The sequence below is a fragment of the Streptomyces sp. MP131-18 genome, from assembly GCF_001984575.1.
GTDB lineage: Bacteria > Actinomycetota > Actinomycetes > Streptomycetales > Streptomycetaceae > Streptomyces > Streptomyces johnsoniae.
On sequence record NZ_LZNS01000001.1, the window covers coordinates 6077487 to 6124372 of the forward strand.

Consider the following 46886-nt stretch of genomic DNA (forward strand, 5'->3'; position numbering starts at 1 on the left):
GCCGTGGGGGTTTACCGCGAGGGGCGGTGTGCCGCTCAAGTGGGTGTCGGGACCGGGCGGTAGGCGCCGAGGGAGTCCCGGTCGGTGGCGGGGGTGCCGGTTCCGCCGTTGGTGACCTCACAGGTCCTGGCGAAGATCCGGGCGGGGCGGACGGGGGTGATCGCCGGCTCGTACCGGCCTGCGTTCTGGTAGCCGGAGTTGCCGTTCCAGCCAGCCAGGTCCTGGCACAGGGACCGGTTGTAGCGGGTGTCGTTGTCGATAAAGGTCTTGAGCCAGGGGATTGCACTCATGGCCGACTGGACCGCGACGGTGCCCTCGTCCGAGTCGGTGATCCACTCGTCGAACGAGTGCGCGTCGTTGGAGAAGTGCGGCACGACGACGGCCGTCCAGCCCGAGGCATCGGAGCCGGACTGCTCGCTGCCGGTCGCCCACGGCAGCGTCGAGCCGCGCACGACTCCTGCGGCACCCGCCGCCGTAACCCTTCAGCACCTTCACGTCGCACGCCCGCGCGTGCGGGACCGTTGGTGCACTCCATCATCCGTATCCTTCGGGTCGCGCCCCCGCTTCCCTCACGGACTTGGTCTGAGCACCCGGATCGATGCCTCATCCGGTGTGAAGCCGGAACCACGCCGGAGCACGCCCTCCGACGGCTCCAGCCGCTGGCCCCGGCTCAGGTCCAGCTGATGTTCGGCGGGTCGGCCCTCGTGCCGCATGAAGTCCTCCTCCACGTCAGCCGAGCATGTGTCAGGTGTCCAGGGCCGACCACCGATTCGCATCATTGAACAGAGGTAAACAGGGGTCAATAGAATGGACCCGATCGCATCGAATGCGATCACAATCGATCAGAATGGTGCGCCGCAGCAAGCTTTTTCGTGTGCGGGCGAGCTGGTGCTGCGCGGTTGGCGGGCGGGCGCGGGCTTGGAGTGGCGGCCAGTGCCGCGGCCCGGTCGGGGCGGCCAGGCGAACGCGCTTTCTATCTGGGTCCTTTCGCGGTGCTGCGCGTCCGGCTGCCGCGCGGCCGCCGCTCGTCGGTTGAATGTGTTCGACGCACGCATCTTGCGGTTCCGGAAGCGGCGGTTCTACGCTGCGGGAGCGCTCCCACACCCGCTCGATTCGATCACGGGCTGTTCTTGCGCCGTGGTCATGAATCGTTTCATCGTTGGTTGCTCGGTGGGTGCGTGGCTCGGTAATCGCTTTCGAAGGAGCCGTCATGTATCTCTCGCTTCGCAGATTCCGAAGTACCCGTGGACTGCTGGCCTCGGTGCTGGTCGTGCTGATGGCCGCGGTGTCGCTGGTCGCTCTTCCGGCGCCCGCGGCGCAGGCCGCGGTCATCGACACGAACGCGTCATACGTGCTGGTCAACCGGCACAGCGGCAAGGTGATGTCCGTGAGCGACGCGGCCACTGCCGACGGGGCGCCGATCGTTCAGTGGTCGCGTGACGACGGGGCCTGGCAGCAGTGGCAGTTCGTCGACTCGGGTGGTGGCTACTACCGCCTGAAGTCCGTGCACAGCGGCCAAGTGGTGGACATCGAGGGGCTTTCCACCACGGACGGGGCCAATGTCATCCAGTGGCCCGACAGCAACGGCACCAACCAGCAGTTCCGCGTCGTGGACACCGACAGCGGCTACGTGCAGCTGATCAACCGCCGCAGCGGCAAGGCGCTGGACGTGTGGGAGCGGTCCACGGCGGACGGCGCCCGGGTCTCCCAGTACACCGACAACAACGGTGCCAATCAGCAGTGGCAGCTGGTCCCGGTCGGCGAGGACCCGGACCCGGACCCGGACCCGCCGACCGGCGAGGCCCTCCAGATGGAGGACCTCAACCGGGGTCTGGTGTCGGTCCGTTCGGGTGACGGGAACCTGGTGTCCTGGCGGCTGCTCGGCACCGAAGGTTACGACACGGCGTTCAACGTCTACCGCGGTTCGACCAAGGTGAACGGTTCGCCGATCACCGACTCCACCAACTACCTGGACCGGGGCGCTCCCGCCGACGCCGCCTACACCGTGCGTGCGGTGGTGGACGGCACCGAGCAGGAACCGTCGGAAGGCTCGCTGCGCTTCACCGGCGGCAACTACCTCGACGTCCCCCTCCAGCGGCCCGGCTCCGGGTACACGCCGGTCGAGGCGAGCCCGGGGGATGTGAACGGTGACGGTCAGTACGAGCTGATCGTCAAGTGGGACCCGGACAACGCCAAGGACAACTCCCAGTCCGGGGTCACCGGCAACGTCTACATCGACGCCTACCAGCTGAACGGCCAGCGGCTGTGGCGCATCGATCTGGGCCGCAACATCCGGGCCGGCGCGCACTACACGCAGTTCCAGGTCTATGACTACGACGGCGACGGCCGCGCCGAGGTCGCGATGAAGACGGCTGATGGCACCCGCGACGGGCAGGGCGGCGTGATCGGCAACGCGAACGCGGACCACCGGAACTCCGGCGGCTACATCCTGAGCGGCCCCGAGTACCTGACGATGTTCAACGGGCAGACCGGCGCGGAGATGGACACCGTCAACTATGAACCTCCGCGGGGCAGTGTCCCGTCCTGGGGCGACGACTACGGCAACCGGGTCGACCGTTTCCTGGCCGGCACCGCCTACCTCGACGGCCAGCGCCCTTCCCTGGTCATGGCGCGCGGCTACTACACCCGCGCCGTCATCGCGGCCTGGGACTTCCGGGACGGGCAGCTCACCCGGCGCTGGACGTTCGACTCCAACGCCTCGGGCAACGGCGCCGCCTACGGGCAGGGCAACCACCAGCTGTCCATCGCGGATGTCGACGCCGACGGCCGGCAGGAGATCGTCTACGGCGCGGCGACCATTGATGACAACGGCCGCCTGATGTACTCCACGGGCTACGGCCACGGGGACGCCCTGCACGTGGGCGACTTCGTGCCCTCCCGTTCGGGGCTTGAGGTCTTCTCCATCCACGAGTCGGGCAACCAGCCGGGCTCCGACCTGCACGACGCCCGCACCGGCCAGAACATCCACCGCACCCCGACCAGTGGCTCCGAGGGACCGGGGCGTGGCGTGGCCGCGGACATCTACGCCGGCAACCCCGGCGCGGAGTTCTGGGGTTCCGGCCCGAACATGAACCAGCTGCGCAACTCCTCCGGCGGCAATGTCGGACGCAACCCCTCCTCGGCGAACTTCCTCGCCTGGTGGGACGCCGACCCCGTGCGGGAACTGCTGGACGGCACCCGCATCGACAAGTACGGCACCGGCGGCGACACCCGCCTGCTGACCGCGAGCGGCGTGGCCGCCAGCAACGGCACCAAGTCCACCCCCGTCCTGTCCGGCGACCTGTTCGGCGACTGGCGCGAGGAGGTCATCTGGCGGCACTCGGACAACAACGCTCTGCGGATCTATGCCACGAGCACCGCGACGGACGTCAAACTGCACACCCTGGCCCACGACGCCCAGTACCGGGTCGCGCTGGCCTGGCAGAACACCGCCTACAACCAACCGCCGCACCCCAGCTACTTCCTGGGGGCCGGCATGACCCGCCCACCGCAGCCGAACGTCTACCTCCGCTGACCGGTCCCGGCCACCCGGCCAGGACCCGAAGGCGCGAAGCAGCGTGAACGGGGCCGTCTCCCCTGCGGGAGACGGCCCCCCGGCCGTTCGGCGGCTCCGTTCCGCCTGAGCGGCCGGTGGCGACCCGTGGCCCGGGGCTGTCGGGTCTTAAGCGGAGCGCCTACAGTCCGCGGCGTCCGGCAGCCGATCAGCGTTCGATATGCCGGGCATGGCCGTTCCGGGCGCCCCCCCACCGCCCCACCGCCCCACGGCACTACGCGGCGCGGCTCTCGTCCGGACCACCCGGCCCAGGCGCCCCGCCCGACCGCCGAGCGGCAGGTGAGAGGACGCGTGCCAGGACGAGCGAGAGGGCGAGGAGGAGGAGCCCGGCCGCGGGGGCCTGCGCGAGGGCGGCGGAGGCCCCCCATGTGTCGGCGGCGCGCCCGGCGAGGGACGCCGCCAGTGCCGAACCGGCCGCACTGGCGGAGTTGTTCCAGGCGAGGGCCTGGGTGAGGACGGCCGGGTGGACGGTCCGTTCCGTGAGGACGTTCAGCAGGACGAGCGTGGGCGGAACCGCCGCCTCCGTGGCGGCCACCGCCGCGCCGAGCCAGACGGCGGACGGCGCGAGGGGAAGCGGCAGCGCCGCGCCCGTGAGACAGGCGGCGGCGATGACGAGTTGGCGGCGCGCCGGGGCCGGGTGCTGCCGCAGCCCGTAGAGCCAGCCGGCGAGCAGCCCGCTGAGCGCGGCGACGGTGATGATCGGCGCGGCGGCACCGGGAGTCCCGTGGCCGATGGCGAAGGCGCTCACGGCGACCCCCATGGTGCCGAAGTACAGCCCGATGGCCAGGTTGAGCAGGGCGAGGAGGAGGAACGCCGACCGGTGCAGGGTCCTGCCGGTGCGGGCACGTTCGGTGTGCTCGCGGTTGGGCGGGGGCGCGGTGCGGCCCTGGGCGGCCAGCGCCCCCGCCCCGCCGAGGATCAGGGCCGCGGCAATGGTGCTGGCCAGGGTCGCGCCGCCGGCCGCGCCGAGCGAGGTGACCAGGACCGGCCCGAGGAGGAAGGCGGTGGCGTTGGCCAGAGATTCCAGGGAGAAGGCGGCGGGCAGCTCGCCGGCCCGTTCGCCGCGCAGCAGGTGGGCCCAGCGGGCCGCGGACAGGGCACCGAGCTGGGGAACGGCCGCGCCGGCGCAGGTGGCGGCGGTGATCGCGGCGGCGGGGGTGGCGGCCGCCAGCACACCGGCGATGGCGGCGCCGTGGGCGAGCAGGGAGAACGGCAGGACGCGGGGCTGGCCGAACCGGTCGGTCAGACGGGCCAGTTGCGGGCCGAGCAGGGCCTCGGCGAGCGCGAACCCGGCAGTGGCGAGGCCGGCGGTGCCGTAGGAGCCGGTGCGGGCGTGCAGCAACCAGACCAGGCCGAGGCCGGTCATGGCGATGCCGACGCGCCCGGCAGCGGCCGTGAGGAAGAAGGCGGCGGCGCCGGGAGTGCGCAGCAGGGGACGGTAGCCGGTGGCGGCGCGGGGCATGAGATGTCCTTCATCGCCGCCCGGCGGGGCGGGCCGCCTGGGGCCGCCGGCGCCTGGGTGGTACGGAAGGGCGCGGCCCCCGGCCCGCCGGGGGGCGTCCAGAGTTGCGGCGGGACGGGACACGCGCCCTCGCCGCCACCCCGACACCGGGCGGAGGAGAAACGTCGGACCCGGACCAAGGCGGGCCCGGGCGACCGGGGCAATGCTAGCGGGGCTGCCGCGGTGACGACGGGTGGGGGCGCGAACTCGACGTGCGCGAGGGCTGTTTCGGTGGTGTGTCGGCGGGTAAGGTTCCCGTAATCTTGGGAGCGCTCCCACACCGGAACCACCCCGACCCCCCTCTTCCGGAAGACGGAGACCGCACAATGTACGCAGATACCCCCACACGCCGCTGGACGCTGCGGGTGATCGCACCGGTGCTGGCCGGTGTCGTCGGCCTGCTCGCCCTGTTCATGAGCCCCTGGACCGAATCGGCCAGCGCCCACGGCTCGATCGTGGACCCCGCCTCCCGCAACTACGGCTGCTGGGAACGCTGGGGCAGCGACCACATGAACCCGGCCATGGAGCAGGAAGACCCCATGTGCTGGCAGGCCTTCCAGGCCAACCCGAACACCATGTGGAACTGGATGAGCCTGTTCCGGGAGAACCTGGCCGGCAACTTCCAGGGGGCGATCCCCAACGGGAAGCTGTGCAGCGCCGGTGACGCCCAGGGCGGCCTGGCCAGCTCGCTCGACAACCCGGGCCCGTGGACCACGACGGACGTCAGCAGCAACTTCAGCGTCCACCTGTACGACACGGCCAGCCACGGCGCGGACTACTTCCAGGTGTACGTCACCAAGCAGGGCTTCGATCCCACCACCCAGGCCCTGGGCTGGGACGACCTCGAACTGGTGGAGGAAACCGGTAGTTACCCGCCGGCGCAGGACATCACCTTCGACGTCAGCGCCCCCGGCCGCAGTGGCCACCACATCGTCTACACGATCTGGCAGGCATCGCACCTGGACCAGACGTACTTCATCTGCAGCGACGTCAACTTCGGCTGAGCCCGGCCAGCCGGCCGGTGAGCTTTGTACCGCCCCGCCGGGTCCCCGTCAGGGGCCCGGTGGGGCGGTGCCGTTGCGCCGTGCCGACGCCCCCTCGGCCGGGCCGGGGAACGCCGGCCGGGGAACGGGCCGGGGAACGCGGGCCGGCCGTCCGAATCCGCTTGTCCGTCGTCCGGCCAGGGGATTACCGTGCGCCGGTGGATCTCTTCTCGCGCTCCTGGACGGCGTTGCGCACGGCGGTGGCCGAAACCCCGGACGAGGACTTCGACCGGCCATCGGGCTGTACCGGCTGGCTCGTGCGGGACCTGGTGTGCCACCTGGTCATCGGCGCGCAGGACGTCCTGATCACCCTGGTCACGCCCGCCGAAAGCGAACCGACCGTGGACGCGGTCACCTACTGGGATCTGGTCGAGCCCCCGACCGGCGAGGACCCGCTCGATGCGCTGATCCCCCGGCTGGCCGCCGCATACGGCGAGCCGCGGTGGCTGAAGTTCCACTTCGACGACGTCGGTTCCGCCGCGGGCCGCGCCGCCGGACTCGCCGACCCGGCCGCCCGCGTCAGCACCCGCGACGAGGTGCTGACCGTCGGCGACTTCCTGTCCGCGTACGTGCTCGAATGGACCCTGCACCACCTCGACCTCATCGCGCATCTGCCATCGGCCGCCGGTCCGCCCGCCGAGTCCCTCGCGGCGGCACGCGCGTTGCTGGAAAAGATCGCCGGGACCCCGTTCCCCGCCTCGTTCTCCGACGAGGACGCGCTGCTGATCGGCACCGGGCGCCGCACACCGACCGACGCGGAGGGCGCCGCGCTGGGCGCGTTCGCCGCGGGGCTGCCGCTCAGCGTCGGCTGAGCGGCAGCCCCGCGGCCGCCGCCGCGCTGCCGTCCTGGCCGGTCAGGACGCGGAACCAGTCGATCGTGGCCGCGGTGGCGGCGACGCCTGAGCCGAGGTGCCGGGACCCCTGGTAGTCCACCGCGCCGAGATCGACGACCGGCACGTCCCGCCCGTTCTCCCGCAACTCGGCGTGGCACCACGCGGTGTTCTCCACGACGGCCTGTTCGTCGCCCGTCGCCATGTAGAGCCGCGTCGGCATCCGCGGAGCCCAGTCCGTGCACACGCGGCCCGCGGCCGCCAGGGCCGTGGCGAACGATCCGGTGGGGGCGGCCAGCAACTGGCGGCCGCGCTCCGTCAGCAGTTCCTCGGCCGAGTCCGGCAGGCCGTCCATCATCTCCCGGCCGGTGTGCGTTCCGTCGAACAACTCCTCGACGGAATCGGCATACTCCGATCGGAACACCTCGGCCGGGTCCTGGTACACGCCGCCGTGCAGACGATTGACCGACACCAGCGCGTACGCCGCGTACACCGCGCCGTACTCGGGCGCGACCCGGTCCTCGTCGAGCAGCGACTCCAGTGTCGTGCCGACGAAGTCGTACGCGCCGCTCACCGGTGCCAACGCGCCCGCCCGGAACCACCGGTCCTCGCCCTCCTGGAGGGCACGCCCCAGGCCGAGCGCGGCCGAGGCGCCCTGCGAGAAGCCGGTGACCAGCACGTTCCGCCGCAGCGTGTGGCCGGTGCCCGGCGCGAAGGCGCGGGAGGCGCGCAGCATGTCGAGCGAGGCCGTCGTTTCCGAGGGCACGTCCATCCACGGGTGAACGCCCGGCCCGAGCCCCATGCCGAGGTAGTCGGGCGCGACCCCGGCGAAGCCCGCCGCCGCGTAACTGATCGTCGCCGCGCTGACGAAGTTCTGCCGCTGCATCGACGGCGCGTCCTCCTTGTGCACGCCGGTCCCGTGGGCGAAGGACACCGGGTGCAACGCGCCGTGGCGGGTCCGGGGCAGCGCGAGCAGCCCGCTGGCGGTGGTCGGCCGCCCGGCCGCGTCGACGGTCCGGTACACCAGCCGGTACGCGTCGACGCCGTAACGGGCCACACTGCCGTCGAACCCGGCGGCGGCCAGTTCGGCGGCGGCGTCCGCACGGCCGTCGAGGGTGTAGAGCAGTTCGGCGGAGACGAGCGCGCCGCGGTGGTGCCGCTCATGCCCCGCGGCGGGAGCCGCGGGCACCGCGGGAGCGGCGGTCGGCGCGACGGCTGCCGCGGCGGGAGTGAGAGTCAGCAGCAGCGCCGCGCAGGACGCGGCAATGACGGGGGCACGCATCGGATTTCGTACTTCCCTCTGGATCGACATGGTTCCGGAGTCCTCAGCCTGGTCGTCAGGCCGGTTCCGCGCGGTGGGTCCAAGCACCGATCCGAGGTGGTGACAGGTCCACCTGCCGCCATGGGGATGCCCCTAGTGCCGGGTGGCCGCTGTCCGTTCTGTCCGGTGTTCCGCTCTCGCGCTCGGCGGGCCGGCGGTTGTGACGCCGCCGGCCCGTCTCCCCCGAGGGGCGCATACGCCGGTTGGCGGCCGGCAGTGCCCCTGCACCCGACAAGAATGGCGGCGGCGCTTTCATCTCGCTTTCGTGGCGCGCACGGCTTCGGTGACAGGTACGTCACACTGTGGGTGATTGCCGAACGGGGGGACGGGAGTTCATGGAGTTTGTCGTTTTGGGCCCGGCGGAGATCCGGCGGGCGGACGGGCGCGGCGAGCCCGTGACGGGGCGGTTGCAGCGCGTCTTGCTGGGTGTGCTGCTGGCGCGGGCCAACCAGGTGGTGCCGGTGGACGTGTTGACCGAAGCGCTGTGGGGGGAACGGCCGGACGCGCGGGCCGGGCAGCGGCTGCACCTTCACGTGCACCGGCTGCGGGGCACGCTCGGCGAGCCCGACCGGCTCACCTTCGGCCCGGACGGGTACCGGCTGCGGGTGCTGCCGGGGGAGGTGGACGCGGAGCGCTTCGAGGCACGCGTCGGCGAGGGCGTGGACCTCGCCGGCCGTGACCCGCGACGGGCGGTCGGCGTCTTACGGCAGGCGCTGGCGCTGTGGCACGGCGTCCCGTTCGCGGAGACGGATGTCCCGGCGCTCGGCGACTGGGCGCACCGGCTGGCCGAACGCCGGCTGGTCGCGCACGAGGCCCTCTGCGAGGCCGAGGTGGCGTGCGGGGCGTACACGGCGGTCATCGGCGAGCTGACCGGTCTGGTACGGGAGCATCCGCTGCGCGAACGGCTGCACGGGCTGCTGATGATCGCGCTGTACCGGTCGGGGCGGCAGAGTGAGGCGCTGGCGGCGTACCGGGAGGCGCGGGAGACGCTCGTCGAGGAGCTGGGTCTGGAGCCGGGGCCCGAACTGCGGGAGCTGGAACGGCGGATGCTGGCGGGGGAGCCGGTGAACGTCGGCGGGGAAGGGCAGCCGCAGGTGGCCGTTCCCGCGCAGCTGCCCGGCGACGTGGCCGGGTTCGCGGGGCGGGAGGCGGAACTGGCGGAGCTGGACGGGCTGTTGTCGGGCACCGGTCCCGCGGTCGTCTCGGCGGTGGCCGGGACGGCCGGGGTGGGGAAGACGGCGCTTGCCGTGCGGTGGGCGCACCGGGTGCGGGAGCGTTTTCCCGACGGCCAGCTGTACGTCGACCTGCGTGGTTACGGACCGGACCAGCCGGTGGCCCCGGAGGACGCGCTGGGCGGGTTCCTGCGCGGGCTGGGCCTGGACGGCGCGGCGATTCCCCAGGACACGGCCGAACGGGCGGCGCGGTTCCGCACGTTGGTGGACCGGCGCCGGATGCTCGTGGTGCTGGACAATGCCCGCAGCGTGGAGCAGGTGCGACCGTTGCTGCCTGGCAGCCCGGCGTGCTTCGCGCTGGTCACCAGCCGGGACGCGCTGGCCGGGCTCGTGGCCCGCGAGGGCGCCCACCGGGTCAGCCTGGACCGGCTGTCGCGCGGGGAAGCACGGGATCTGCTCCGCGAGGCGCTCGGCGCCCGGGTGGCGGCCGAGCCGGCGGCGACCGACGCCTTGATAGAGCGGTGCGCGCGGTTGCCCCTCGCGCTGCGGATCACCGCCGAGCTGGCCAGGTCCCGGCCCGCCAGCTGCCTGGCCGATCTGGCCCATGAACTCGCGGACCAGCAGGGCTCGCTGGACCTGCTGGACGCCGACGGCGATCCGCATACGGCAGTGCGCGCGGTGTTCTCCTGGTCCTACCGGCGGCTGGACCCGGCCGTCGCCCGCGTGTTCCGCCTCCTCGGTCTGCATCCGGGGCACGACACGGACGCCTACGCGGTCGCGGCCATGGCCGGCCTCGGGCCGCGCGAGGCGCGCCGCGCGCTGACGGTACTGCTGCGGGCCCACCTGGTCGACCAGGTCTCCGGCGGCCGGTACCAGCCGCATGATCTGCTGCGCGCCTACGCCGCCGAACTCGCCGCGGCCACCGACGGCACCGCCGCGCGCGAGGCCGCCCTGAACCGGCTGCTGGACTTCTACCTGTCCACCGCCTCCGCCGCCATGGACGCCGTCACGCCGTACGAGTCCTACCGGAGGCCGAAGGTGCCCGCCTGGGGAGGCGAGGCGCCCCCGCTCGCCTCGCACGACCATGCGCTGCGCTGGCTCGACGCCGAACGCGACAACCTGCTGGAGATCGTCAGGCACGGCGATGCGGCCTTCACCATCGACATGGCGGAGACCATCTGGCGCTACCTGGACATCGGCGGCTACCTCGACGAACTGATCACGCTGTCCGTCCGCGAGCTCCAGGAGTCCCGGGCCGTCGGCAACCTGCTCACGGAGGCCCACGCCCGCGGCCGCCTCGGCCTGACCCTGAGCCGGCTCGGCCGGGACCACGAGGAGGCGATCAGCCATCTCCAGCAGTCCCTGACCGCCTACGAGCAGGCCGGGGAGCCGGAGTTGCAGGCCATCGCGCACAACAACCTGGGCATCGCGAACGTGCGGCGGGGGAAGCTGTCCAAGGGCCTGGACCACTTCGAGCTGGCCCTGGCGCGGAACGGCCCGACGGGGCCGTGGACACTGCGCCGGGCGGCCACGGTCAATATGGTCGTCTCCCTCAAGGGCCTCGGCCGGTACGAAGAGGCCCTGGGCCAGATGGAAAACGCCCTCGAACTCTGCCGGCGCCACGGCGACGAGACGAACGAGTCGAACGTGCGCGCCGGTCTCGCGGAGCTGTGCGCGCTCATGGGGCGCGGGGAGCAGGCGCGCGAACAGGCCACCCGCGCCTTGGCCATGGCCCGGAAGACGGGCTATCGGGGCGTCGAGGGCGACTGTCTGCGCCTGCTCGGCGTCCTCTGCCGCGAGCGAGGCGATCACGAGCAGGCGCTGGCTCTGCATCAGGAGGCCCTGACGCTCGCGCACGACGTGGGCGACGCGGGTTCGCTCATCGAGACCAGTAACGAACTGGCAGCCACCCACGCGGCCGCGGGGCACCCGGCGGCGGCGCTGCGCCTGTACGACGAGGCCGTGGCCCTGGCCACCGAGGCCGACCAGCGCAAGATGCTCGCCGACACGCACGCGGGCGCCGCCGCCGTTCACGCCGGACTCGGCGCGCACGACGAGGCCCGCGCGCACTGGCGCCTGGCGCTCGGCCACTACGAGGCACTCGACCTGCCCCAGGCGGCCGACGTGCGGGCCCGACTGGCCGCGGCGGAACGGGCGGAACGGGCGGAACGAGCGGAACGGGCTGAGCCCGGCGGGGAGGTCAGCGAGTAGCGCCGGGCGCCGCCCGGGCGGGGCGGTTACCCGGTGCGGGTGTAGGTCAGTGGGGCCTGGCCGTCGGTGTTGTCGCGGCGGAGCTGGTCGCCGACGGGGACCAGGACGGTCGGGTCGCCCTGCTGGCAGGCACCCTCGGCCACCGTCACCTCGCTGGCGGTCAGTTCGACCGTCTCCCCGGCCACGGTCAGCAGGTCGGCCGCGAACTCGCAGTGGTAGCCCGGCCCGTCCGCGGTGAGCGTCATCGCCGTTTCGCCGGGCGCCGCCTGCTGGATCTCCATGACGCGGGTGTGCTCCTCGCCGTCCCAGACGGGGGTGGAGGTCCACGTGCCCAGGAAGAAGTCCGGAATCCCGCCCGCCGCGGTCCCGCCCTCCGGCTCCTCGTGGTCCGGCTCCTGGGTGTCGGGTTCCCCGTGGTCCGGTTCCTGGGTGTCCGGCTCCTGAATACTGGGTTCCTGGATGTCCTGGTCCCCGCCGCCCGCGGCCCCGTCCTTGTCGTCCGTCCCGCCGTCCGCCGGGTACTCGCCGCCGACTTGGCCGCCCGAACCGTCGTCCTCACCGTTCCAGACGCCTGCGAGCACGGCGCCGGCGCCCAGCCCCGCGACGAGTACCACCGCGAGCGCGGCGATCAGCAGGTAACGGCTGTCACGCCGCGTCCCGGCCGCGGGCGGCGGCGTGCCGGGGCCCGACACCGTGCCATGGGTCAGCGGCGCGGGGACCGGCGCGGACAGGAACCGCGGGACGTCCGGATGCTGCGGCACCGCCGCCGGCGGGGGCGGCGGCCCCGTGAGGGTGGGGGCGTCCGGCGCCGGGTCCCGGACGGCGAACGGGAGCCAGCCGACGGCGGGCAGCGGGCCGTCGTCCAGGCCCCACTCCGCGGCCAGCTCCCGGCAGCGGGCCAGGACTTCGGCGGCCGAGGGCCGGTCCGCCGCCGCCCGGCGGAGGCAGGGCCCGACGAGCCCGCGCAGCTCGGCCGGGCAGGCGTCGAGATCGGCCTCGGTGTGCGCGATCCGGTAGAGCATCGCGTCCGGCGGGCCGTCCCCGTAGGGGTGTTGCGCGGCGGCGGCGACGCAGGCCGTCAGCCCGAGGGCGAACACGTCGGTGGCCGCGGTGATCTCGCTGCCCACCGCCTGCTCCGGGGCCATGAAACCGGGGGTGCCCACGCGGGTCCTGGTGCCCGTCAGGGAGGTGGCGTCGGCGGCCCGCGCGATGCCGAAGTCGATGACGACCGGCCCGTCGCCCGCCAGCATCACGTTCCCCGGCTTGAGGTCCCGGTGGATCACCCCTGCCGCGTGGATGTCGGCCAGCGCCGAGGCGATGCCCGCGACGAGCCGGAGCACCGTGCGCGGATCGAGTCCGCCGTCGCTCGCGTTCAGCGCCTGGGACAGGGCGGGGCCGCGGATGTACTCGGCGGCCAGCCAGGGCACGGGGCCCTCGGTGTTGCTGTCCACGACGGGCGCGAGGTAGCGGCCGCGCACCCGGCGGGCCGCATGCACCTCCTGCTGGAACCGTTTGCGGAACCGCGGTTGCCCGGCGAGGTCCGCGTGGACCACCTTCAGGGCGACGGGCTGCCCGCCCCTGGTCCGCGAGAGGTACACCGTGCCCATCCCCCCGGAGCCGAGCCGCCCCTGGAGCTGGTAGCCGGATACGTCCCGCGGGTCCCATGACTGGAGCGGTGCGACGGGGGCCGGTGCCCAGCCCGCCGCGTCCCGGTGCTCCCCCATGTCCACCCCCGCCGTAGCCCTTCGCTTCGTCGCCCAGCGTGCGTGCGGCAACTCCCTATGTATCGTAGGCTCCGTCCCGCACCGGGAGAAGCGGCCCGTGTCCGCACCGGGTAACAGCCCCGTCACAGCCATGTCGCCCCAACTGCCGCCTGCCCTGAGCCGGTTGGCGGCCCGCCTCAGATGAGCATGGCGCTCTGGGTCCAGCGGCGGGTGGCGTAGGGGAGCCAGCAGACGTGCGTACCGACGGGGTGGGCGAGGTGTTCGGCGGCGAGGGCGGCCAGGACGGGCTCCGGAACGGCCTCGGCCGGGGCGCCGGGGATGAGGGTGTCCACGGCGCTGCGGTAGGCCGGATCGGTGAGGGTGTAGCGGCGGAGGCCGCCGAAGCGGCGGTCGCGGAGCTGGTAGAAGCCGGGTCCGCGGCGCCACTGGCACTTGCCCAGGTAGTGGGTGGCGCGCCAGCGGGCGAGGTGGGTGGCGGCGTCGGGGACGCCGAGCAGGGTGGCCGGCGGGTGCAGGTGGCTGAAGGGCATCCACGAGGGAGCGGTCCGCGGACCGGCGGGGAGCCGGAGGTGCCACTGCGTGTAGATGGCCTGCGCGGTGAGATCCCGTACGAGCGAGAGGACGTGAACGGTCAGCTCCGGCTCTGCGGGCCCGGCCGGGTCGCCGAGGTCGACGAGGGCGGGGATCTCGACGTAACGCGCGCCGAGGTCCCACAGGCGGTCGACGAGTGCGCGGGCGGAGCCCGTGAGGGGGATGTCACCGAGGTACATGCCCGGGGCGTCGAGCACGCGGGCGTCGTAGTCGCGCCAGGCGCGGAGCACGGGTGGGGTGTCCATGGGTCTCCCAGCTCAGGCGGGCTGCGGTGCGGGGCTGCGCCCGGCGACGGTGCCGGTGTCGGCGTCGGTGCCCCGTTCCGCGGCGGCGGTGGTGACGTTGCGCATGAAGCCGAGGCGGAGCATGTCGTCGTTGACGGCGGTGGGGACCACGTGGACGTGGTGGCCGGCGTCGGTGAACAGCAGCCCGAGTTCGTGCCAGGTGGTGAGCAGGAGCGGAACGCGGGCGGCGGCGTCGGCGCGCGGGAACCGTTCGTCCAGCTTGCGGATCAGGGTGCGCGGGGTGCGGGGCTGTTCGAGCAGCTGGAACGCGGCCAACTCGAACGGGTCGTCGAGGACATGGGTGGTCCAGGAGAAGGTGCGGCGCCGGTTGAGCAGGACGATCCGGTCGCCCAGGTCGTGCTGGACGAGGCGGCTGGTGGGATTGGCCGTCATCCAGGTGCTCAGGGCCTGGTTGAGCTGCTTCGCGGTGCGGGAGGTGATGCCGCGCGGCGGCGCGTCGAAGATGTAGGCCAGATCGAACAGTTCGTGCTCGGGCAGGTCGTAGGTGAGCCGGTACGGCTCGGCGGGGCGCAGCTCGTCGAAGCCGAGTTCCGGGCGGTTGAAGTACGGGCTGAAGCGTTCGATGGCGATGCGCGCCGACAGGCCCGTCGGTGGATTGAGGTGTTCCAGGGCCGGCAGCTGCGCGATGACGGGCTCGTAGTCGGCCTCGGTCTCCCCGGGGAAGCCGTAGAGGTAGTTCCAGGAGACGGACAGCCCGGTGCTGGCGCCGTCGCGGAGCATCCGTACGTTCTGGCACCCGGTGACGCCCTTGTCCATCAGCCCGAGCACGCGGGTGTTGAGGCTTTCGATGCCCGGCTGGACGAACACCAGCCCCGCGTCCGCGAGGGTCTGCAACTGCTCGCGGCGCATGTTGGCCTTGATCTCCACGTGCATGCGCAGGTCGTAGCCGCTGTCGATGAGCCGGGGGAGCAGGGTCGTCACGTAGTTCATGTCGAGGATGTTGTCGACGATGTACATGTCGAGCACCCGGTGCTCGCGGGCCATGCCGACGATCTCTTCGTAGAACGCGTCGGGCGACTTGCTGCGGAACTGCATGAACGAGCCGTTGAGGCCGCAGAAGGTGCAGTGGTGCTTCTCGCCCCACCAGCAGCCGCGGGCCCCCTCGATCACCAGCTTGGGCTCGATCATGTGGCGGGCGCCCGAGGCGGCGAGCCGCTCCAGGTAGCCGGCGTAGTCGGGGGAGACGATGGCCGCCGGCGGCAGCGGGGCGGTGGCCATGGGGTTGACGCGGCTGCCGGTCCCGTCGCGCCAGCACAGGCCCGGGATACGGGCCAGATCGCCGCTGTCGCGCAGCGCGTTGAGGAGCGCGGGGAACGCGACCTCGCCCTCCCCGCGGACGACGTAGTCGACGAAGGGGAAGTTGCGGTGCACGGCTTCGCCCTGCGCGCTGTCGCAGTTGGCGCCGCCCATGACGGTGACGGTGCCGGGGGCCAGCTGCTTGACGGCGCGGGCGGCGGCGAGCGCCGCGGTGTTCTGCTGGAACGTGGAGGTGAACCCCACGACGTCGGGCCGCTGGGCCACGACCTCCTCCGCGAGCCGGCGGACGAAACCGCCCGCCCCCCGGTGGAGGGTGATGGCCTGCGCCAGGCGCTCCTCGCCCAGCGGGCGGCGCATCGCCCTGCCGAACTCCTCGACGCGCCGGCCGGGATCGTCGTACAGGGCGGCGGAGAACACCCAGTCGCCGCAGCCGAGGAAGTAGGAGGACAGGGCGTAGTAGCCGTAGTCGTCCGCGGTGAAGTCGCCGAATCCGGGCTGGGCGGTGAGCCAGTCGAAGTAGTCGAGGTTGCCGTGGACGACCGATGCCCGTGCGCCGGGCACCTTCTCGTTCACGCTGCGGGTGAGGATGCCCAGGGCCAGCGACGGCAGGTCGATGGGGGACCACGGCATGTTGATCAGAAGCACGCGCACGGCTGCTCCCTCCGGGAGTTGAGCTGCGGTGAGGAAAAACTGGGGCGGGGCGGGCGGGGCGGCCGGCCCGTGGCCGGGCCGGCCGCGGCGTGTCACACCTCGAGGTCTTCGTCCTCGGGGCTCATCAGCGGGACCGTGATGGTCACGGTGACCGCGGGCGAGCGGCCTTCGGCTTCGTGCTCCAGCGGGTCGTTCTCGATGACGTCCTTCTCCATGGGGGCTACCTCCTCTCGGGGGACCGGTGGGGCGGGACCAACCCGGCCCGTGGTGTGCGCAGTCCACGGGCCAGGAAGTAGAGGCCGTGCCGCAGCACGCGCACGTGGTCGGCACCGTCGAGGCCGTCGTGGCCGGAGTCCAGCCACAGCTCCTCGCAGCGCCCGCCGGCCTCGCGCAGCGCGTTCAGGTAGCTGCGCACCTGTTCCGGCGGGCATTTGGCGTCCCGGTTCGCGGCGATGACCAGCAGGGGCGCGCGGACCGCCGAGACGTACGTCAGGGGGGAGGAGCGCGCGTAGCGCTCGGGCACCTGCTCCGGGGTACCGCCGAACAGTTCGCTGTCCAGCGCGCGCAGCGCCGGGGTGGCCAGGTGCCAGGCGGTGACGTAGTCGGCGAGGGGCTTGACGGCGACCGCGGCCCGCCACAGCGCGGGTTGGCGCCCCAGCGCGAGCAGCACCAGGTACGCGCCCCACGAGGTGCCCCACAGGCCCACCGCCGCGGGATCGGCGATGCCCGCGGCGACCAGGTCGGCGCGCACCGCCGCCAGGTCGGCGATCTGCGTCCATCCCACCCCCCGGCTCCAGGCCGCGCGCCAGCGCGGGCCGTAGGCGGTGGAACCCCGGTAGTTGACCCGGGCGACCGCGAGACCGGACGCGACCAGCGAGTGAACGGCCGGGTCGTAGGCGTCCTTGTCGTGGCGTGCGGGCCCGCCGTGCACGAGGAACACGACGGGGCCCGGCGCGGTGCGCCCGGGCGGCAGGGCGAGCAGCGTGTGCACCGGCCCGTCGGGCCCGTCGGTCCACCGCTCCCGCACCTCGGCGTCCAGCGGCGGCGGGGAGGGCGGCGGCGGGGGCAGATGCCGGGTGGTCGGGCCGAAGGAGAGGACGCGGGCGGGCGTCGTGGTGTCGGTGAACAGGCAGTGCACGGTGCCGTCGGCCTCGGCCGTGGCGTCCAGCACCGTTCCCGGCGGCGCCGGTACCGTCCGGGTGCGGGCGCGGTCCAGGTCGGCCGAGGTCAGGACGCTGCGGCCGTGGCGTTCCTGCCGGATGAGGACCCGCCGCCCCCGCGGGTACCACTGGGCGGTGATCTCGGTGTCGAACGTGCACCCCGGGTGGGCGGTGAGGCCCCGGTCGGCGCGCCAGGTCACCACCTGGTAGCCGTCGGCGTGTTCGCGCACCAGCAGCAGTTCCGCGTGGCCGGGGGCGAAGCCGAGCGGCCAGACGCGGCCCCCGCGGCCGGACAGTACCGCGGCGACCCGGCCGCGCGGGGCGAGGACGGTGACCGCCTCATGGTCCCCGGGGGCGCGGGCGACGGCCAGCAGCCCGGCCTGCGGGCAGTACCCGGCCAGCCGCGCCCGGCCGGGGAAGCGCAGCACGTGCCGGGGCGGCGCGCCGCGCCGGCCGATCCGCACGGTCAGGCCCTCGTCGTCCGCAAGACCGGCCGCGGCCATCGTCCCGCCGGGGAGGACAAGACCGGCCGGGCGGCCCCGAGGCACGGCGTCGGCGAACGCGGGAACGTCGGGACCGCCGGCGAAGTCCTGCGTCCGCCACTCCCCGGTGCCGTCGGCCCGTTCCGCGAACCACCAGATCACGCCGTGCGGATCGATGGCGCACCGCACCGTTCCCGCGGGCCGGTCGGTGACCTGGCGCGCCTCCCGGCGGCCCGCGTGCCAGGCGAAGACCTCGCAGCGCCCCCGGGCATCCCCGACGAACGCCATCAGCGCCGGGTTGTCACGGCAGACCGACGGCAGGACCGGCCGGGAGACGGTGAACTGCCCCGCGTCCGCGCCGCTCGTCCCCGTACTGCTCGTCCCCGCGCCGCTCATCCCGCCTCCTCGCGCGCCGGGCCCGGCAGCGCCGCCGCGGCGGCGCCGTCCTCCGACGCCCGCAGGGCGGGGGCCACCACCCGCGAGGCGTACACCGCCACCATCGCCATCACCCCGGCCCCGGCCACCGCCACCCCCGCGGTGCCGGCCACGGCGACCAGGGCGCCGGCGACGAGCGGCGCGGCGGTGGTCGCGATCCCGGAGACGGTGTTGAGCACCGTGCCGACCCGGGCCTGCAAATCGGGCGGGGTGACCGCGATGGCCCTGGCGGCCAGCAGCACGGCCAGGGTCGGCACCAGCAGCGACACCATCGCGAACAGCGCGCCGTAGGCCCACGCCCCGGTCGCGAGAGCCAGCCCCGCGGCCACCACGACCACCGCCCAGGACACCAGCACCGCGAGCCGCGCGGCCGACACCCGCCGCGCCAGGCGCGGCGCGATCAGCGCCCCGGCCACGCCCGCCGCCCCGGCCACGGCCAGCACCGTGCCGATCGCCACGGTGCCTGCGCCGTGCCGTTCCAGGGTGAAGACCGCTCCGTAGTACAGGGCGGCCAGCACCCCGTTGACGCCGGTCATCCACCACAGCACCCCGCGCAGGAACGGCCGGCCGCCGACGAACCGCAGGCCCTCGCGCAGGTCGGTGACCACCGTGGCCGCCCCCCGCCAGCGGGGCCCCCGGCCGGTGCCGAGCGCCAGATCGGTGCGGACTCCGCGGACGCACACCACGGCGAGGAGGTAGGTGAACGCGTCGACGGCGAACGGCAGCCAGCGGGCGGCGTGGAACAGCGCCCCGCCCAGCACGGGGCCGACCACGAGCGCCCCCTGTTCGCCGGCCTGGAGCCGGGAGACCGCCCGCGGATACCCCGCGGGCGCCACCACCGCGGCCACCCACCCCTGCGCGGCGGCGGCGTAGACGCAGGTGGCGATCCGTTCCACGGTCACCGCCAGGCACAGGGCGACCAGGGGCGGCCGGTCGCCCGTGGCCAGGAACGCGACCGTGCCCATGGCCGCGGCGCCGGTCAGCGCCGCGCAGACCATCAGGGGGCGGCGCGCGCCGCGGTCGGCCAGGACGGCGGCGAACGGTCCCGCGGCCAGTCCGGCGAGCAGGGACACCGACACGACGGCGCCGGCGAGTGCGGGGGAGTGCCCGGCGGCGAGGAGTAACAGCGGGAGGACGACGCCGGAGACCTGGGTGCCCAGGGAGTCGGCGGCCGACGCGGTCCACAGGAGCCGGAAGTCATGTGATGACGTCGTGTGTCTGCTGTGGAGACCCGTCATGTCACCTCCTCCGATGTGAGAGCACCGGATGCTAGGAGAGGTGGTGGAGCGCCACAAGGACGCGCGTAGAGCAGCGGCCCGGCCCTCCTCGGGTGTGTGCAGAAGTTGAGGGGGGATGTGAAAAATCCGCGTTCGGGGAGGGTGGCGCGGTCCCGCGGCGCCTCCGCTGCCTTTGCTTCCGTGAGCCGCTCGGCGGTGAGGGGGCGCGTGCGCCGCATGCGGCGGTGCGTTCGCGCCGCTTCGGGGCCGCGGGGAGTGGGGGACCTGCTGGGGTCCACGGGGAACGCGAGGCGGCGGCGCGTCCGTTTCGCCCGCACCCGGCCTCGGCGGCGGGCGTTCTCGTCAGCGAATCACCGTCCGGTGTGCGCGGGGCGGGCCGCGCGGCGGCGGTTGGCCGGATAACGCGCCTCCGGCCACCGTTTTGAGCCGCGCGCCCCGCGGGCGGGCCGGCCGTCACCCCGGCGGAGGTGCCGCAACGTGCTTCTCGAACCAGTGGTGCGCGTACGGCTCGTCGTTGAAGGCGGGCACCTCGCGGAAGCCGGCGGAGTGGTACAGGCCGATCGCGGCGGTGAGCGCCTTGTTGGTGTCCAGGCGCAGCACGGTGTGCCCCGCCCGGGCGGCCCGCGTCTCCAGCTCGGCCAGGAAGCGGCGCCCCAGGCCGAGGCCCCGCGCGCGGGGTGCCACCCACATGCGCTTGATCTCCGCCGGGGCGTCGGGCGGCAGTTTCAGCCCGGCGCAGCCGACGGGCTCGCCGTGCAGCCGGGCGACGAGGAACAGGCCGTGCGGGGGCCTGAGGGCGCCCGCGTCGGGCAGCAGGCTGTGGCCCGGGTCGAAACCGGTGTCGAAGCACGCCTGCATTTCGGCGAAGTACGACCGCAGGCAGTGCCGGGCGTCGGGGTGGTCGGGGTCGGTGGGCTCCAGGACCACGGTGGCGGCCGTCAGCAGGTGTTCGACCTCCGCCATGGCGGCGACGAGCCGGGCGCGCTGGTCCGCGTTGAGCGGTCCGAGCAGCGAACGGGCCAGGTCGTCGCTGCGGCCGTCGAGCGCGGCGCGCTCCGCGCGGCCGGCCTCGGTGAGCCGCACGGTCCGCACCCGCCGGTCCCCCGGCCGGGTCTCCACGGTCACCAGGCCGCCGGTCTCCAGGGCACGGAGCAGGCGGCTGACGTACCCGGAGTCGAGCCCGAGCCGCTCCCGCAACTGCCGCACGTCGCGGCCCTCTTCGCCGATCTCCCACAGCAGCCTGGCCTCGCCGACGGGCCGGTCGCGGCCCAGGTAACGGTCGTGGAGCACCCCCACGCGCGCGGTGACGGCGCGGTTGAACCGCCGCAACTGGTCGATCTGCGCTGCATCCATTCTCTGACTCTAGTCAGGTAACTTTCGGTGTGCGACCCCCGGCCCCGGGCCCGACCAGACGGACGCGAGCACGCGGTCGAGTGCCTTCGTACCGGCTGGTGCCCAGGTCGGCTTGCCGCCGGGGAGGCCGCGTTCGCCCGCCTGGCCGATGCAGACGAGCATCACTCCGAGCAGCACGGCCCATCCCCGTGCGCGGCGGATCGTCGCCTCGTCCGCGGGCGCGTACACCTCGAAGAAGCGGGTGTCCGCGCCCGCGGGCAGGAGCAGCCAGGCGGCCGCGAGGTCGGCCGCCGGGTCGCCGGCGCAGAGTTCGCCGAAGTCGACGATCCCGGCGAGAGTGCCGTCGGCGACGACGGTGTTCGCCGGGTGGAGGTCGCCGTGCAGCCATACCGGCGGGCCCGCCCAGCCGGGCGCGGCGAGGGCGTCGTGCCACACGTCGAGCACGGCGCGCGGCACGCGCGTGGCGACGTCCCGGAACTGGGCGTCCATACCCGCGATGTGTGTGCCGAGGGGAACGCTGCGCAGTCGGCTGGTGGGCGCGTCGGGCGGCGCCTGCCGGTGGAGGGCCCGCAGGAAGCCCGCCAGGGCGTCGGCCGCGTGGTGGCCCCGGCTGATCGGCGCGCGGTCGGCCGGCTCGCCCGGTACCCACGCGGCGATGGTCCAGGGCTTCGGGAAGCGCGCGGTCGGCTCGCCGAGCCGCAGGGGGACCGGCACCGGCAGCGGCAGGCGGGGGGCCAGGCGGGGCAGCCACGTGTGCTCCTTGCGGAGCAGGCCGGGGGCGCGCTCTGTGCGGGGCAGGCGTACGGCCAGTTCGTCGCCGAGACGCCACAGTTGGTTGTCCCAGCCGAGGGGTGCCGGGCAGAGGGCGAGGTCGGCGAGGTCCGGGTGCTGCGCCCGCAGGAGGGCACGCAGGCCGGGCTCGTCCAACTCGGCCTCGTCCACGTGGGCCGTCTCCCTGGTCGTCGGTTATCGGTCGGCCGGTTTACTGCCCGCCCCGGAGTGCGCCGACGGTGTCGGGGCTGGCGGGGGGCGGTGCGTGCTGGGTCGGTGGGCCGGGCGGGCGGTGGGCGGGCAGGAAGGCGGCGATGGCCAGGGCGGCGAGGGCGGCGCCGGCGCCGATGGCCATGACGACGCGGAAGCCGTTCTGGCTCGGCACGGTGGTGGCCCCGAGCGTGAAGGTCATCTGGGCGAGGACGACTGCCGCGACGGCGCTGGAGACGGAGGTGCCGATGGAACGCATCAGGGTGTTGAGGCTGTTGGCCGCGGCAGTTTCCGAGACGGGCACGGCGGCCATGATCAGGGCCGGCATGGCGCCGTAGGCGAGCCCGATGCCGGCGCCGATCACCGCGGAGACCAGGACGAGCTGCCAGATCGCCGACATGAGCACGGTGCCGAGTCCGTACCCGGCCGCGACGACGACGGCGCCCGCCATCAGCGTGACCTTGGGTCCGCGGGTGCGGGAGATGAGCGCGGACATCGGCGCGACGGCCATCATGACCAGGCCGGAGGGGCCCATGACCAGGCCGACGGTCAGCATCGACGCGCCCAGGCCGTAGCCGGTGGCCTCCGGCAGCTGGAGCAGCTGGGGCAGCACGAGCGACATCGCGAACATCGCGAAGCCGAAGACGGCGGAGGCGAGGTTGGTCAGCAGCACCTGGCGGCGCACGGTGGTGCGCAGGTCGACCAGCGGTTGGGCCGCGCGCCGTTCCCACAAGACCCACAGGACGAGGATGGCGGCCGAGGCGCAGAACAGGCCGAGGGTGAGCCCGCTGGTCCAGCCCCAGTCGCCGCCCTTGGAGATCGCGAGCAGCAGGCAGACCAGCGCCGCGGACAGCCCGGCGGCGCCGACCAGGTCGAAACGCCCGCCGCCGCGGACCCCGGATTCGGGAATGAGGAGCACCACGAACGCGGTGGCGAGTGCGCCCATGCCGGCCGCACCCCAGAACAAAACGTGCCAGTCGACGCGTTCGGCGAGGAAGGCGGACGCGGGCAGGCCGAGCGCGCCGCCGATGCCGAGCGAGGCGCTCATCAGCGCGGTGGCGGCGCCGAGCCGGTGGGGCGGCAGCTCGTCGCGCATGATGCTGATGCCCAGCGGGATGACGCCCGCGGCAAGGCCCTGGAGCGTACGTCCGACGATCATCGGTATCAGGCTGTCGCTGAGCGCGCCGATCACCGAGCCCGTGATCAGCAGGCCGAGGCTGACCAGGAGCATGCGCCGCTTGCCGTACATGTCCCCGAGGCGGCCCGTCACCGGGGTGGCGACGGCTCCGGCGAGGAGCGTCGCGGTGATCGCCCAGGCGGCGTCGGACGACGAGGCGTTCAGGAGCCGGGGCAGCTCGGGCACCAGCGGAATCATGATCGTCTGCATCAGGGACACGACGATTCCCGCCAGGGCGAGCACCGCGACGATGCTGTTGGCGGACTTCGTCGCGGCCGGGGGTGGCGTACTCGTCACCACTGGTGACCTCCGTGTCGGCGTTTAAGTCATGCGCTTGACGTAAAGGTAACAGGGCGCGTTCACTGGTCTCAGCCGCCGGTGGCGAAGGGAGCGCACGATGGAGCAGACGCACGGCACCCCGGCACGGGCATCCGGCAGGTCGGCGAGAGCGGACCGGGCCGGCGGCACCAGGGAGCTGATCCTCACCGTCGCGGAGCGGCTGTTCGCGGAACGCGGGGTGTTCGCCGTGTCCAACCGGCAGATCAGCGAGGCCGCGGGGCAGGGCAACAACGCCGCCGTCGGATACCACTTCGGCACCAAGACCGACCTGCTGCGGGCCATCGTGCGCAGGCACGGCGAGCGGACGGACACGCTGCGCGTGGCGATGCTCGACGAGATCGGCGACTCCACCGACGTGCGCGACTGGGTGTCCTGCCTCGTGCGCCCCGGCACCCGGCACCTGGCCGAGCTGGGCGCCCCCACCTGGTACGCGCGGTTCGTCGTCCAGCTGATGACCGACCCGCAGCTGCGGGACATCGTGGTCGACGAGACCTTCGGTCCCTCGCTGGAGCGGACCGTCGACGGGCTCAACCGCTGCCTGCCCGAGCTGCCCCTGCCCGTTCGCCTCGAACGCGGCGACATGGCCCGGCACCTGCAACTGCACATGCTCGCCGAGCGCGAACGTGCGCTGGCCGAGGGCACCCACACCGCCAGGCCGACCTGGGCGGAGTACGAGACCGGGATGATCGATGCACTGATCGGCCTGTGGCTCGCCCCCGTGACGCCGTAGCGCCGCGCGGCGGCATCGCCGCCGCCTGCGCGTCCGTGACCGCCGCGGGCGGGGCGTGCGCGTCGGGGCGCCGCCGGTGGGCGACGGCCCGTGCGGGTCACGCGCGGTGGGTGCCTGTCGCCACCTCGCGCGTCCGTGGCTCCGCCGCCCTGTCATGCTTGACGCACTACGGTCCCTCGGACACAGGAGTGGTTCGCGAACATGGCTGAGCAGATCCAACCGCTGGCCGGTGAGGTGGAAGCGGCAGTGCGTGCGGCGATGGCAGAGGTGCTGCCGCCCGAGCTCGCCGCGGAGGACCCGCTCGTGCGACGCTCCGACCGGGCGGACTACCAGGCCAATGCCGCCCTGTCGCTGGCCAGGCGCCTGGGCCGCAACCCGCGGGAGCTGGCGGGCGAGCTGCGCGACAAGGTGAGCGGGGCGGCGGCGCTGGCCTCCGTCGAGGTCTCGGGGCCCGGCTTCCTCAACATCACGCTGTCCGACGCGGCGCTGCTCGGCCGCCTCGCGGCCCGCGCAGCGGACCCGCGGCTCGGGGTGCCGGCCGGCCAGGCGGGGGAGACCGCCGTCATCGACTACTCGGCGCCCAACGTGGCCAAGGAGATGCACGTCGGGCACCTGCGTTCCACGCTGATCGGCGACGCCCTGGCGCGCGTGCTCGGCTTCCTCGGGGCCAAGGTGGTGCGGCAGAACCATGTGGGCGACTGGGGCACCCAGTTCGGCATGCTGATCCAATACCTGTTCGAGCACCCGGAAGCCGCGTGGCGCGGCAAGGAGGTCGGCCAGGGCGAGACCGCGGGCGCGGTCTCGGCGCTGGACGCGCTGTACCGCACCGCCCGGCAGGAGTTCGACGCCGACCCCGAGTTCAAGCAGCGCGCCCAGCGGCGCGTGGTGGCCCTCCAGGCCGGTGACGAGGAGACGGTGGCCGCCTGGCGGGAGATCGTCGGCGAGTCCGAGACCGCGTTCCAGCAGATCTACGAACGGCTCGGCGTGCTGCTCACCCTCGACGACGTGCTGGGCGAGTCGTTCTACAACCCGTGGCTCCAGGAGGTCGTGGACGAGCTGCGCGAGAAGGGCATCCTGCGGGACAGCGAGGGCGCGAAGGCCGTCTTCTTCGACGACCAGCCCGTGCCGCTGCTGGTGCAGAAGACCGACGGCGGCTTCGGCTACGCGGCGACGGACCTCGCCACCATCCGGTACAGCATCCGGGAGCTGAAGGGCACGCGGCTGGTCTACGTCGTGGACGCCCGCCAGTCGCAGCACTTCCAGATGATCTTCGAGACGGCCCGCCGGGCGGGGTGGCTCACCGAGGGGGTCCGGGCGGTGCACGCCGCGAACGGCACCATCAACGGGCCGGACGGCAGGCCGTTCAAGACCCGTTCCGGCGGCACGGTGCGCCTGGCCGACCTGCTCGACGACGCGCTGCGGCGGGCGCGCGAGGTCGTCGCCGAGAAGGACCCAGGACTCGGGGCCGAGGAGCTCGACGCCATCGCGCACGTGGCGAGCATCGGCGCGGTGAAGTACGCGGAGCTGTCCACCTCCAGGACGAAGGACTACTCCTTCGACGTGGACCGCATGGTCAGCTTCAACGGCCAGACCGGCGTCTACCTCCAGTACACGCACACCAGGATCGCGTCCATCATCCGCAAGGCCGGTGAACAGGGCGCGGAGACCGCCCGCTTCGACACCGGCCTCGCCCTGGAGCCGGCCGAGCACGCGCTCGCGCTGGAGCTCGACGAGTTCGGCGCGGCGCTCGACGCGGTCGCGGAGACGCTGGAGCCGCACCAGCTCGCCACGTACCTCTACGCCCTGGCGAAGGCGTTCACCACCTTCTACGAGTCCTGCCCGGTCCTGAAGGAAGGCGTGCCGGCCGGTGTCCGCGCCAACCGGCTCGCCCTGTGCGGTCTGACGCGCGAGACGCTGGCGCAGGGCCTCGCCCTGCTGGGCATCGAGGCGCCGGACCGCATGTGAGAACGGGCGCCGCGCCGTTCCGTACAGAACGCTGACCAGGCCGGACAGGTCGAGTCTTTCCGGGACGGCCGGCACCTCTTGCCCCGCGTCGCGCCGCACCAGCAGGCTCTGTGGTGCCGGGCGGTCGGGGGGCCGCCCGGCGGCCCCGGCCCGCGCTCAGCGATCGTGCGCGGCGCGGGCCGGCGCGGCCCAAAGGCGGCCCAAAGGCGCGGCAGAACGTGGGGGAACGGAAGAGAACGGGACGGGCAGGCCGGACCCCCCGGCCCCGGCCTGCCCCCTGCGGGCTCATCCCCCGTGTGTCGCAGGACTCCTCCGCGGCCCTGCGCTCACCGAGGACGTTAGGGAGATTCCGGGCCGCGGGCCACCGTTCACGGTGCGCAGAATCGCCCGCGGGCTGTGCACAGTGCACAAGTCGGCTCAGCCGGGGCTCGCCAGGTCACCGCTGATGCGCAGGGCGTGGACCACGTCGTGCACCCCGGCGCCCGTCGTCAACAGGTCGCGGTTCAGCAGGCGTTCGGCGGCCCGCAGGCGGGCGGCGACCGTGCTGCGGCTGATCCCGAGCCGGTGTCCCGTCCGCTGCGCGTTCGCGTCGGTCTCGATCCAGGCCCGCAGCGTGCCGCGCAGGTCCCGGCCGGCCGGATCGTCGAGGTCGCTGAGGACCGCCCCGGCCCAGGCTGTCGCCGCCGGGGTCCGCAGCAGCTCGTCGAGACCGGGCGCGTCCCGCCGCCCCGCGGCGCCCGGGTACGGGGGCGTGGGGTGCTGCGGGCCCGTGATGGACAGCGCGAGGGCCAGCGTGGCGCGCGCCAGGACGCTCTTCTGGCTGAGCCCCAGCGCCTCCTCGATGCGCTTCAGGTGGGCCGTGACGGTGTTGCGGCTGATCCCGAGCAGGCGCGCCACCCCGGAGTTGGAGAACGTCAGGGCCAGCCGCGTCACGTCGATCGTCAGCTTCGGGACGTCACTCACCGGCCCGAGGAACTCCGTGGCCCAGGCGAGCGCTGGCTCGCGCGGCAGGAAACGCTCCAGCGGCGCCTGCCCGCGGTACGCGGCGACGCGCCCCGGCATGCCGCGGGCGACCGCGAGCGCGTGGCGGGCCTGCTCGTACGCCGCGGCGGTCTCGGCCGGCGGATGCGGGTCGCTGATGCCCAGCGCGTAGCCGGGGTTGTCGTCGACCAGGCGGCGCAGTTCGCCCGCGAGGCGGCTGCTGCGGCCGGTGCCCTCGGCGGTCAGGCAGATCAGGTGGTCGTCGTAGACGGGGCAGCGGACCAGGAGGTTGCGGCCGTGGTAGCCCGCGGCGTCCTGGTAGCGGTCGGTCAGCCGCGTGCGGTCCGCGGGCGCGCAGGCGAGCAGCCGCACCCGGAGCCGGTCGGCGTCGAGCAGCGGGGGCGCGGCGCCGACCGTCATGCGGCGCGCCAGCGTCGGGTCGCCCGACATCAGCGCCATGAACACGGCGAGCCGCAGCCGGCCCGCCTTCTCCCGGTAGCCGCGGGACGCGGTCTCGGCCGCGCGCGCGGCCACCAGGGCGGCCAGCAGCGGAACGGCGTGCGAGACGAGTGCGGCGGCGCTCCGCGAGAGCACAGGCCCCGCGACGACCAGCACGGGGCGCAGCGGACCGCTGCCGTGCGCTTCGCAGCGCACCTGAAGGGTGCCGGACCGTGCCACCGCGGCGGCCATGCGCCCCGCGGCGAGCTGTGCGAGCACCGGGCGGACGGGATCGAGTGCGCCCGGCGGGAAGCCGGGCGAGGACAGGACGATGCGCCCGTGGCCGTCCAGCCAGGCGACGCGCGCGCCGGTCTCCGCGTCCAGCCAGTCGATCAGTGCCTGCGGCACGGTTCGCGGGTCGTGTACCGACAGGCGCCGCAGCTCCTCCAGTAGCCGGTCGGCCCCTGCCTCGTTCGGTGTCGGTGATGTCTCCATGCCCCCCTGCAATTCCTCCCCCTCCCCGGCGGCCGGCCTGCCCGGCAACGGGTCCGGCCGCCAAGCCTTCCGCGGTACGGGCGGCGTGCCCGCGGAATCCCGCCGGCAGAAATGCGGACCGGATTGACGGATTCCGCGGAGCGGCAGCGCCACCGTGGTACGGAGGGGCAGCGTAGTGCGATCCGGCGGGAATGCATAACGCGCCTGCGCGCGCTTGAGGTTCGCTCAAGCCCGGCCAAATCGCTTACCATCGGCGCCGGCTGTGCGACCGGTCACGGCGCGGACCGGATACGGTCCCGGCCGAGGCGGTCCGAAGCGCGGATTCCGGTCCGCCGCCCCGGCGTATCCGGCCTGAATTCCGCAGGCGTATTCGCGGCCGTTCCGCGTGCTATGCGCGAGGTATGCGCGGGGGGAATCCGAGCAAACGCTCACGGACTCGAGGAGCTGACCCGAGTGGGGAATCATGTCGGCGGCCGTGCGGTCGTCATGGGTGGGGGCATGGCCGGGCTGTTCGCGGCCCGGGTGCTTTCCGACGCGTTCACCGACGTCACGGTGGTGGACCGGGATGTACTCGCGGGAGTGGAGGGGCCGCGGCGCGGCGTGCCGCAGGGGCGGCAGGCGCACGGTCTTCAGGCCCGTGGCCTGGCGGTCATCGAGGAACTGCTGCCCGGGATAACCGAGGAAATGGTCAAGGACGGGGCGCCGCTCGGTGACATGACGGCGAATGTGCGGCTGATATTCAACGGGGAACGCATACGCAACTCGCCCTCCGGGCTGATGACCCTGACGCTGAGCCGTCCGTTCCTCGAACGTCACGTGCGGGCCCGGGTCCAGGTGCTGCCGAACGTCACGTTCCGCGAACGGCTGGACATCTGCGGCCTCGCGACCGCGGCGGGCGCGAGCCGCGTCACCGGCGTGCGGGTCCGGGCGGCGGGCGGGGGCGGGGGCGCGGAGGAAGTGCTGCCCGCCGATCTCGTCGTGGACGCGACCGGGCGGGGCTCCCGCACGCCGGTATGGCTGCGGGAATTCGGCTATCCCGAGGCTGCGGTGGACCGGCTCGACGTCCGGCTCGGCTATGCGACGCGCCAATACCGCATGGCCCGGGACACCCTGGAGCGGGACGAGTGCGAGATCGCCGTCGTCGCCTCGGTGGAGAGCCCGCGCGGCGCCATGTGCATCAAGACCGAGGACGACCTGCTCATGGTCGTCGTCAACGGCATGCTCGGCGACCACCCGCCGACCGACCCGGACGGCTTCCTGGAGTTCGTCCGTTCGCTCCAGGCGCCCGACGCCTACGAGGCGATCAAGGACCTCGACCCCGTCGGCCCCCCGGTGGGCCACCGCTTCCCGGCGAACCTCAGGCGCCGCTACGAACGGCTGCGCCGGTTCCCGCGCGGCCTGGTGCTGCTCGGCGACAGCGTGTGCAGCCTCAACCCTGCCTACGCGCAGGGCATGACGGTGGCCGCGCTGGGTGCGCTGGTCCTGCGCGACCACGTGGCGGACGGGCGGCTGCCGCGGCCCCGCCCGTACTTCCGCGATCTGGCGCGCCGGGCCGTCGGCCCGGCGTGGCGCCTGACGACGAGCGCCGACCTGGCCTTCCCCGGTGTGGTGGGGCCGCGGCCGCCCGCCGTGCGGCTCGGGCACGCCTATGTGCGGCGGCTCCAAGTGGCCGCCCGGTACGACGAGGAGGTGGCCAGGGCCTATCTGCGGGTGGTGGCCCTGGTGTCCCCGGCGTCGTCCCTGATGCGGCCCGCGGTCCTGCGGAGGGTGCTCCGCGCCTCGCGCGGCGGCCCCAGGGCGGGGCGGGCCGCCTGATCCCGCCCGCGTTCCGCGCCGGGAAAACAGACGGCGGTTGTTCGGTCGGGGCACGTGTGAAGAAAAACAGGATGGGGAAACAGACACTCGGTGACCACCGGGCGTGTACCGGTGGACGTGCGCCGGGGGGCGCTCGTTTGGCGCGATGAGGCAAGTACGCAGGTGAGCGAGGGGGCTTGTGCACGTGCATGCCGCCGGAGCCGGCCGGTGCGGCATGGGCGAGGCATTCGGTCCTGCCGTTCAACCGGGATAGGGCGGGATTTACAAACCGCATGAACGGTTTATTCTGGGAGGTTCCGACATCGGCACGGGACAAGGAGAGTTGACGGGCGATGCAGGAGAGATCCGGGCGGACCCGCCGTAGGTTATTGGCGGCTGCGGCCGAGGTGATCGACAAGTTCGGTTACGCCGAGGCGACGATGAGTGACATCAGCCGTTATGCCCAGGTGACGAAGGGTGCGCTCTACTTCCACTTCGCCTCCAAGGACGAGCTGGCCATGCAGGTGCAGCAGCGCAGTTGCGAACTGCTCACCGAGACGCTGAACGAGTTGCACGGCATCAACGGCTCGCCGCTCCAGACGCTCATCGACCTGACGCACGCGCTCGCCCGCTGGCTGTCCGGCGAGCCCGCGGTCCGGGCGAGCCTGCGCATCGGCCAGGAGCGTTCCGGGCAGGAGGAGCACGTCATCGACTACCACGTCACGTGCGTGACGGCCGCCTGGAGCCTGCTGCGGCAGGCGCGGGCGGAGCGTTGCCTGAACGAGTCGGTGACGCAGGAGGCCGCCGAGACGCTGGTGGCCGCCGTCGTCGCCGGCACCGAGGCGATGGCCTGGCGCGGGACGCCCGCGATCGAAGTGGCGGACCGGACGGCGGCGATGTGGCACCTGGTGCTGGCCGTCCTGGCCACCGAGGAGGCGCGCGCCGGACTGCGGACCGTGCCGCCCGCGGCGTGGTACGCGGCGGAAGCGGCGGAAGGCGTGCCCGCGCACGGCGCGCCCAGGGACGAGGCGTAACGGCGGCGGCCCGACGAGACAGGATACGTGCGGGCCGCCGAATCCCCCGGCGGCCCGCACGTTTACCGTCCCGGCCTTTTCGCGGGTATTCCCCCTTCGCCCCGGGATCAGAGAAAAGATGCTGATTCAGCGGTGCCAGGACATCGAGAAGAAAAGCAAATATCTGCCGCCTGATTGGGTCCAAAAAAGCACCATGGGAATCGGCCGGTGCCCGGGTACGCTGCTCCTCATGCAGAATGAACCGCGTTATCTGGAAGGCAAGGCCGTTCTCATCACGGGGGCGAGCAGTGGAATTGGTGCCGCGGCGGCCGGAGTGTTCGCGCGGCAGGGGGCGGCGGTCGTCCTCGCCGCGCGCCGGGAGGACAGACTCGCGGCCCTGACGGCCGGTTTACGAGCCGAGGGGGCCCTGGCGTCCTACGTGGTGTGCGACGTGCTGCGGCCCGGCGACGCCGCCCGCGCGGTGGAGGCCGTGCTGGAACGCCACGGTCGGCTGGACGCCTGCTTCAACAACGCCGGGGTGGGCGGCGACCGGGCGCCGCTGCACCTGATGGACGACGAGGTATACGACCGCATCATGGACACCAACGTCCGCGGCGTGTGGAACTGCATGCGCCACGAGATCCGCGCGATGCTGGAGCACGGCGGCGGCGCCATCGTCAATAACAGCAGCGTGGGCGGCATGGTCGCCATTCCGACGGCGGCTCCCTACATCGCCTCCAAGCACGCCGTCATCGGCCTGACCCGCGCGGCGGCCGACGAGTACGCGCGGCAGGGGATACGGGTCAACGCGATCGCTCCCGGGACGACGCGCAGCGAGATCATCGACGACTGGTTCGCGCGCAACCCGGAGATCGAACGGCAGGCGCACGCCTTGACGCCGCAGGGCAGGACGGCGGAGCCGGAGGAAGTGGCCGAGGCCGCCGCGTGGTTGTGCAGCGACAGTGCCTCGTTCGTCACCGGGGTGGTGATGCCGGTGGACGGGGGGTTCGTCAACCAGTGAGCCGGCCGATCGGGGCGGTGCCGCCGCCCCGGCCCCCGGTGTCCCCGGCCCGCAATCCAGCAGGCCGGGGCAAGTCCGGGGCCCAGCCCCTGAGTACATACAAACGCGCGTGCCGCCCGAAGCGGCGGAGGGTACACTCTGGTCGGTTTTTTTCGAGCAAACGGCCGGTGGCGCGGGGGAGGACACTTTGGCGCGGCAAGCGCGTGCGATTCTGAAGCGCAGGGTGATTCTGGAAGCGGCTGCTTCGGTTTTCAACGAGTTCGGCTACGGCGCCTCCACCATTGCCCAGATTCTCGAACGTGCCGCTGTCACGCGCGGGGCCCTGTACTTCCACTTCTGTTCCAAGGAAGCCCTGGCGCGCAGCGTGCTCGCCGAGGCCGTGACCACCGAGGGGGTACGGCCGCAGCCGCTGAAGCTCCAGGAGTTCGTGGACGTCGGCCTGCTGCTCGCCCACCGGCTGCCGCGCGAGCCGCTGCTCAGCGCCTCGCTCCGGCTGTCCGTCGACCAGAACGCGCGTGCGCTGTTCGGCACCCGCTGGCCGGACTGGATCGAGGTGGCCGCCCGTCTGCTCCAGGCCGGCCAGGAGCGCGGCGAAGTGCTGCCGCACATCATTCCCGCGGAGACCGGCCGCATCTTCATCGGCGCCTGGACGGGCGTCGGACTCGTCTCGGAATCGCTCGACACCGTTCCGGAACTGACCACGGACATAGCAAAGTTCTTCGATCTCCTGCTGCCGAGCGTCGCCGTGCCGAGCGTGCTGATCAAACTCGACACCTCGCCCGGGCGGGTGCCCCTGCTGCTGCGCGCGGCCGGGGAAGGCTGAGCGCCCCGCCGGATCAGCCGCGCCGGCCGTGGCCCGAGGCCACCGGCGGCGCGGCGCGGGCGGGGCCACCGGTGGCCCCGGACCCCGCGGCCCGTTCCCCGGCGCGTTCTTCCGCGTGCCGCGGGGGCGTTGCGGGCAGCCTGGCCAGTTCCGCGTTGAACTGCGCCCCGGCGAGCAGGGTCAGGTTCGACACCCACAGCCAGACCAGGAACACGATCATCCCCGCCAGCGACCCGTACAGCCGGTTGTAGGTGGGGACGCTGGACGCGTACAGCGCGAAGCCCGCGGACGCGAACAGCCACAGCAGCACGGCGAGCGCGCCGCCTGGCGCCGAGCGGCGCGGCGCGCGCGTCCCGGCCGGGCCGGTACGGAAGAGCGTCAGCACCAGGCCCGTCACCAGCACCAGCAGCAGCGGCCACTTGAGCACGTGCCACGCGGTGCTGCCCGCCTCGCCCGTGCCGAGCAGCCGCCCCAGCGAACGGACCGCGCCGCCCGTGAGGATCAGCACCGTCGCGCTGCACACCAGCAGCCCGAGCAGCCCGAGCGCCGTCAGCATGGTGCGCGGCACCGCCCGCCACGGCGGCCTGCGGTCCACCACGTCGTGCATGCCGTGCAGCACCCGCCGGAAGACGCTCAGGTAGTTGTACGCCGACAGCCAGGCGCTCGCCGAGCCGACCGCGATGACCAGCCAGGCGGCCGAACGCCGACCGGCCGGCTCCTCGAGCGCGGCCCGCACCTCGGAGCCCGAGCCCGCCGGGAGCAGCGAGGTCACCTCGCCGATCAGCTCCTGCGCCGCCGCCGGGTGCGCGAGCCCGGTCACGGACATCGCGACCAGCAGGGTCGGGAAGACCGCGAGCACGGAGTAGTAGGTCAGGGCCGCCGCCCAGTGGTCGATGTCGTCGCGCCACAGCGACACGGGGGTCCGCCGCAGCGCCACCGCCCACCGGGCGGGCGGCCTTCGGTCACGCATGAATTCACCTCGTCGTCAGGCCCAGCACCGCGACCGCCCACACGGCGACGGCGACGGCGATGATCCCCACGGCGGGGGAGGGCCGTTGCGCCCAGTGCGGGCCGCGCATCCGCGCGTCGCGGCACATCACTGCACGCGCGGCTCGTCGTCCGTCACCTCGTCGTCCGGCAGGCGGACGTCGACGACGGCGACGTTGACCTCGATGACCTCAAGGCCGGTCATGCGCTCGACGGCCGCGATCACGTTCTCCCTGATGTCGCGGGCGACGTCCCTGATCGGCACCCCGTACTCGACCATCACGTCGAGGTCGACGGCCGTCTGCCGCTGCCCGACCTCGACCTTCACGCCGCGGTTCGCGCCGGCCCGGCCGCCGGGCACCCGGTCGCGGACCGCGCCGAGTGTCCGGGACAGCGTGCCGCCCAGCGCGTGCACGCCGGGCACCTCGCGGGCGGCGAGCCCCGCGATCTTCTCGACGACTCCGGCCGCGATGGACGTCTGCCCGCGCGTCGCCGCCGGCTCCTGCGGGCCCGTGGCGCCCTCGCTGACGGTGGTCGCGCCGTCGGACGAGACGCCCGCCGTGCGGGCCACCTGGGCTGATTCCTCCGCGGGCGCGGCGGACGCGGGTGCTGTCTTCATTGCCATGGCATACCTTCCCGTTGCGGCTCGATGGTGCTCTGACACCCTGTTGGACACGGGTCGGCGTGAATCGTCACGCGCGGTTCCGCACTTTTTCCCGGGTCTCGCCGGGGAACCGGAAGGAGTTGGTGGGTGGCCGACGAGGCGGAGCCCGCGGCGGACGACGCACTGCTGGCCGCGCGGGCCGGAGAGGGCGACGAAGACGCCTTCGAGACGCTGGTCCGGCGCCACGGCCCGGTCCTGCTGCGGCTGGCCAGCCACCTGCTCGGCGGGGGCACGGACGCGGAGGACGCCGTTCAGGAGGCATTCGTCCAAGCCTGGCGGCGGTTGCCCGAGTTCCGCGGCGACGCCACGTTCCGGACGTGGATGTACCGCATCGTCACCAACCGCTGCCTGAACCAGCTGCGCGCCCGGCGGCCCACCGCGCCGCTGGACGCGGTGGCCGAGCCCGCCGCGCCGGAACACCAGGTCTCGCCCGCGCGGACGGCCGAGAACACCGCGGCGGTGGTGGCGCTGCACGCGGCCCTGGCCGGGCTCTCTCCCGAACAGCGCGCCTGCTGGGTGCTGCGGGAGTTCCACGGGCTGTCGTACGAGGACATCGCGCATACGGTGGGAATCAGCCACCAGGCCGTGCGCGGCCGGATCTTCCGGGCCAGGCGCTACCTGACGGAGGCGATGGAAGCATGGCGCTGAACGAGCCGCTCGATTCCGAGGAGCTGCCCTGCGGCCGGTCGCTGCAAGACGTCTGGGAGAGCTGGGACGAGGGCACGACCGGCAAGGACCCGCACTACGCGTCCTGTCCGCACTGTTCCGCCGCCCTTGCGGAGCTGCGCGCGCTCGGCGACTTCGTCGAGCAGAGCAGGGCCGCGGCGCCCGAACCGCCGGGCGCGCCCGACGCCCGCGCCGTCACGACGCGCGTCATGGACATCGTGCGGCTCGAACTGCGCCCCGGGCGCAGGCTGCCGCTCGGCGAGCCGGACGAGGACGCCTGGATCGTGGAGGCCGCCGCGGCCAAGACCTTCCGCGCCGCCGCCGAATCGCTGCCGGGCGTGCGCGCGGGCAGCTGCCGCATCGAGCCGCTGGGCGCGGGTTCCGGCACATCACGCGGCCCCGTCCGGGTACGCCTCGCGGTGACGGCCGAGCTGACCTGGACCGTTCCGCGCCTGGCCGACGCGGTGCGGGAACGGGTCGCGCGGGCCGCGCGCGAGGCCATCGGCCTCGACGTGCAGGCCATCGACATCGAAGTCGTGGACCTGGTGGACACGATGGACACGACGGACACGACGGACAGGAGGACGCGGTGAACGGTCGCCCCGCAGATCTCGATGCGCGGGTGCGGGAGGCCGCCGCCGCGGCGGCCAGGTCCGTACCGGGGGTGGCGTTCCTGCGGCCCGGGCTGAGCGGGCTGCTGCGCGGCCGGGCCGGCCGCGCGGCGCGTGGCGCGGGCGCGGGCGCGGTGCGGGTCAGGCGCGGTGGCGCGCCGGGCAGCTGGGAGATCGGGGTCGAGCTGGCGACGCTGCGCGGGCACCGCGCGCTCGATGTGACGCGTTCGGTGCGGTCCGCGGTCCGCCGGGCCGTCGGCGAGGAGACGGCGTCGGCGGCCCGCCCGGCGGAGCACGTCACCGTGACCGTGACGGTCACCGACATCGCGTGAGCCCGCCGCCCTGACCGGCGCAACCGCCGGACGTGCCTGCCGGAAATATCCCGTTGTCCGGGAATCTGCCGGTAGGTTCTGAGGCGATCCGGAGGGACACCCTCCACCGGCAGATGGGCAAGTCATGCGATGGTCTCCAGGGCCGGTGGCGGTCCTCGGGCTCGGCTACGTCGGCCTCCCCACCGCGCTCGCGCTGTGCTCCGCCGGCCAGCGCGTCATCGGCCTCGACACCGACCCGCACCGCCTCGACGCCGTCCGGCGCGGCGCCGTCGACCTGCCGGACGCCGACCGCGCGCGGCTGCGCGCCCTCGCCGCGGGCCCCTCGTTCACCCTCACCGGCGACCCCGCCGCGGTGGCCGCCGCGGGCTCGGTCGTCATCTGCGTGCCCACCCCCGTCGACGACCACCTGCTGCCCGACCCGCGCGCCCTGCGCGCCGCCTGCGCCTCGGTCGTCCGCCACGCCACCGCCGGCCAGACGATCGTGCTCGCCTCCACCAGCTACGTCGGCACCACCCGCGAACTGCTCCTCGACCCACTCGCGGACCGCGGACTCGGCCCCGCAGGCCCCATCGGCGACGTATTCGTCGCCTGCGCCCCCGAACGCATCGACCCCGGCAACGCGGACCGCCCGCAGGGCGCCGTCCCGCGCGTCGTCGGCGGGGCCACGCCCGAGTGCAGCCGCCGCGCCGCCGCGCTGCTGCGGCCCGTCGCCGCCCGCGTCCACGTCGTCGGCTCGCCCGAGACGGCCGAGCTGACGAAGCTCCTGGAGAACACCTTCCGCGCCGTCAACATCGCACTCGCCAACGAGTTCGCCACCATCGCGGGCCACCTCGGCCTCGACATCACCGAGGTCGTCGACGCCGCCGCCACCAAACCGTACGGCTTCATGCCCTTCCGGCCGGGGCCCGGCGCCGGCGGGCACTGCATCCCCTGCGATCCGCACTACCTGCTGTGGCAGCTGCGTGCCGCCCGCGTGCCCGCGCCGCTCGTCGACACCGCGATGACCGCGCTCGCCGCCCGCCCGCCCGCCGTGGCCCGCCGCGCCCGCGACATCCTGGCCGCCCGCGGCGTCCCCGCCCGCGGCGCCCGCGTCCTGGTGGCCGGGGTCGCCTACAAACCGGGCGTCGCCGACCACCGCGAATCGTCCGCGCTCCGCCTCATCGAGGACCTGCTCCTGGCGGGTGCCGACGTCGCCTACACCGACCCGCTGATCCCCGTCCTGCCGGTGCGCGGCCGCCTGCTGCACCACAGGGCCGACCCGGCGGAACGGCCCTGGGACCTCGTCGTCGTCCACACCGTCCACCCCGGCCAGGACCTGGGCTGGCTGGAGGACTGCGGGCCGGTCCTCGACGCGACGTACCGCCTCGACAGCCCCAAGGGCCGGTACCTGGTATGAGTCTCGCCCCCCGGTACGACAGCCTCGACGACGGCGTGCGGCACGCCCTGCGCCGCCTGGTCACCCTGCTCGCCCTGCTCCCGCTGCTGATCCTGCTCGCCGCCCAGGCCCCGCGCCTGCCCGGCGGCCCGCTCGTCCTCGGCTACGGCTTCCTGGTGCTCGCGGTCACCACCGTCATGCTGTTCCTCGCCTACGCCCACTACGAGGACCCGGCCGTGCGCACCGTGCGCCGCCGCCCGGTCGCCGCCACCGCGGACTTCCCGCCGCTGCCGCCCGCGCCCCGCGTCAGCTTCCTCCTCGCCGTCAAGGACGAGCAGGACCACATCGAGTCCTGCGTGCGGTCCATGGCGGCGAGCGACTGCCCGGGACTCGACCTCGTCGTCGTGGACGACGCCTCCACCGACGGCACCCCCGCGATCCTGCGCCGCCTGGCCGCCGAACTCCCCGTCCGGCTGCTGTTCCTCGACCGCAACGTCGGCAAGAAGCGCGCCCTGGTCCTGGCCGCGGAACACGCGGAAGGCGACGTGCTGGCGTTCACCGACTCCGACTGCCTGCTGGCCCCCGACGCGCTCCGCCGCTGCGTCGACGCCCTGGTCCGCCACCCGGAACTCGGCGCCGTCAGCGGCCACGCCCGCGCCCTGAACGCCGACGCCACGCTCCTCACCCGCGTTCAGGACGTCTGGTACGAGGGGCAGTTCCGCGTCGCCAAGGCCGCCGAGGCCGTCTTCGGCGCCGTCACCTGCGTCTCGGGCCCCCTCGCCGTCTTCCGCCGCGACGCCGTCTACAACTACCTGCCCGCCTGGGCCGAGGACCGCTTCCTCGGCCGCGACTTCCGCTTCGCCACCGACCGGCAGCTCACCGGCTACGTCCTCGGCCAGTTCCGGCTCGGCCGCCGCCTCAAGGCACGGCACGCCGGCTCGCCGTTCGTCCACGGCACCGACCACCCCGAACGGGCCTGGCGCACCGGCTACGTGCGCTCCGCCGTGGTCCGCACCACCGTGCCCGCCCGGCTGCGGCCGTTCCTGCGGCAGCAGATCCGCTGGAAGAAAAGCTTCATCCGCAACATCTTCTTCACCGGCACCTTCATGTGGCGCCGCGGCCCGGCCGCCGCCGCGCTCTACTACGGGCACGTCCTGTGGGTCCTGGCCGCGCCCGTCATGGCCGTGCGGCACCTGCTGTGGGCGCCGGCCGCCGGGCTGTGGACGCTCACCGCGCTCTACCTCGCCGGGGTCCTCCTCAAGGGCGTCGTATGGGGCGTCGCCTTCCGCATCGACCACCCGGGAACGCCGCGCTGGCGCTACCGGCCGCTGATGAGCCTGCTGTCCGCGACGCTGCTCGCCTGGCTGCTGCCCTGGTCCCTGCTCACGATCCGGCGCAACGTCTGGTCCAGGAGCGCCACATGAAAACCCTGCGCGTCCTGCGGACGGCCGCCGCCGCGCTCGCCGTCCTCGCCCTCTACGGGCTCGTGCTCGGCCGCGGCCGGTGGCCGCAGTGGCCGCTGCCGTGAACGCCCGCCTGCTGCGCGCCGCGCTCGGCCTCGCCGCCGCGGCGGTCCTGGCCGCCCCGTTCGCCGCCGCCTGGCAGCTGCACGAGCACCGCGGCGACGTCACCGCCCAGGACGCCGCCCCCGCACCGGCCGCCGACCCGGCCGCGACCGCCGCCTGGCGCGCGCTCGGCGCCGCGCTCCCCGACCGCACGCCCCCCGTCGTCCTCGCCTACCACGACATCGCGCACGACCCCGGCAACCGCTACACCGTCACGCCTGAACGCCTCGACGCGCACCTCACCGCGCTCGCCGCGGCCGGCTACCGCACCCTCACCGCCGAGGAGTTCGCCGACTGGGCCGAGGGCGGGCCGCCACCGCCGCGCGGCGTGCTGCTGACCTTCGACGACGGCACCCACGGCCTGTGGGTCCACGCCGACCGCATCCTGGCCCGGCACGGCGCGCACGGCTCGGCGTTCCTCATCACCGGCCGCGTCGGCCGCCACCGCCCCTACTACCTGTCGTGGCCGGAGATCTCCCGCATGCACGCCTCGGGCCGCTGGGACTTCCAGAGCCACACCCACGACCTGCACACCCGCGGTGCGGACGGCGGCGGCGCGCAGGGCGTGCGCGCGGACCTGAGGCGGTCGCTCGACGCGTTCGCCGCACACGGTCTGCCCAGGCCCGCGCTGTTCTCCTACCCGTTCTCCGAGACCCGCGGCTTCCCCGACGCCCTGGTCCGCGACCTGTTCACCGCCACGCTCACCAACCGCGCCGGCCGGCCGCTGCCGCCCAGCCGCAGGTCCGCGCCCGGCGAGTGCTTCGAACGCCTCGAAGTGCTGTCCGGCACCACCGCGGACGCACTCGTGCGCGAGGTGGCCCGGCGCACCCCGCTGCCGCCCGGCGGCGACCTGCTGGCCGACCGGGAGCGCTGGGTCGCCGCCGACCGCAGGCCGCCCGCGCCCGGCACGCTCCCCGGCGGCGGGCCGCGCAGGCCCGCCGCCGGGCGCTACCAGTACGCCGAATACGCCCCGCATGCCACCGCCGACTGGGACGGCTACACCGTTCGCGCGGACGTCTCGGGCCTGACCGCGGGCGGCGCGACGTTCGGCCTGGCCGCCCGCGTCGGCGGCGGGTCCCCGGTCCAGGTCCGCGTCTCCCACCACCGCGTCCGCCTCGTCGAGAACGGCAGCACCCGCGCCGAACGCCGGCTGCCGCGCGGCACGGCGCACCGCGTCGAGCTGACCGTGCGGGGCGGCCGGACCACCGTCGTGGTCGACGGGCGGGTGCGTCTGGCGGCCACCGCGGACACCGCACCCGGCACCGGCGGCGTCGCCGTGTCCGCCTCACGCGCCGGCCGGGACGTCCCCTGGCCGGTCATCGACGCTCTTCGCGTCGAAAGAACCGGGCAGGAGCAGTGAACGAGGAAAGGAGGACGGGCATGCCGACCGAGACATGGCACGTACGGGTGTCCATCGACACCGACGGCCGGCTGACGCGGGCCGAGGCCAGGCTGGAGGACAAGCCGGACACCGTCCTGGTCAGCGAGGGCACGGCCAGGGCCCACCCCAGCGACGCGAACGTTCCCGACATCGGCCGCGAACTCGCGGTGGCCCGCGCCCTGTCGGAGCTGTCGCATCAGCTGGTGCACCTCACGGTCCAGGACATCGAGTCCCGCACCCACCGGCCCGTGCGGCACCTCAAGCAGTAGGGCCCTGGATCGCGACCGCCGTGCCGGAGACGTGCACCCGCGGGTCGTCCGGCTCCAGGGTCACCGTCAGCAGGGACGGGCGGCCCATGTCGTGCCCCTGGTGCAGCGTGAGCACCGCCGGGGGCGCGGCCAGGCCCAGAGCGCGCAGGTAGCCGCCGAGGGCCGCGGCCGCCGCCCCCGTGGCCGGGTCCTCCACCACGCCGCCCACGGGGAACGGGTTCCGCACGTGGTGGACGGCCGCGGACTCGCGCCACACCAGCGCGACGGTCGTCAGGTCGAGGCGCAGCATCAGCGCCGCCAGGCGGTCGAAGTCGTAGTCGAGAGCCGCCAGCCGCTCCCGCGTCGCCGCCGCCACCACCAGGTGCCGCGCCCCGGCGTAGGCGATGCGCGGCGGCAGCGCCGTGTCCAGGTCGCCGGCCCGCCAGCCGAGCGCGGCCAGCGCCCCGGTCAGGTCGGCCGCGGCCACCGGCTCCTGCCGTGTCGGCACGCTGGAGAGCGTGGCGCGCGGCGCGCCGCCGTTCGCGGTCACCGCCACCGGCACCTCACCGGTCCGGGTCAGGAACGTGCGGCCGCCGGTCCCGGCCCGTTCGGCCAGCGCCACGGCCGCCGCCACCGTCGCGTGCCCGCAGAACGGCACTTCCGCCCGCGGGCTGAAGTACCGCGCCGTGAAGGAGCCGCCGCCCCGCGGCACGAGGAAGGCGGTCTCCGAGTACCCCACCTCCGCCGCGATCCGCAGCATCGCCGCCTCGTCGAGCCCCGAGGCGTCGAGGACCACGCCCGCCGGGTTGCCGCCCGCCGGGTCGGTCGTGAACGCCGCATACCTGAGCACCTCGTGAATCATGCCGGGCCAACCCGGCCGCCGGTCACGGGTATTCCGTTATTCCGTCACTCGAACGAGGGAACGTGGGTTCGCCGGCCCGGCGTGTGCTTGGTCACGTCGCGCGCCTCCGGGTGCGCCGGTGCCCGCCGCGGGCCCGCCCGCCCCGGGGGCGCGCGCCGGCGCCGCCCCGCGTCCCGCGCCCCGCGGCGCCCGCCGCGGACGCGGCCGGCCCGCGGGCGCGTGACCAGCGACTCCACACGGAACGGCGGCGCAGGGCCGGGCGCCCACGGGCCCGGTTCGCGTGCCTGCACGGCCGTCACGACCGGCCCGCGTCGGGTCCGTTCCCGGCCGTCCGCGGGGCGCCGGTGGGCGCGAAACGGAGTGGGGGCGGCCCGGTCATTCATGGGATGATCGGATCGTTCCCCGCTCAAGCACGGAGAGGTTCATGAACCAGCCCGGCCCGACAGCCACGGCCGCCCCCGACTCCACCGCCCCCTCCCCCAGCCGCATATCGCCCCCGAGCCCGGCCCGCGCCGACATCAGTCGCACGCAGCGGGCCGGACTGCTGCTCACCCTCATCCTCGGCGGCCTCTCCGCCGTGCCGCCGCTGTCCCTGGACATGTACCTCCCGGCCCTCCCGGAGATCGGCGACGCCCTGGGCACCGGCGCCGCCACGGTACAGCTGACCCTGACGGCCTGCCTCCTGGGCCTCGGCCTCGGCCAGCTCGTCGTCGGGCCGATGAGCGACCAGCTCGGCCGCCGCGTGCCGCTGATGGTCGGCATGCTCGCCTACGTGGTGGCCTCCGTGGCCTGCGCGCTGGCCCCCAACGTGGAGACGCTGACCCTCTTCAGGCTCCTCCAGGGCCTGGCCGGTGCGGCGGGCATCGTCATCGCCCGCGCCGTCGTCCGCGACCTGTTCCGCGGCGTCGCCATGGCCCGGTTCTTCTCCTCCCTCATGCTCGTCTCCGGCGTGGCGCCCATCCTGGCGCCCGTCTTCGGCGGCCAGTTGATGCGCGTCACCGACTGGCGCGGCATCTTCGTGGTGCTCGCCGCCGCCGGCCTGGTGCTCGTCCTCGTCGTCTACCGCTGGCTGCCCGAGACCCTGCCGAGGGAACGCCGCAACTCCGGCGGCGTCCCCGCCGCCCTGCGGGCCATGGGCGGGCTGTTCACCGACCGCGTCTTCACCGGCCACCTGCTCGTCGGCAGCCTCGTCTTCGCCTCGCTGTTCGCCTACGTCGCCGCCTCCCCGTTCGTCATCCAGGAGATCTACGGCGCCTCGCCGCAGACGTTCAGCATGCTCTTCATGCTCAACTCGATCTCCCTGGTCGCCATGGGCCAGGTCAACGGCAAGATCCTCATCGGCCGCGTGCCCACCCTGCGCATCATGGCCGCGGGCCTGACCGTCATCACCCTGGCCGCCACCGCGCTGCTGCTGATGACCACCGGCGTGTTCGGCGAGCCCGGGCTCCTGCCCGTATCCGTCGGCCTCTTCGTGCTGATGGGGGCCATGCCCCTGGTCATGCCCAACGCGAACGCGGAGGGCCTGGACCGGGCCGGGCACGCCGCGGGCTCCGCCTCCGCGCTGCTGGGCGCGTCCGCGTTCTTCGTCGGCGCCATCGCCTCCCCGCTCGTCGGCATCGCGGGCGAGGAGACCGCGGTCCCGATGGCTGTGGTGCAACTCACGTTCGCCGTGCTCGCCGTGGGCTGCTTCGTCACCCTCTGCCGCCCGCGCCGCCGCAGGACCAGTCCTATCCTGGCCCGGTGACCAGCACCTCCGAGCGCCTGCGTACCGCGCTGGACCAGCTGCTTGACGGCCTGCCGCCCCGCCAGGCGGCCGGCGCGGTCGAGCAGCTCATGTCCGGCTACCGGGACGAAGGGCGCGGCGCGGCCCCGCCCGTCCTCGCCGACCGGGCCGCCGCCGTCGCGTACGCGGCCTACCGCATGCCCGCGACCTTCGAGGCCGTCGCCGCGGCCCTGGGCCGCTTCGCCGACCTCACCCCCGGCTGGGCCCCGGCCGGCCACCTCGACCTCGGCGGCGGCACCGGCGCCGCCGCCTGGGCCGCGGCCGACGTGTGGCCGGCCGCCGGCCGTCCCACCGTGGTCCTCGACCGCGCGGGGCCCGCGCTCGACCTCGGCCGCGAGCTGGCCGGCGGCCGCCTCGACGGCGTCGAGTGGCGCCAGGCGCGCCTCGGCGCCCAGGGCACCGCGCTGCCCGCGGCCGACCTGGTCACCGCCTCGTACGTGCTCGGCGAGCTGCCGGCGGCCGACCGGGACGCGCTGACCGACTCCGCCGCCGCGGCCGGTACCGCCGTCGTGCTCGTCGAGCCGGGCACGCCCGGCGGCTACCGCCGCATCAGGGCCGCCAGGGACCGGCTGATCGCCGCCGGGCTGCACGTCCTCGCGCCCTGCCCGCACAGCGGCACCTGCCCCGTCACCGGCGACGACTGGTGCCACTTCGCGGCCCGCGTCAGCCGCTCGGCACTCCACCGACGGGTGAAAGGCGGTGTACTGCCGTACGAGGACGAGAAGTTCGCCTACGTCGCCGCCGCGCGGGACTCCGTCGCCGGCCGCCCCGCGCCCGGCCGCATCGTACGCAGGCCCCTGCTGCGGAAGGGGCAGGTGCTGCTCGATCTGTGCACGGCCGACGGCGAGCTGCGCCGCGAAACCGTCTCCAAGCGCCACCGCGAGGACTACCGCGCGGCCCGTTCCGGCGACTGGGGCGCGCCCTGGCCGCCCCTTTCCCCCCTTTCTCCCGATTACCCATCCGAGACCGACACAGGGCAGGATGTGCCCGATACGCGCGACACGCGCGTTACAGCGGAATAAAAGGACGGCCGGATACGCTCCACGGCGCGTCGGCAAAGAAGTGAGGCGGCAGGAGGCTCATGGAACGCGAGAGCAGATTCCCCCGCTGGCTGCGCCGCGGAGCACGTGGCGCCGCCGCAGGCGCCGCCGCCGCGAAGGCCCGCGAGAACCTGCTGCTCGCCGTCGCCGACGCGGGCCTGCCGCTCGCGCCGGCCGCGCACCCGCAGGGCTACGGCTGTTCCTGCGAGCGCATCGGCTGTCCCACCCCGGGCCGCCACCCGGTGTCGCTCGCCTGGCAGACCCAGGCCACCACCGACCGCGACCAGATCCTGCGGTGGCTGCGCGCCGACCCCGAGTGCAACTTCATCACCGCCACCGGCCGCACCCACGACGTGCTCGACCTGCCCGCCGCCGCGGGCTACACGGCCCTGGAACGCCTGGCCGGGGAGAACGTGGACATCGGGCCCGTCGCGGTCGCCGACCCCGACCGGGTCCTGTTCTTCACCGCCACCCGCGGCACCCCGGACGACGAGGACGAGTGGTGGCCCTGCGCCCTCGACTGCCACCCCGAGAGCGTCGACGAGCACCCGGGACTGCGCTGGCACTGCCGCGGCAGCTACGTCCTGGTGCCGCCCTCCCGCGTCCCCGCGGCCGTCGAGGGCGGCGTGCGCTGGCTGCGCGGCCCTGAACATCCGCTGCCCGAGCCGCTGATGCTGCTCGAAGCCCTCACCGACGCCTGCGGCGGCCTGGCCGCCGAGCGGCAGCAGCCGCACGGCAGCGAGGCGCCGCACAGCTCGTTCCGCCCCTGGCGCGCCCAGGCCGGGCCGGTCCAGGGCGCCTGACTCCCCCCGACCACGGCCCACGGGCCGGACACCGGCGGTAACACCGGAACGCCCGCAGCGGCCAGTGCGACGTGTCACCGTTCGTTCGTTACATCCGTCATCGGGACTGATGACGGAGCGCACTCGTCGCGGTCCCGGCGCACGCGGATCATGGATTCCACCTACCCCTCCACCACGCCGCGGCAGCGACGACTCGGGCAGGGCCGGCAGCTGAGCGGATGCCGTCCTCACGCACGCGCCGTCCTGCCCCACGGCCGGCCGGCTCACGTCGGCGTCCGTTAGGAGAACCATGTCTACCCGTGCCCGCCTCCATCGAACGGCAGCGTTCGGCGCAACGCTGCTGCTGGTGGGAATGCTCGGCGCCTGCACGTCATCGAGCGCTGAGGAGTCCCCGGAGGAGTCTCCGGACGAGTCGTCGCAGGAGTCGTCGGAGGAACTGCGGCGTTTCTACGAGCAGGACCTGGCCTTCGAGCCCTGCGAGCCCTACGCGACCACCGAGGCCGACGCGCAGATCCTCGCGAACGAGCGGTTCGAGTGCGCCCGCATGGAGGCGCCGATGGACTATGACGACCCCGGCGGCGAGACCGTGTCGATCGCGCTGCTGCGGTTGCCGGCGAAGGGGGAGCCGATCGGATCACTGCTGACCAACCCGGGCGGCCCCGGATATTCGGGCCTGAGCTTCCCCGCGATCATCTCCGCGCTGGCTCCCGAGAACCCGGTCGTGGAGCGGTTCGACCTGATCGGCGTCGACCCGCGCGGCGTCGGCGCCTCCACCCCCGCGCTGGACTGCTACACCGACGCCGAGCGCGAGAACGACGCGCTGTCGGCGAAGCTCAACGTGACCGAGGAACAGACCCGGCAGTGGATGCGGCAGTGCGCCGAGCGCACCGGCAGTGAGGAGTTCCTCTCCCACGTGGGCACGCGGGACGCCGCGCGTGACATGGACGTGCTGCGGGCGGTGCTGGGCGACGAGGAGCTGAGCTACCTCGGCACGAGCTACGGCTCGCGGCTGGGAGCGGTCTACGCCGAGATGTTCCCGGACAACGTCCGGGCGCTCGTGCTCGACGGGGCGATGAACCCGTACGCCGCCACCGCCGAACGGCGCGAATCGCAGTACGCCGGCCTCCAGCGCTCGTTCGAGCTGATGGGCGCCTCCTGCACGGAACAGCCCGACTGTCCGCTGGGCTCCGATCCCGACGCGGTGACCGAACGGTTCCAGGAGATCGTCCAGCCCCTGCTCGACGAGCCGGTCCCGGCCGGCGACGGCCGGGTCCTCAGCTTCTTCGACGCGATCGACGGGGTCGTCTCGGGACTGTACTCGGAAGCGAGTTGGCCCACGATCATCGAGGGAATCCGCGAGGTCAGGGACGGACGCGGCGAGACCCTGATGGGGCTGCACGACGGCTACTACCAGCGGAGCGCCGACGGCAGCTACAGCAACGCCCTCGAAGCCACCGAGGCCATCAACTGCCTGGACGAGGAACGGCACACCCCGGAACAGGAGACGGCGCTCCAGCGCACGGTCATCGCCGCCGGCCCCTTCACTGACCCCGGCCGGCCGCTGGGCGAGACGAGGAACATGTGCGAGTCCTGGCCGGTGGAGCCGACCCTGGGCTACCCGTACGCCACGGACATCGAGGGGCTGTCCGACACGTTGACCGTCGCCGTCACCGGCGACCCCGTGGCCCCGTACGAGGAAGGCGCCCGCCTGGCCGAGGCGCTGGACGGCAGCCTGCTCACCGTCGAGGGCGAGCAGCACGGCGCCGCCCTGGTCGCCGGCAACGCGTGCGTCGACGACATCGTCGCCGACTACCTCGTCAACCTCGACTCTCCGCCCTCCGACGCCAGGTGCACCCTCGAATGACCCGGCCCCGCCGAGGCGCCTGAGGACCGAGTGCCCCGTGCCGTGCTTCGCCGGGGCCACCGGGGACGCACTCATCCCCGGCAGGAGCGCCGAACGGCCG

38 protein-coding genes are annotated in these 46886 nt (G+C 73.8%); 21 read left to right on the forward strand and 17 right to left on the reverse strand.

The annotated features are described in order from the left end of the window. Window positions 1–35: 35 nt before the first annotated feature. The gene (locus STBA_RS27460; protein ID WP_077061768.1) at window positions 36–452 is read right to left on the reverse strand and encodes a hypothetical protein; all 417 of its coding nucleotides are present in this window, start codon (window positions 450–452) and stop codon (window positions 36–38) included. A 758-nt stretch (window positions 453–1210) separates the two neighbouring features. Between STBA_RS27460 and STBA_RS27465 the strand changes: the two genes are divergently transcribed. Next, the gene (locus STBA_RS27465) at window positions 1211–3535 is read left to right on the forward strand and encodes an RICIN domain-containing protein (protein WP_077061769.1); all 2325 of its coding nucleotides are present in this window, start codon (window positions 1211–1213) and stop codon (window positions 3533–3535) included. 253 nt (window positions 3536–3788) lie between these two features. Here the strand turns inward: STBA_RS27465 and STBA_RS27470 are convergent, their stop codons facing one another. Beyond that, complete coding sequence (locus STBA_RS27470; protein WP_077061770.1) at window positions 3789–5036, reverse strand: MFS transporter; 1248 nt, start codon at window positions 5034–5036, stop codon at window positions 3789–3791. 365 nt (window positions 5037–5401) lie between these two features. On the opposite strand from STBA_RS27470, the gene STBA_RS27475 reads away from it, so the two are divergent. Together STBA_RS27475 and STBA_RS27480 are read left to right on the forward strand one after the other, a co-directional pair. Then, window positions 5402–6079 (forward strand): lytic polysaccharide monooxygenase, encoded by a 678-nt coding sequence (locus STBA_RS27475; RefSeq protein WP_077061771.1) that lies wholly within the window; start codon window positions 5402–5404, stop codon window positions 6077–6079. Between the two features lie 197 nt (window positions 6080–6276). Continuing rightward, on the forward strand, window positions 6277–6930 hold the full coding sequence (locus tag STBA_RS27480; RefSeq protein WP_077061772.1) for a maleylpyruvate isomerase N-terminal domain-containing protein: 654 nt from the start codon (window positions 6277–6279) through the stop codon (window positions 6928–6930). Here STBA_RS27480 and STBA_RS27485 read toward each other — a convergent pair. Next, window positions 6917–8260, reverse strand: coding sequence for a lipase (locus tag STBA_RS27485; RefSeq protein ID WP_079252201.1), 1344 nt, complete (start codon window positions 8258–8260; stop codon window positions 6917–6919). The two genes, STBA_RS27480 and STBA_RS27485, sit on opposite strands and share 14 nt — an antisense overlap. A 344-nt stretch (window positions 8261–8604) precedes the next feature. Between STBA_RS27485 and STBA_RS36810 the strand changes: the two genes are divergently transcribed. Beyond that, on the forward strand, window positions 8605–11652 hold the full coding sequence (locus tag STBA_RS36810; protein WP_107485123.1) for a BTAD domain-containing putative transcriptional regulator: 3048 nt from the start codon (window positions 8605–8607) through the stop codon (window positions 11650–11652). 26 nt (window positions 11653–11678) lie between these two features. Here the strand turns inward: STBA_RS36810 and STBA_RS27495 are convergent, their stop codons facing one another. The 9 genes from STBA_RS27495 to STBA_RS27530 form a co-directional block, all read right to left on the reverse strand. Then, the gene (locus tag STBA_RS27495) at window positions 11679–13376 is read right to left on the reverse strand and encodes a serine/threonine-protein kinase (RefSeq protein ID WP_077061775.1); all 1698 of its coding nucleotides are present in this window, start codon (window positions 13374–13376) and stop codon (window positions 11679–11681) included. A 176-nt stretch (window positions 13377–13552) separates the two neighbouring features. Further along, entirely contained in the window at window positions 13553–14212 is a 660-nt protein-coding gene (locus STBA_RS27500; RefSeq protein ID WP_077061776.1) for a DUF5825 family protein, read from the reverse strand. Window positions 14213–14224: 12 nt separating this feature from the next. Further along, window positions 14225–16180 (reverse strand): RiPP maturation radical SAM C-methyltransferase, encoded by a 1956-nt coding sequence (locus STBA_RS27505; protein ID WP_077061777.1) that lies wholly within the window; start codon window positions 16178–16180, stop codon window positions 14225–14227. A 92-nt stretch (window positions 16181–16272) separates the two neighbouring features. Next, on the reverse strand, window positions 16273–16395 hold the full coding sequence (locus STBA_RS39335) for a hypothetical protein (protein ID WP_290443918.1): 123 nt from the start codon (window positions 16393–16395) through the stop codon (window positions 16273–16275). Between the two features lie 5 nt (window positions 16396–16400). Then, window positions 16401–18218: a prolyl oligopeptidase family serine peptidase gene (locus STBA_RS27510; RefSeq protein WP_077061778.1), complete on the reverse strand. Its 1818-nt coding sequence runs from the start codon at window positions 18216–18218 to the stop codon at window positions 16401–16403. Beyond that, window positions 18215–19495, reverse strand: coding sequence for an MFS transporter (locus tag STBA_RS27515; protein WP_077061779.1), 1281 nt, complete (start codon window positions 19493–19495; stop codon window positions 18215–18217). The genes STBA_RS27510 and STBA_RS27515 overlap by 4 nt, the downstream gene beginning before the upstream one ends. A 453-nt stretch (window positions 19496–19948) precedes the next feature. Further along, on the reverse strand, window positions 19949–20848 hold the full coding sequence (locus STBA_RS27520; RefSeq protein WP_077061780.1) for a helix-turn-helix domain-containing GNAT family N-acetyltransferase: 900 nt from the start codon (window positions 20846–20848) through the stop codon (window positions 19949–19951). A gap of 9 nt (window positions 20849–20857) precedes the next feature. Beyond that, window positions 20858–21790, reverse strand: a complete 933-nt coding sequence (locus tag STBA_RS27525; protein ID WP_077061781.1) for a phosphotransferase — start codon at window positions 21788–21790, stop codon at window positions 20858–20860. A gap of 40 nt (window positions 21791–21830) precedes the next feature. Next, window positions 21831–23303 (reverse strand): MFS transporter, encoded by a 1473-nt coding sequence (locus tag STBA_RS27530; RefSeq protein WP_077063649.1) that lies wholly within the window; start codon window positions 23301–23303, stop codon window positions 21831–21833. 100 nt (window positions 23304–23403) lie between these two features. Here STBA_RS27530 and STBA_RS27535 point away from each other — a divergent pair, with 100 nt between their 5' ends. Both STBA_RS27535 and argS read left to right on the forward strand, forming a co-directional pair. After that, window positions 23404–24075 carry a TetR/AcrR family transcriptional regulator gene (locus tag STBA_RS27535; protein ID WP_077061782.1) on the forward strand — a complete coding sequence of 224 codons (672 nt, stop codon included), beginning with the start codon at window positions 23404–23406 and terminating at the stop codon, window positions 24073–24075. Window positions 24076–24276: 201 nt separating this feature from the next. After that, window positions 24277–26040, forward strand: a complete 1764-nt coding sequence (argS, locus tag STBA_RS27540) for an arginine--tRNA ligase (protein WP_077061783.1) — start codon at window positions 24277–24279, stop codon at window positions 26038–26040. Between the two features lie 417 nt (window positions 26041–26457). Here the strand turns inward: argS and STBA_RS27545 are convergent, their stop codons facing one another. Continuing rightward, window positions 26458–27954 (reverse strand): helix-turn-helix domain-containing protein, encoded by a 1497-nt coding sequence (locus STBA_RS27545; protein ID WP_077061784.1) that lies wholly within the window; start codon window positions 27952–27954, stop codon window positions 26458–26460. A gap of 453 nt (window positions 27955–28407) precedes the next feature. Here STBA_RS27545 and STBA_RS27550 point away from each other — a divergent pair, with 453 nt between their 5' ends. The 4 genes from STBA_RS27550 (at window position 28408) to STBA_RS27565 (ending at window position 32605) form a co-directional block, all read left to right on the forward strand. Further along, window positions 28408–29769 (forward strand): FAD-dependent monooxygenase, encoded by a 1362-nt coding sequence (locus tag STBA_RS27550; protein WP_253195043.1) that lies wholly within the window; start codon window positions 28408–28410, stop codon window positions 29767–29769. A 332-nt stretch (window positions 29770–30101) separates the two neighbouring features. Further along, window positions 30102–30782, forward strand: a complete 681-nt coding sequence (locus STBA_RS38430; RefSeq protein ID WP_079252204.1) for a ScbR family autoregulator-binding transcription factor — start codon at window positions 30102–30104, stop codon at window positions 30780–30782. Between the two features lie 229 nt (window positions 30783–31011). Next, complete coding sequence (locus STBA_RS27560; RefSeq protein ID WP_077063651.1) at window positions 31012–31782, forward strand: glucose 1-dehydrogenase; 771 nt, start codon at window positions 31012–31014, stop codon at window positions 31780–31782. Window positions 31783–31969: 187 nt separating this feature from the next. Beyond that, window positions 31970–32605 carry a ScbR family autoregulator-binding transcription factor gene (locus STBA_RS27565; RefSeq protein WP_077061786.1) on the forward strand — a complete coding sequence of 212 codons (636 nt, stop codon included), beginning with the start codon at window positions 31970–31972 and terminating at the stop codon, window positions 32603–32605. A gap of 13 nt (window positions 32606–32618) precedes the next feature. Here STBA_RS27565 and STBA_RS27570 read toward each other — a convergent pair whose 3' ends face one another. Genes STBA_RS27570 through STBA_RS27575 form a run of 3 tightly spaced genes read right to left on the reverse strand, consistent with a single transcriptional unit; the run spans window position 32619 to window position 34211 of the window. Further along, the gene (locus STBA_RS27570) at window positions 32619–33575 is read right to left on the reverse strand and encodes a YihY/virulence factor BrkB family protein (RefSeq protein WP_077061787.1); all 957 of its coding nucleotides are present in this window, start codon (window positions 33573–33575) and stop codon (window positions 32619–32621) included. A 4-nt stretch (window positions 33576–33579) separates the two neighbouring features. Continuing rightward, on the reverse strand, window positions 33580–33702 hold the full coding sequence (locus STBA_RS39340) for a hypothetical protein (protein WP_290443919.1): 123 nt from the start codon (window positions 33700–33702) through the stop codon (window positions 33580–33582). Beyond that, complete coding sequence (locus STBA_RS27575) at window positions 33702–34211, reverse strand: Asp23/Gls24 family envelope stress response protein (RefSeq protein ID WP_077061788.1); 510 nt, start codon at window positions 34209–34211, stop codon at window positions 33702–33704. The genes STBA_RS39340 and STBA_RS27575 overlap by 1 nt, the downstream gene beginning before the upstream one ends. Window positions 34212–34343: 132 nt before the next feature. On the opposite strand from STBA_RS27575, the gene STBA_RS27580 reads away from it, so the two are divergent. The 7 genes from STBA_RS27580 to STBA_RS27610 all read left to right on the forward strand — a co-directional run bounded on the left by STBA_RS27580 (window position 34344) and on the right by STBA_RS27610 (window position 40455). Continuing rightward, window positions 34344–34904 (forward strand): sigma-70 family RNA polymerase sigma factor, encoded by a 561-nt coding sequence (locus STBA_RS27580; protein WP_077061789.1) that lies wholly within the window; start codon window positions 34344–34346, stop codon window positions 34902–34904. Continuing rightward, the gene (locus STBA_RS27585; RefSeq protein WP_077061790.1) at window positions 34895–35515 is read left to right on the forward strand and encodes an Asp23/Gls24 family envelope stress response protein; all 621 of its coding nucleotides are present in this window, start codon (window positions 34895–34897) and stop codon (window positions 35513–35515) included. Before STBA_RS27580 ends, STBA_RS27585 begins: the two co-directional genes overlap by 10 nt. Continuing rightward, on the forward strand, window positions 35512–35865 hold the full coding sequence (locus STBA_RS27590) for a hypothetical protein (protein WP_077061791.1): 354 nt from the start codon (window positions 35512–35514) through the stop codon (window positions 35863–35865). The genes STBA_RS27585 and STBA_RS27590 overlap by 4 nt, the downstream gene beginning before the upstream one ends. Window positions 35866–35989: 124 nt before the next feature. Further along, a complete protein-coding gene (locus tag STBA_RS27595; protein ID WP_077061792.1) occupies window positions 35990–37261 on the forward strand; it encodes a nucleotide sugar dehydrogenase in 1272 nt (423 codons plus the stop codon). Next, a complete protein-coding gene (locus STBA_RS27600; RefSeq protein ID WP_077061793.1) occupies window positions 37258–38664 on the forward strand; it encodes a glycosyltransferase in 1407 nt (468 codons plus the stop codon). Before STBA_RS27595 ends, STBA_RS27600 begins: the two co-directional genes overlap by 4 nt. Window positions 38665–38752: 88 nt before the next feature. Beyond that, on the forward strand, window positions 38753–40165 hold the full coding sequence (locus tag STBA_RS27605; protein ID WP_107485125.1) for a polysaccharide deacetylase family protein: 1413 nt from the start codon (window positions 38753–38755) through the stop codon (window positions 40163–40165). 20 nt (window positions 40166–40185) lie between these two features. Continuing rightward, window positions 40186–40455 carry a DUF1876 domain-containing protein gene (locus tag STBA_RS27610; protein ID WP_077061795.1) on the forward strand — a complete coding sequence of 90 codons (270 nt, stop codon included), beginning with the start codon at window positions 40186–40188 and terminating at the stop codon, window positions 40453–40455. Here STBA_RS27610 and STBA_RS27615 read toward each other — a convergent pair. Next, complete coding sequence (locus STBA_RS27615) at window positions 40445–41296, reverse strand: PhzF family phenazine biosynthesis isomerase (RefSeq protein ID WP_077061796.1); 852 nt, start codon at window positions 41294–41296, stop codon at window positions 40445–40447. The genes STBA_RS27610 and STBA_RS27615 overlap by 11 nt on opposite strands. A gap of 424 nt (window positions 41297–41720) precedes the next feature. On the opposite strand from STBA_RS27615, the gene STBA_RS27625 reads away from it, so the two are divergent. The 4 genes from STBA_RS27625 to STBA_RS27640 all read left to right on the forward strand — a co-directional run bounded on the left by STBA_RS27625 (window position 41721) and on the right by STBA_RS27640 (window position 46786). Further along, on the forward strand, window positions 41721–43040 hold the full coding sequence (locus STBA_RS27625; protein WP_077061798.1) for a multidrug effflux MFS transporter: 1320 nt from the start codon (window positions 41721–41723) through the stop codon (window positions 43038–43040). Further along, the gene (locus STBA_RS27630) at window positions 43037–44101 is read left to right on the forward strand and encodes a small ribosomal subunit Rsm22 family protein (RefSeq protein WP_077061799.1); all 1065 of its coding nucleotides are present in this window, start codon (window positions 43037–43039) and stop codon (window positions 44099–44101) included. Before STBA_RS27625 ends, STBA_RS27630 begins: the two co-directional genes overlap by 4 nt. 59 nt (window positions 44102–44160) lie before the next feature. Beyond that, window positions 44161–44922 (forward strand): bifunctional DNA primase/polymerase, encoded by a 762-nt coding sequence (locus STBA_RS27635; protein WP_077061800.1) that lies wholly within the window; start codon window positions 44161–44163, stop codon window positions 44920–44922. A 289-nt stretch (window positions 44923–45211) separates the two neighbouring features. Beyond that, the gene (locus STBA_RS27640) at window positions 45212–46786 is read left to right on the forward strand and encodes an alpha/beta hydrolase (RefSeq protein ID WP_077061801.1); all 1575 of its coding nucleotides are present in this window, start codon (window positions 45212–45214) and stop codon (window positions 46784–46786) included. Window positions 46787–46886 lie beyond the last annotated feature (100 nt).

What these genes read in the sequence shown, in the direction of transcription:
- STBA_RS27465 (WP_077061769.1), top strand. Translation starts at nt 1,211, where the DNA reads ATGTATCTCTCGCTTCGCAGATTCCGAAGTACCCGTGGACTGCTGGCC.
- STBA_RS27470 (WP_077061770.1), bottom strand. Translation starts at nt 5,036, where the DNA reads ATGCCCCGCGCCGCCACCGGCTACCGTCCCCTGCTGCGCACTCCCGGC.
- STBA_RS27475 (WP_077061771.1), top strand. Translation starts at nt 5,402, where the DNA reads ATGTACGCAGATACCCCCACACGCCGCTGGACGCTGCGGGTGATCGCA.
- STBA_RS27485 (WP_079252201.1), bottom strand. Translation starts at nt 8,260, where the DNA reads ATGTCGATCCAGAGGGAAGTACGAAATCCGATGCGTGCCCCCGTCATT.
- STBA_RS36810 (WP_107485123.1), top strand. Translation starts at nt 8,605, where the DNA reads ATGGAGTTTGTCGTTTTGGGCCCGGCGGAGATCCGGCGGGCGGACGGG.
- STBA_RS27495 (WP_077061775.1), bottom strand. Translation starts at nt 13,376, where the DNA reads ATGGGGGAGCACCGGGACGCGGCGGGCTGGGCACCGGCCCCCGTCGCA.
- STBA_RS27500 (WP_077061776.1), bottom strand. Translation starts at nt 14,212, where the DNA reads ATGGACACCCCACCCGTGCTCCGCGCCTGGCGCGACTACGACGCCCGC.
- STBA_RS39335 (WP_290443918.1), bottom strand. Translation starts at nt 16,395, where the DNA reads ATGGAGAAGGACGTCATCGAGAACGACCCGCTGGAGCACGAAGCCGAA.
- STBA_RS27510 (WP_077061778.1), bottom strand. Translation starts at nt 18,218, where the DNA reads ATGAGCGGCGCGGGGACGAGCAGTACGGGGACGAGCGGCGCGGACGCG.
- STBA_RS27515 (WP_077061779.1), bottom strand. Translation starts at nt 19,495, where the DNA reads ATGACGGGTCTCCACAGCAGACACACGACGTCATCACATGACTTCCGG.
- STBA_RS27520 (WP_077061780.1), bottom strand. Translation starts at nt 20,848, where the DNA reads ATGGATGCAGCGCAGATCGACCAGTTGCGGCGGTTCAACCGCGCCGTC.
- STBA_RS27535 (WP_077061782.1), top strand. Translation starts at nt 23,404, where the DNA reads ATGGAGCAGACGCACGGCACCCCGGCACGGGCATCCGGCAGGTCGGCG.
- argS (WP_077061783.1), top strand. Translation starts at nt 24,277, where the DNA reads ATGGCTGAGCAGATCCAACCGCTGGCCGGTGAGGTGGAAGCGGCAGTG.
- STBA_RS27545 (WP_077061784.1), bottom strand. Translation starts at nt 27,954, where the DNA reads ATGGAGACATCACCGACACCGAACGAGGCAGGGGCCGACCGGCTACTG.
- STBA_RS38430 (WP_079252204.1), top strand. Translation starts at nt 30,102, where the DNA reads ATGCAGGAGAGATCCGGGCGGACCCGCCGTAGGTTATTGGCGGCTGCG.
- STBA_RS27560 (WP_077063651.1), top strand. Translation starts at nt 31,012, where the DNA reads ATGCAGAATGAACCGCGTTATCTGGAAGGCAAGGCCGTTCTCATCACG.
- STBA_RS27570 (WP_077061787.1), bottom strand. Translation starts at nt 33,575, where the DNA reads ATGCGTGACCGAAGGCCGCCCGCCCGGTGGGCGGTGGCGCTGCGGCGG.
- STBA_RS39340 (WP_290443919.1), bottom strand. Translation starts at nt 33,702, where the DNA reads ATGTGCCGCGACGCGCGGATGCGCGGCCCGCACTGGGCGCAACGGCCC.
- STBA_RS27575 (WP_077061788.1), bottom strand. Translation starts at nt 34,211, where the DNA reads ATGAAGACAGCACCCGCGTCCGCCGCGCCCGCGGAGGAATCAGCCCAG.
- STBA_RS27585 (WP_077061790.1), top strand. Translation starts at nt 34,895, where the DNA reads ATGGCGCTGAACGAGCCGCTCGATTCCGAGGAGCTGCCCTGCGGCCGG.
- STBA_RS27595 (WP_077061792.1), top strand. Translation starts at nt 35,990, where the DNA reads ATGCGATGGTCTCCAGGGCCGGTGGCGGTCCTCGGGCTCGGCTACGTC.
- STBA_RS27600 (WP_077061793.1), top strand. Translation starts at nt 37,258, where the DNA reads ATGAGTCTCGCCCCCCGGTACGACAGCCTCGACGACGGCGTGCGGCAC.
- STBA_RS27610 (WP_077061795.1), top strand. Translation starts at nt 40,186, where the DNA reads ATGCCGACCGAGACATGGCACGTACGGGTGTCCATCGACACCGACGGC.
- STBA_RS27615 (WP_077061796.1), bottom strand. Translation starts at nt 41,296, where the DNA reads ATGATTCACGAGGTGCTCAGGTATGCGGCGTTCACGACCGACCCGGCG.
- STBA_RS27625 (WP_077061798.1), top strand. Translation starts at nt 41,721, where the DNA reads ATGAACCAGCCCGGCCCGACAGCCACGGCCGCCCCCGACTCCACCGCC.
- STBA_RS27635 (WP_077061800.1), top strand. Translation starts at nt 44,161, where the DNA reads ATGGAACGCGAGAGCAGATTCCCCCGCTGGCTGCGCCGCGGAGCACGT.
- STBA_RS27640 (WP_077061801.1), top strand. Translation starts at nt 45,212, where the DNA reads ATGTCTACCCGTGCCCGCCTCCATCGAACGGCAGCGTTCGGCGCAACG.